The organism is Geobacillus sp. CCR (assembly GCF_052906625.1).
This window is the reverse complement of record NZ_JBREBQ010000009.1, coordinates 1-57015: the sequence shown is the minus strand read 5'-3', so window position 1 is coordinate 57015 and position 57015 is coordinate 1. Positions and strand designations below refer to the sequence as shown.

Sequence of the window (57015 nt, the reverse complement as noted above, 5' to 3'; positions counted from 1 at the left end):
GCCCCGGCAAATCTTGCACGACCGTTGTTCCCGGTTCGACAATCATTTCCACCATCGTGACGGGAACGATGTTTTTCGTCGGCGCTTTGACGCCTTTCGATGACCCGGAAAAGACCCGGATCGTCGCTCCCTCTTCCTTGCGCACGGGCATGTCTTTGGAGCGCAAGTTTTGGTAGCGCGGCTCGGTCATTTTGTACGCGCTCGGCAAGTTGACCCAAAGTTGCAAGCTGTGCACCGTCGAACCGGGCGCCGGATCTTCCTTATGGACGACGCCGCGGCCGGCCGTCATCCATTGCACATCCCCGGGGCCGAGCGTGCTGTGGCCGGCTTTGCTGTCGAAATGTTCAAGCTCGCCGCTGATCACATACGTGACCGTCTCAATGCCGCGGTGCGGATGGACGTCAAACGTTCCTCGCTCAAAAATGTCTTCCATCAGCAACAAAAACGGATCATACTCTTGCCAGTTCCCGGGCTCAAGCACCGAACCGCTCTGATGAATGGGGCTGTTGGTCGTCATTTGCACGGTTTTCACGCGACGAATGCGGCGTTGAATCGCCATAACCTCTCCTCCCTTATGTTGCGCAATCCCGGCCGTTGCCGGAAGGAGTGCAGCTCAATCGGCAAACCGCTCCCCCCTTCATCGTACCGGATTCAACGAAAAACAGGCAAGCCATCCGCCTGAAAAATGGCGGCCATACCGCTCGCAAAAAACAAAAAACCTGCCGGCACTCGGCAGGTGGACGTTGGAAGAGGGATTCCAATCCCACCATAAAACGATTGATATTTCAAGGATGAATGGACATGCTCGTTCATCACGTGCAAAATTTGTGCAAAATAATCTCCAGTGTGTCAATCCATGCAAAAAAGCGGGACGATCCGCCTTCTTTTCGTTGCTCAATTCTGCCTTTTTCACAAAATATCCGAAGGAAGTCTCCCGCCTCAAGGAGCGTGAAGGGCAAAAATGTACGCAAAAAGTATGCTAAAAGTGAACAAAAGGCCAACATAAATGGCCTTTCACGAAAGAAAAGTATGAATCAGATCCAAGCAATCCGAAACAACTTCATTGGGCGCCCGTCCTACTATTTGAAGCTGTCGGGCGCGCCAATCTAAACTTTTGACCTGATCGGTTAAAATCACGCCTTCAACGGCCAAGCCTGATGGCAATTCCACTTCAAATGGATATCCTTTTTGTTGCCGGGTGATCGGGCAAAGCACCGCAAACCCTGTCAATTGATTGAACCGCTTTGGTGATAGAACGATGCCGGGCCTTTTTCCTGCCTGCTCATGCCCTGCTTGCGGATTGAAATTGACGTAAACAAGATCCCCGCGATCCGGCGCTTGCATCAGAACAATTCATTCCCTTCTGTTCCAAAATCAATTTCAGCATGGCGATTTTCCGGCGTGATTTTAGCCAAAAGTTCCTCCAATGTCGGCTTTTTCTTTTTCGGGATCAACTTGATCGCTTGGTTCTCAACGATCATCTCCACTTCTGATCCTTGATGAAGCGCTAAACGTTCAGCAATCACGCTTGGGATACGAACCGCAAGGCTGTTTCCCCATTTTTGAACGGTTATTGTCATGATTGACACTCCTTTCTGTTTGTTTAATTCCATTATACCTCTCTCCTTTCATTTCGTATATACATAGTATATACATAAATTCAAAAAAAGATGCCATCGAGACGGTGTTTTCGATTCGAAACGAACGATTACGATTGATGATAAGACGCTGAACATGTTAAAGGATTTGAAGAAAAGTCAAAAGGATTCCCAAAAAATGAAAAACGACTGCCAACGCAGTCGTATCAAGGGTTTCATGATTTACAATTTGACAGGATCGGATATTAGAAATGGAGGAAGAGGGATTCGAACCCCCGCGGGCTGTGACACCCCTAGCGGTTTTCGAAACCGCCCCCTTCAGCCAGACTTGGGTATTCCTCCGTATGAAAATGGAGCCTATCGGATTCGAACCGATGACCTCCTGCGTGCGGGGCAGGCGCTCTCCCAGCTGAGCTAAGGCCCCAAATTAATGATCGGGAAGACAGGATTTGAACCTGCGACCTCACGGACCCGAACCGTGTGCTCTACCAAGCTGAGCTACTTCCCGACATAAGCTGGTTTACCTTGCGACAATTTATATTCTATATGAACCTCAAAGGAAAGTCAATAGTTTTTTTATCTTTTTTTCGCCATAACGGATGAAAATTTATCTTTTTTCTGAAACGACCTGCATAGCTGCCGCTCCTTTTTTCCTATACTAAAAACACAGCAACCGTTTGACACTCCACACGCCTAAAGGGCGTGGGATTCTTGGGTCGTTTGCGTCCTCATCCATTTCTGGTTCAGACAACGCCCAAGTTCAGGGGTGTGTCATCACCCCGTCCCATCGGGTTAGGATGTACCCCCATGGGCGGCGCACCTGTGACCAGTGCGCTAGGTTAGGCGACAAAGCCCGAAATCGCTTTGGCGATGTTGATGGCGCCATTCAAGTCGGCGTGGAGGGTGTATCCACACCTTTGGCATCGGAAGTGGATGCCGTTTCGGTTCGCTTTCTCTCGATAACCACATTTACACGTTTGGCTCGTGTAGGTTGGATCCACCCACTCCACCCGAATGCCCGCCATTTCCGCTTTATAGGCGATCATCGTTTGCAGTTGATGAAACGCCCATGAATGAAGGCTTCGCCCCGCTTCTTTGGCCAATTTGGCCCGTTTCCGAATCCCCGTCAACGCTTCCATCCGAATCACGCCAACACCGTTGGCGAGCGCAACATTCACGATTTGACGGCTGATTTTGTGATTTTGGTCCTTCATCCAGCGGGATTCTTTACGGCCGATTTTGCGAATCATATGAAGCTTCTTCTCTTTGCCCAACGTTCGCCGCAAAGCCGCATAGCGTCGGCGCACAAAAGCGCATTGGTTCCCTTTGAAAAACAACGATTTCGTTCCCACGCTGGCCACGGCGAGATAGCGAAGCCCAAGGTCAACCCCCATCACCTTTGTTTCGTGCCGCGGCTTGACTTCAAAGGTGATCGCGATCGCCAAATACCATTTCGTTCGCTTTTTGTAGAGTTTGGCGGCCCCTTGTTTGACGGTTCCATCGAGCAGCCGCTTCAGCCACGCTTCTTGGTAGGGGCGCGCAACCACTGGCACGCCAATTCGCTTCTCCAGTGTGGGGAAGGAAACCGTGTAGAACGCTCCTTTCTTTTCCACCTTCACGTTTTGATTGTTAAAGCAGCACCAGAATGTTCGAAACTTCTTTGCCTTTTGGCTTTTCTTTTGAGACTTCACTTCTCGAATCGTCTGATTCACGACGGCGGAAGGAAACCGCTGCGACGAAAACTCTTTAAATAATTTGCTCGTCGCTTGATTCAGCTTGGGATGATTCAACAGCCAATTGGCAAACGAGGTATTCACTTCTGTCATCCGTTCGTACATGTCCTGTTTGACTTTCGTTGGGTTGTGCAGCTCCAGCTTTAGTGTGATGGTCGGCATGGATTCACCTCCTTGCAACAATGACAGGATGCCATTTCCATATGAAGAAAACGACTCACTTTCATCCCACGCCTAAAGAGCGTGGGCTTTCTCGTTCGCGAATCTGTAAAGGAAAGGGGGCGCTTTGTGAAACTCATTCCGCCGGCGCGGCGCAAACGGGCGCATTTGTCGCAATTGACAACCACCCATTTCCATTTGCGTCATCCGCTTGTCGTCGCCTTTTTTTCCTTTTCGTTTCCGGGTTTCGGCAATTTGATGCAGCAACGCTACGCCACGGCCTTTATGTTAATCCTCTGGGAGCTGTTTATCAACACAAAAGCCCATATCAATACAGGTATATTATACTCGCTGCTTGGCGATTTTGAAAAGGCAAAAGCCGTTCTTGACGAACGATGGCTCATGTTTTATGTGGCCATCTACATGTACAGCATTTGGGACAGCTACCGCGGCTCAGTCGACATGAACAAGCTGTATTTGCTCGCCGACCGCGAAGATGCGCCGATCTCTTCCATCCGAATGGGAATATGGGATATTAATTATTTGGACAAGCGCGAGCCTTGGCTGGCGCTGGTCTGGTCGGTGCTCGCCCCGGGCCTTGGCCATTTGTATGTCCATAAAGTGATCACCGGCCTGTTTATCTTCACCTTTACCATTTTGGTATCGTATTTCGCCCACTTGCCCGAAGCGATTACGTACACGCTGACGGGCCGATTCGATTGTGCAACGAAGATCATCGATATGCAGTGGGCGCTTTATCTGCCATCGATTTATTCGTTCATCTTTTACGATGCTTACGTATCAGCGGTCGAATACAACAAGTTGTTTGAAAAAGAACTAGCCCACTATTTGCGGCGCCGCTTTCAGCCGAAACGGTTCGCATGGCCGATTTGATGGGAGGCGTTTCATGATTGTCATTGCCACTTTCGAGAGCCACCTATTCGTTGAACTGGCGATTTCAGCGCTTCAAGAAAAAGGGATTGCTGAACATCAGATTTTTGCAGTCCCGCTCAACCGCTCTGCCGAACCGCCGCGCCTGCTTGATACGCTCCATCACGCCAACGGGTTCAGCTTCCTTGACTTGGCGGCGATTTTAGGAACGTGCTTGATGCTGCTAGGGGCGATTTACGGCTATGTGTTGGCATGGGGTCCGATCATTTGGGGGATTATCGGGGCGGTTTCAGGCATCGGAATCGGCATTTTGCTCAAATGGTGGGTAAACCGAAAATCCACGCACCGTCAAAGCCGCACAGGCGCTGATATCGTGCTTCTCATCCGTTGCGATGAACAGCAATGGCCGGCCGTGGAGCAGTTGCTGCGGGGCCATCACGCGCTTGGACTCGCCGGCGTTCACGACAAGCAGCCGAATAGATAGGCATTTCATCCCCTTTCACTGAAAAACCCGAGGGAACACCCCCTCGGGTTTTCGCCGCTCTGCCGTTTTCAATAGACATCTCGCCGCATAAAGACAAAAAAAGCGACAAGAAGCCCTGCAAGCCCCCAGACAGCCAGCACGGCCATCGAAAAGCCAAGCGTCATCCCCTCAATCGGCGGAGCCGCTCCTTTTATGTAATCCGTCAGCCGCAAATTGACCATAAACAAATATTTTGCCGAATGCCACGACGACACCATGTTCGACAAAATCGCGCCAGAAATCAATGCTGCCAGCATGATGCCCATCACCGCCGCCGTGCTCCTAAGCAGCACGGAAAACATAAACGTCAGTGTGCCGACGACAACGCTCACAAACGCTGCCAGCCCGAGCTCGATCAAAATGTATTTCCATTGCGGAATCATGTGGACATTCGCTGTATTGAGATCCTCTCCTTGCTGGACAAATCCGGTCAATAGCGGCAGACGGAAGCCGCCATATCCAAACACGAGCCCGGAGATGGCATACGACAGCACCGCCGCCATCAGCATAATGAGCGACACCGACAGGAGCAACGCGATATATTTGCTCAACAAAATTTTCCACCGCTTCACCGGCCGAACGAGAAGCAGCTTGATCGTTCCAGCGCTTGCCTCGGACGACACTAAATCGGCCGCAACCACCATCACTAAAAGCGGCAAAAACAAGTCGATGGCGTTTTCGATAAACGTGCGCATAAACGTCGGCGCTCCAGGGGCGGACGGATTAATGTTGTGCTCTAAGTAGTACTGCTGCTGCTTGAGGCGGATTTGCAAGTATTTCCGCCATTCCTCAGACATGCTCGGCGACTGCAAGCGGTTTTGCAAATCGACGATTTGCTGCTGCAGCTGCGTCCGCCAGTCGGTCGTGCCAAGCCGTTTTCTCAACTCTTCCGTCTCGCGGTATTGGGCGTATGTAAACAAGGCGACGAGCACCGCAATGATGGCGGCGATCACCCATAGCCGCTTTTTGCGGACGATTTTCAACATTTCATTATACACGAGCTTACTCAATCGTTTCGCCCCCTGTCAGCTCGATAAACAAGTCCTCGAGCGTCGGCAGCCGCGGTTCAATTTCCGAAACCGAGACGCCGGCTTGGACAAGCTTGGCGTTCCAAGCGGCTAGTCTCGACGGCTCATATGGCGTGACGATCGTCTCTTCATCGGCGCGCAACACCTCGGTTTCCGCCGCTAACAGCGCCCGCGCCCGATCCGTTGGAGCGGCTTTCCAGACGACGCGCGCCTGTTGGTTTAACAGCCGCTCAACCGTGTCCACGGCCAAGAGCCGTCCTTTCGCCATAATGGCGACGCGGTCGCACATTAATTGAATTTCACTTAACAAATGCGATGAAACAAGGACGCTCAACCCTTCCGTTTCCGCCAAAAAGCGGATGAAGGCGCGCATTTCGCGAATGCCGGCCGGGTCAAGGCCGTTGGTCGGCTCGTCCAAAATGAGCACCTTCGGCTTTCCAAGCAGCGCCTGAGCGATGCCGAGCCGCTGCCGCATGCCGAGCGAATACGTGCCCACTCGGTCATGGATGCGCTGTTCAAGGCCGACGAGCTTCGCCACTTCCATGATCCGATCTGCACCAATTCCCGGCATCATGCGGGCGAAATGTTCAAGGTTTTCCCAGCCTGTTAAATACGGATACATTTCTGGGTTTTCGACGATGCAGCCGATCTGGCGGATCGCGTCGGTAAACTGGCGGTGAAGATCATACCCGCAAATCGCCACCGTCCCCGACGTCGGCCGAATGAGCCCGACGAGCATGCGGATCGTCGTCGTTTTTCCCGCGCCGTTCGGCCCTAAAAAACCGAATACTTCCCCCTCATGCAACTCAAACGAAATGCCTTTAATAATTTCCTTGCCGCGAATCGTTTTCCGCAGCTCTTTGACCGCTAACGTCACCTGTTTGGTCATTGCTCACCCTCCTCCGTCAACGTGATGAGCGAGGCGACGCGCTCTCCAATCCGCTTGTAGCCTGCCGCGTTTGGATGAAAATGGTCGCTGTACAAATAGTCGTTGACATGGAGGGCAAACAAATCAAACGTCGGCACCGCGACGATGTTCGGATAGCGGGCCGCCACTTCCGCTGATGCAAAATTCCAATCGCGCACAACCGCCGACGTCCGTTTGGCATCGTCTAAATCGCCAAACGGGTTGTACAAACCGATCGCAAAAATGACCGCTTCGCTGTTGAAGCGGCGCAGCGCGGCGAAAATGCGGTCTAGGTTGGCTACATATCGCCGTTTCGCCTCATTCAGCTGCTTTCGATCCAGTTTCAACGCTTCCCCGCCTTGAAACAAGTCGTTGCCGCCGATGGTCATCACAATAAGATCCGCCATGGCGACTTGCCGCTGAATCTCAGGCTGGCCAAGCTGGCGAAGCAGTCCGTCAGAGCGAAGGCCGCGGATGGCCAAGTTCGTCACACGGATCGGTTTGTCCGTTTGCCGGCGAAGCTCATCGACCATATAGCCGACATACCCTTTTCCGCTTTCATCGCCCGTTCCTCTCGTCAACGAATCGCCAAGAGCAACAATATCCATTTTCTCGTCATGTTGCCTTGTTTCAGCCGTCGGCGGCCGTTGTTCTTTCGTCGGCGGCTTGGCGGCCGAAAAAAACTGGTCTTGCACCGCCAATGCCAGGCCGCCAAGCCAAAGCACTCCGGACAGGGCGGCAACGGCTATGAGAAGCGCAACTGTGCTCCGTCGCATGCAACCACCTCATTTCTTCATCGTTGTCATCTCTCGCGATCCGTCTTGGCATTGTTCGCCATCATTGGTTTGATCCGACAACCGCCGTTTTATTCGCCAATGTTTCAGATCCCAATACTTCTTCAGCTTCGACGCCGCTTCCTTTCCAACCAACAGCGCCCCGATCCAAAACATGATTTCCGCCGCCACAATGGCAACCGCAACGATCGACGCTTTGGCCGCAGTCGAAAACGGTAAAAATGGCGCGATGGGCGGAATGACCCAAACGACGAACGATGCGATGATGAACCCGACGCCAATGTGATGCATGACGGACCGCCTCTGTTTCACTCTTCCGTTCCCCCTTGCTCATGGACGCTCTTTCCAACAGGAATCAGGATCGCTTATTTCCACTCTAACATATACACCGCGATTTCACGAAATGATCCGCCTAAAAACCGAACACACACAAAAACAGTTTTTCCCGTTTTTCCAATTTTCGCTTTCCCGTCAAAAAAAGAAACCCAGCCGAATCGGCCAGGCCAATCGAATGATCACCGTTGTTTCTGCCAATAATCGATCAACCCCATCGCGCACACTTGCAAATCAAGCTCGATCGCCGCATGCGCCGACGACGAAGATGGAGCGCCATGATCATCAAGAAACGCCATCACTTCGCCGCGCAACCGGTGCGCTGCCATTTTCGCCTGCTCGGCAGCCGGCGCTTCCGGATGACGGTCGACCGCTTCTTTTCCCGCCGCCACGAACTTCGGCAGCCAAACGCGAAGCTGGCGGAACGCCTCCTGCGGGTCATCCAGCATGCCAAAATGGCCAAAATAAATGCGTTCCGGTCTCAGCTCCTCAAGTCTTGCCGCCGACTGCTTCATGGCCTCGGGATCAAATTGGTTCGGAGATGTTGAAGGCAGGCAAAACGTAAGCCCCGCTTCTTGCAGCTGCGGATAAAAAACGCCGATCGTATCGCCGGTGAACACGCCGCGGCTGTACGAATCATAAATCGAAACGTGATGGTTCGCATGCCCCGGCGTATCATAAAACACAAGCGTCCGCTCCGCACTCAACTCCAACGTTTCCCCGTCCTCTTTCACGATCAATCGCTCTTCTGGCACCGGAAGAATCGGATCAAAGAGCGACTCAAACTGCGCGCCGTACACCGCCTTCGCTCCAGCGATGAGGCGCGATGGATCAGCCAAATGCCGCTTCCCTTTCGGATGGACGACAACCATCGCATTCGGGCAATGCTGAAGAAGCAACCCCACGCCGCCCGCATGATCCAAATGAATATGGGTGACGATGATATAGCGAATATCAGACGGATCAATATGAAGCGCTTTCAACCCAGCAAGCAAATGCGGCACCGACGGGCTTGGCCCTGTTTCCACGATCGCCAAGTTCTCTTCATGAAGCACATATGTACCGGTGCGCTGCGGCATGCGCAAATCATACAAATCGATGAGTGAAATGCGGCGGCCGAGATCAAGCGGCTGTGCCATATTCCCTCTCCCCCTTTGGTTGATGATGCAGAATATTTTAACATAGAAACCGGCTTCCCGCTACAGGGGATGATAAAAAAGCAGCCCCTGCCCAGAGGGCAAGAGCCGCCTTCTCGTTTCAACTGTCGTCAACGGGGCAACAACTGCTCCGCGCGCTATTTTTGAGGGCAGGCGCTGTCGACCGTTGCCCTCCGCAGCACGAACAAACTCCCTGATGCTCAACCGGATCGCATCCAACGCTGCCGCCAACGGAAAGACACTGTCGTTTGCCAAGCGCCCCCTAATGCTTACGACGCCAACTCCCTGCCAGTCGCCTTTCCTTTCCGCCCGTTTCGGATCGCCAGCCATACCGCCGCGGCCCAACCGATGACGATGAGGCCATAAACGGTCGGATACACCGGCGCAGGCGCCTCCCAAGCGTGCAGGAGCGTGCGGACGTTCGTCAAAATAATCAACCCGCCGACCAACACTCCAAGCAAATGGGACGGCAGTTTGCGCACAAGCCAAGCGGCGATCGGTGCAGCGACGACCCCGCCAGCCATGAGCGTCAGCACCCAGTGCCAGTTCACTTGCTCCCAACCAAGCGAAATGACGAATCCTAGCGTCGCCGACAGCGCGACGGCAAATTCGGATGTATCGACGGTGCCGACCACCTTGCGCGCTTCCATGCTTTTATTGGCCAACAACACCGGCGTCGCAATCGGCCCCCATCCTCCACCGCCGGTCGCATCAAGGAAGCCAGCCACCAATCCGAGAGGGACGAGCTGCTTATTGGACCACTGTTTTCCGGGCGTCGACGGCGCGCGGCCGTTCAACACTAAAAATCGATAAATAATGTAAAAGCCAAGCGCCAACAAAAACAAGGATACATATGGTTTAATCAAATCTCCCGGCAAGTTGCTTAAAAAGCATGCTCCGACAAACGCGCCGACCGACCCGGGAATGATGAGCCTAAAGGCCATGCGGCGGTCGACGTTGCCGAACTTCCAATGGGAAGCGCCAGATGCCGCCGTCGTCACCACTTCCGCCAAATGAACGGACGCCGAGGCGACGGCCGGAGCAATGCCGAACGTCAATAACAACGTCGACGACGTGACGCCATACGCCATCCCAAGCGAGCCGTCAATCAGCTGGGCGATAAATCCTACAAACACAAAAACGATCAGTTTTTTCATTGGTTTCCCTCCGTTTGCAATGGTTGAGCGCGTTACTTATAATTTAAATCTCATTATTCATAGATGTCAACTATGAATTTTTAAAAAATAAAAAATGCGATCATTTATTTTAGTCCCTGCTCGCAAGATGACGTTGCGAACACCGACGGCTTGGCGGCCGACGGACGGAAGGCGCCGCGCGGCCGTCCATAAAGACAAACAGCCGCCTGCAGAAAAAAGGCGCCCCGAATATGGCGACGGGACACCTTTTGAATGCTGGCTTTCGATCAGAACTTCCCTTGATACCGCTCGACTTCCCAAGCGTGGACCGCCGTGCGGTAGCTGTTCCATTCGTCTTTTTTCATCGCGACGTATTCGTTGAATACGTGCTCGCCAAGCGTCGCGCGGCCGATGTCTCCGCTTTCTAGCGCAGCGATGGCCTCGCCCAAGTTTTCCGGCAAGTTGTCAATGCCAAGCTCCGCACGTCGTTCTTCCGACATATGGAAGATGTCTTCATCAATCGGCGCCGGAGCGGTTAAACCTTTTTCGACACCGTCAAGGCCAGCGGCAGCGATGATGGCATACGCCAAATACGGATTGGCCGACGGATCCGGGCAACGGAGCTCAACGCGCGTCGCGACGCCGCGTTTGGCCGGAATGCGGATGAGCGCCGAACGGTTGGAAGCGGACCAAGCGATGTAGCAAGGCGCTTCATACCCTGGCACAAGCCGTTTGTACGAGTTGACAAGCGGGTTCGTAACCGCCGCGAAGTGTTTTACGTTTTTCAGCAAGCCCGCGATGAATTGGTACGCTGTTTCTGACAACTGGTTCGCATCGTTCGGATCAAAGAACGCATTTTCCCCATCTTTGAAGAGGGAAATGTTGACATGCATGCCTGAACCGTTGATGCCAAACACCGGTTTTGGCATAAACGTCGCATGGAGGCCGAACTTGCTGGCAATCGTTTTGACAACCCATTTGTACGTCGTCGCATTGTCAGCCGCACCGAGCGCATCGGCATATTTGAAGTTGATCTCATGCTGGCCTTCCGCCACTTCATGGTGCGACGCTTCAATCGTAAAGCCCATCGCTTTTAAGGCGCGGTAAATTTCAAGGCGAACGCGTTCGCCCAAGTCTTTCGGAGACGGTTCGAAATAACCGCCGCCATCATGGAGCTCGAGCGTCGGATTGCCGTTTTCATCGGCTTTGAACAGGAAAAACTCCAGCTCTGGGCCGACCGAGATCGTATACCCTTTTTCCGCCGCCCGCTCGACCGTTTTTTTCAACACGTTGCGCGGATCGCCCTCAAACAGCGTGCCGTCCGGGTTGGCCACCGAGCAGAGGAAGCGCGCTTCCGCATACCCTTCCTCGACCGTCCACGGCAGCACGGCAAACGTATTTAAATCCGGACGAAGGTATAAGTCGGAGCGGTTGATCGGCGAAAATCCTTTGATCGACGAACCGTCAAACATGATTTTTCCTTCGACGACGTCATCAAGCTGTTCCGCCGTCACCGTTACATGTTTTAAAATCCCTTCGATGTCGACAAACTGCAAATGAAGAAGTTCAACGTTCTTTTGTTGGATCGTTTCTTTAATTTGTTCAAGCAATCCCGTTTGGGTGGAGGAAACGAACGTTTTTGACATGTCACATTACCTCACATTCTTACGTTTATTTTTCTAACATGCTTTTATTATAGAAAAAGAGTGGCCGTTTGGCAACACTTTTTTAGCAATTTTTCTGTATTTTTATAACGATTTTTTGCAATCGTTTTCATATTCATGTAAAAAATAAACAGCCCAGAGGATGACCGTTCCTCATAGGCTGTTTCTAGATGTTACATTTTCTCCTCACGCCGCCGCCATGATCCGGACGGAATAAGCGGCAAGCCGGCCGCTTTTTCCGGCGGATAGACGTACACATATCCTTCGATCGGTTTACGCGCGTCGCGAACCCACACCCGTTCGTATTCGTTATCGCGCCGCCCTTCAACGTAATCCTCGAGCTCATCCATTGCCTTGAGCCCTTCTTCCGTCACCGTCAGCCACTCCCCTTCCACTTCCCCCTCTTCTCCAAGCACAAGCGCAGGGTATGGGCCAACGTTGTATAAGCGGCCGTTTACTTTCCCTGAGCATACAGCGCGAACGTACGGAGCGACCACTTCATGGTTTTCTTCGCCAGTCAGCAGCGTGCCATACACAAACACCCGATATCGCCCTTCCGCCATCTCCTCGTTCTCCTTTTGTTTACATAACATAGATTATGAAAACTCAAGGAAAGGAAACAAAAACAATGGAAGCCCTTCCTCTCATCCATCCTTGCCGCTCCGAGGCGGCGCCAGTGTGAATTTGTTCAGTAGATCGCGGCCACAAAAACGCCGTGCCGGCTGCACTCGCAAGCCAACGGCACGGCGATGGCGATTCCGCAACGAACGAATGATGCTTTCTCCATCATACCCGCTTCACAATGAAAAGTCAAGCAAATTGTTACAGTGCTTGTTTCCATTTAATGCTGCAGCCGATGCTCGGCTTTTGCTTTTCTGGGACCGGCCGGCCCTCGAGCAAAGCGTCAAGCGCGGCGCGGATCGACTCCCCAGTGACCGGGATGCCGTTATTCGGGCGCGAGTCGTCCAACTGGCCGCGGTAGACGCATTTCAGATCCCGGTCGAAAATGTAAAAGTCCGGGGTGCAAGCGGCGTCGTACGCTTTCGCCACCTCTTGCGTCTCATCGTACAAATACGGAAACGGATAGCCGAGCTCTTCCGCCACCTTTTTCATGTTTTCGGGTGAATCTTCTGGATACTGTTCCGCATCGTTGGAGTTGATGGCGACAAACGACACCCCTTTGGGCATATAATCGTTCGCGAGGCGAACAAGCTCGTGCTGGACATGCTTGACAAACGGGCAGTGATTGCAAATGAACATAATGACGGTTGCGACGTCCGATTTCACATCCTCAAGACGGACGACGTTGCCATCGATGACATTCGTGAGGGAAAACGACGGCGCTTGTTTGCCGAGGGGAAACATGTTCGATTCGACAGCTGGCATCAACAACACCCTTTCTCCAATATTTTCTTTCATTATATCAAAAGGAAGGCGGGTGTCACAAATCCAGCGCCCAAACCGAACTGCACAGCCCGGCATATGATGCCACATAGACGACGGAAAGGAGGCGTTTGTGCATTGATTTATATGAATAAACACATGACCCCGCGCGTGTACGGGCCAGCTGCCGCACCGCCCGCATCCCACCCGATGTTTTATTATCGCCGCACCGCCGCGCAACAAATGCTCGAACAGCAAAAACAACAGTTCGATCAGTTGGCGGAACGGCTCGCCCAACTTGAGGACGCCATCGAAGAAGGGCAAAAGCACCAAGCGGAACAACGCGAACAAATGGCGGACATGTTCGCCCGCCTCGAACAGTCGCTTGCTGCCGGCTGGGCGCGGCAAAGCGGGCAGCTTGCCGAGGCGCTGGCTGAGCTCGAACAAACAGTGACCGCTGGTCAAGCAGCACAAACCAACTATTACGAAGAAATGGCCGCCATAGTTGCCTCGCTTCAGCAAGCGGCCGAAACCGGGCAAAAGCAACAGGAAGCGCAAAGCGGGCAGTGGGCGGAAGCGCTCGCCCGCATCGAGCGGCTGCTTATGGAAGCACAGGCGGGGCAAGCCGCCTTGGCCGGAACGCTCGAACGCCTCGAGCAGTCAGTCATCGCCCAGCAGGAGCGGGAGGAAAGGCGGCAATCGCGGTGGGAAGAGCAGCTGGCCAAAGAAGAAGCGGCGCAGCAGGCCGTCATCGAAGCGCTCACCGTGCAAAGCGACACGATGCGCCGGCTCGAACAGCGGACGGCCGAACGCGAGCAGCTCGCCGAAGGAATGGCCGCCCGCCTCGAAGGGCAAGAAAAACTGTACCAAAAGTTGATCGAACAGCTCGAGCTGCAGCACGTGTTCCACGAGACGGTCATCGAACGGCTTGAAGCGCAAGAGGCCGCGCAATACAAAGTCACCCGCCAGCTTGACAGTTTAAAAGAAGCGCTGTATGAGCGATGTTCATTTATCATTGACAGCATGAAACAGCTGTTTCATTCCTTCTTCCCTAAGCGCGGCCCCAAACCCGACCGCCAGGCGGCCGAACAAAAGCAGTCCGTCAGCTTGTGAACTGCCGTGCATCTTGACGGGATTGACCGATCCGCCGGCGGCGGATCGGTTTTTGCCGGACGGGCGGGCAAATGAATGGACAAATCGAAACAAAACAGCGCATAATAGAAACTAATCATTTTTCCCACCGCTGCGGCGGAAGAAGGAGGAATCGCAATGGCGCTGCAACTGAGCGTCCTCGATCAGTCGCCGATCGCGGAAGGCATGACAGCGGAAGAAGCGCTCGAGAACACCGTCAAGCTCGCCCAGCATGTTGAGCAGCTCGGCTATAAGCGGTTTTGGGTGTCGGAACACCACGATACGAACAGCCTTGCCGGTTCGTCGCCGGAAGTGCTGCTCGGCCATATCGGGGCGAAAACAGCGACGATCCGCATCGGCTCGGGCGGCGTGATGCTGCCGCATTACAGCCCGTACAAGGTGGCGGAAAACTTCCATGTGCTTGCCGGCCTTCATCCCGGCCGCGTCGATCTCGGCATCGGGCGGGCACCCGGCGGCATGCCCCGGGCGACGATCGCGCTGCAAGGCGACAGACGACGGTCCGTCGACCGCTACCCGGAGCAAATTGACGACTTGCTCGGCTATTTGTATGACGCCTTGCCGCCGGTTCACCCGCTGTATGGCGTCAAGGCGACGCCGATCGTGCAGTCCCCGCCGGAACTATGGCTGCTCGGCTCCAGTTCGGAAACGGCGAAGCTGGCAGCCGATAAAGGGCTGCCGTACGTGTTCGCCCAGTTTATCAACGGGGAAGGCGGCGAACATTATATGCGGCTGTACCGCGACCGGTTTGTTCCATCGCCGTATTTAGCCGAGCCGCGCGGAATGGTCGCGGTGTTTGCAATTTGCGCCGAAACGGATGAAAAAGCGGAATGGATCGCCGGCAGCCTTGATCTGTCGCTTCTTATGATCGAGCAAGGGATGGCGCTGAACGGCACGCCAAGCCCGGAAAAAGCGGCTGCGTATCCGTACAGCCCGTATGAGCGCAAACGGGTGGAAGACAACCGGCGGCGGATGATCGTCGGCAGTCCGACGCGCGTCAAAGACAAGCTGTATCGGCTGAGCGAAACGTATGAAACAGAGGAAATCATGCTCGTGACGATTACATACGACTTCGAGGATAAACTCGCAAGCTTCCGGCTCATCGCCGAGGCGGTATGGGGGTGAACCAATGCAAATTGTTTCAATTAATGTCGGAAAGCCGAAAACAATAGAGGTAAATGGCGAGCGGCTAGTGACCGGCATTCACAAAACGCCGGTCGCCGGGCCGGTCGCTGTCGGCAAGCTCAACTTGGCTGGAGATGGACAAGCCGACCTCGTCCATCACGGAGGAGAAGATAAAGCGATTTGCGCCTATCCGTCCGAGCATTTCGTCTATTGGGAAGAGCGATACGGCCGCCCATTTACGGCGGGGGCGTTTGGCGAAAACTGGACGCTTCTCGGGTTGACGGAAGACGATGTATGTCTTGGCGACATATATGCCGCCGGCACGGTGCTCGTGCAAGTGTCGCAACCGCGCCAGCCGTGCTCCAAATTGGCGTTCAAACATCAGCTGCCCGATTTGCCGAAAGCCGTCTGCCAGACAGGAAAAAGCGGGTTTTATTTCCGCGTCTTGCAAGAAGGCGTCGTAGAGCCGGGCGCGTCGCTCGTTCTCGTCGAACGGGGCGTAGGGGCGCTGTCCATCGCGTATATCAATCACATTTACTATCATGAGCGCGACAATGTTGCTGCCATGAAGCAAATCGCCAGCCATCCGGCCTTATCCGCAAGCTGGCGCGAAACGTTTCAAAAGCGTCTCGCCGCTCGGCCCCGGCCGTAAAGCACAAAGCGGCGGAAATGACTAACAAAATATCTTTATATTTTTGTTTAATTGTTTTTTTCATCCACTCTTCCTTTCCTGAGCACTTGAGTTCGTATGGAGGAGATCACGCATTCATCTGAAATCCTCCGCAAACGTGAACACCATACAGTTATACCTGCTGCACACTGCGCAACCAATAGCGTTGATACAACTGGAAATAAAATCCTTTTGCGGCCAACAGCTCTTCATGCGTCCCTTGCTCGATCACTTTGCCTTCGTTGAGCACAAGGATGCGGTCGGCATGTTGAATCGTGTTCAACCGATGGGCGATGACCAAGCACGTCCGGCCGTTCATGAGCCGCGCGAGCGCTTCTTGAATGCGCACTTCGGTCACCGTATCGATGTTGCTCGTCGCTTCGTCCAAAATCAAAATGGCCGGGTCGGCGATCATCGCCCGAGCGATGGCCAACAGCTGCCGCTGCCCTTGGCTGATTCCGCCGCCTCCTGGGGCCAAAACGGTGTCATAGCCGTCCGGCAGCTTCATAATAAAGGAGTGGGCATTCGCCTGGCGCGCCGCCTCCTCGACTTCTTCATCGGTCGCCTCAAGCCGGCCGTAACGAATGTTGTCGCGGATCGTTCCGGCGAACAAAAACGTATCTTGAAGCACAAATGCCATATGCCGGCGCAAACTCGCCCGCTTGATCGTCCGGCTGTCGCGCCCGTCGATCAAAATCACTCCTCGATCTGGATCGTAAAAGCGGGTCAACAGCTGCAATACGGTCGTTTTGCCGGCTCCAGTTGGGCCGACAAGCGCGACCGTCTCCCCTGGGGCGATGGAAAAGGTGACGCCGTCGAGCGCCGGGCGCTGTTTGTCGTAAGAAAAGACGACTTGACGAAACTCAATGCGTCCATCAAGCCGGTCCAAGGCCACCGCTTCCCGCTCGTCTTCCTCTTCTTTCGGCAAATCCAAAATTTCCAACACCCGTTCAGCGCCAGCCAACGCCGACAGCAACGTGTTCCATTGGTTGGCCAAATCGTTGAGCGGTCGGGTAAACTGGCGGGCGTATTCGACAAACACGACGATCGTCCCGACCGATATCGCTCCTTTGGCCGCCAGCCATCCGCCGACGCCAGCGATGAGGGCGAAGCTTACGTTGTTTAAAAAGTTCATCAGCTTCGGGATGAAGCCGGAATACGTTTGCGCCCAAAACCCGGCTTGTTTCAGCTCGGCGTTTTTGCGCGCCAATTCAGACTCCATCCGCTCTTCTTGGGAAAACAGCTTCACGACTTTCTGTCCGGAAATGACCTCTTCGATAAAGCCGTTCATCTCACCGAGCGCCCGTTGCTGCTCACGGAAACGCACCCGCGTCCGGTTTGTGATCCAGCGCATGCCCACATACATCAGCGGCACGACAACAAGCGTTACGATCGTCAACACCACACTCTGTGAAAGCATGACCACTATAGCGCCCATCAAAGTCAACGTGCTCGAGACGACCTGGACAACAGTACTGTTAAATGTCTGGCTCATATTGTCGATGTCGTTTGTAATCCGGCTCATCAGCTCCCCTTGCTGGCGGCGGTCAAAAAACGAAATCGGCAGCTCATGAAAATGGCGAAACAACCGCTCTCTGATCGCATGCACCGTCCGCTGGCCGACATCGATCATCCAATAGTTTTGCCAAAACGTCGCCGCGCCAAGGGCCATATAAATGGCCAGAAGCAAAACGAGCGTCGCTAAAAAACCGTCCGTCCTCCGCTCGACGATGTACACATCGACCGTCCAGCCGATGACGTACGGACCGGCGAGCGCCAGCGCTGAGCTGACGACAACCATGGCCATAGCCGCAAACAGCTTTCGCTTTTGCGGAGCGATAAATGCCCAGAGCCGCCGCAAGGTGCCGACGCTGTTTTTTGCCCGCTGCGGACTTGCGCCAACACGCGCTCCGTGCGGGCTATGCCGTAGTGACATCCACCGATCCCTTCTTTCCTTCCTGCGTGGCGACGATGCGTCGATACAGTTCGCTTGCCGCCAGCAGTTGTTCATGGCTTCCTTGCGCGATCAGGCGGCCGTCTTCCAAAAGCAAAATGGTATCCGCCGCCATCGCTGTGCTCACCTTTTGCGTCACCATCACCGTCGTGCACGCATACCGCCGCAACGCTGCGAGCAGCTTTGCTTCCGTCTCTGCATCGAGCGCGCTTGTGCTGTCATCCAAAAGCAAAACGCGCGGTTGCCCCACCAAGGCGCGGGCGATCGACAGCCGCTGCTTTTGCCCGCCTGATAAATTGACGCCCTTTTGACCGATCCGTGCGTCGTATCCATCCGGAAACCGAGTGATTGTTTCATGAATTTGTGCATCGCGAGCCGCTTGCACAAGTTCTTCCATCGACGCAGTGATGTTGCCAAAGCGGAGATTGTCCGCGACCGTCCCTGAAAACAGCAGCACTTCCTGCGGGACAAAGCGCACCGCCGTCCGCAGCTGTTCGGCGGAAAACTCGCGCACATCGACGCCATCAATCAACACGCGCCCGGCGCCTGGTTCATACAGCCGGGGGATGAGCTGAAGAAGCGTCGATTTGCCGGAACCAGTCGCCCCTAAAATAGCCGCCGTTTCTTGCGCGTGGATGACAAACGATACGTCAGAAAGCGCGTCAAGTTCGCTGTCTGGATAGCGGAACGAAACGTGCTCAAAGCGAATTTCCCCGCGCCGGACGATCGGTTCATCGGCTCTGTGCTCCCCGCTTCGCTCTTCCGGCACCTCAAGCAGTTCAGCGAGGCGGGCGGCCGAGGCGCGCGCCCGCGAGAACGCCATGGTAATAAACGTAAACATCGACAACGCCGCCGTCGCCCGCGTCGCGTAGTTGACGACGGCGACGACTTGCCCGGCGCTCGCCGTCCCGGACTCAACATCCAGGCGGCCGAAAAACAGCAGAGCGAGAATGGCCGTGTTCATCAAAACCAACAACACCGGGCTGATCGTCTCGATGAGGCGCAGCACGCCCATCGTCCGCTCCATGAGCGCATTGTTCGCCGCCGCAAATCGCTCCTCTTCATATTCTTTTCTCATCCATGCTTTGATGAGGCGCATGCCGGCCAAATTTTCACGCATCACGCCATTCACTCGATCGAGCGCCCGTTGGACGGCGGAAAAGGACGCCGCTGCCCTTTGCACAACCCACAATAAAAAAGCGGCGGAAAGCGGAACCGCGACCGCTAAAACCAACGCCAGACGAGCATGGACGACAAACGCCATCGCGACGCCAAAGACGACCAGAAGCGGTGCACGCAAGGCGATGCGCAAACTCATAAACAACATGTTTTGCACTTGGGTCACATCGTTCGTCATCCGGGTGATGAGCGAGGCCGGCGCCAACTGCTCGATGCGCGCAAGCGAAAACGATTGGATTTTGGCAAACAGCGCCGTCCGCAGCGCAAATCCGTACTCCTGACCGACGTAGGCAGCAGCAAATGAGTTGGCGATGCCCGAGGCAAACGCCAACAGCGACGCCCCGAGCATCACTGCTCCCCACGTGAAAATGGCCGCAACATCCTGTTTCATGACACCATCGTCGATGATTTTCCCCATCAACAGCGGCTGCCAAAGCTCGATGATGAGCTCGGTCAACATAAACAACCAAGCCAACGCCATCCACTTCCCATATGGCCGCAAATAGATCAGCACCCGCCCCATGTCTGCGCCACTCTCCTCTCCATTCCGATCGCGGGGCCCAGCCGCCGTTCATCGTTGTGTATCATTTTATTCTAAACCCGAAATATTTATTTGACAATGAGAATGCATTTGCAGAAGCAGGGATGCTCCCGGCCAAGAGGAACAAAACCCCCGAACGAATGTCTCATCGCTCGGGGGCCATCGGCGGCAATAGGGGAACAACTGGTCTGTTCAGTCGTTTCGATCGAGATGCCCGACTGGCGGGTGACTGAACAACACCGCTTCCAGACCCATGCATGGGTCTGTGAAGCAGGGGGTTATTCAGTCTTCCATCACACCTTGCCTTCAGCAGTCGGAAAAATAGACGACACGCTTTTGGGCCAGCGAAATGTGAAACCTTCCAGTTGATTCGGCATGAGAGCCATGTCTATGACGAACGCTGACGCCATGCCGAATAAAGCGCCTCCTGGCTCATATGGTCGAAAGAGCTTGGCGGTGCAAGGGACAACAGCTGTTGTTCATCGCCAACGATCGGCAACAGCCGGTCGAGCTTGGCCATCAGCAAAATCTTTTCTATAGCGGCGTTATCCCGGACGACGATGGCCATGACGCGGCTTTCGCTGACGATTTGCTTAAAAAAGCGGACAAGGAGCGCTAATCCCGTACTGTCCAAAAATCGAAGGCCGCTCACGTCGACAACGACAAGGCGGCGCTTGACAGCAGCCACCGCCGTCGCCAGCTTTTGTTCCGCCGCGAGCTGCGTATCATAGGCGAGCCGTCCAGTTAGCTTGATGCATTCGTATGCGCGTTCTACAACCATTTCCAATTCAAACGACAACCGATGCTGTTTCATTGTATCCCCCTATCGTTGACCAGCCATGCCTTGCCCTCGGCCACCACCCGCATTCGTTCCGATCACATGGGTGCATCATGGCACCAAAGCCCGTTATGTTGCATTCCGACTCATTTTCATGACAAGCATCCGACGGCCGCCCTTTTGCTCAACCCACATAACGTCATCCATAATTTCTCGGATGAATAGCAACCCTCGTCCCGATTCGGCGAGCAATACATCAGAGAGCGTCATTTGATCAAGCTGCTCGATCACGTCCGCCGGAACGCCGCCGCCCTCGTCTTCAACCGCCACGGCCACATCAGCGCTTGTGACGAAAAAGGAGAGCGAAATCGTCCCCGCCTCCATCCCCGCCCGTTGAACCGCTTTGACGGCATTGACGACCGCTTCATGCACCGCCAACACAAACAATTCCGCATCACGGACAGCAAACAACGAAGCAGCCTGCTCCGCAAGGAGATGGCAAACCAAAACCGCTTCCTCGTCCGCCCGGCAGCGCACGATCCATTCACACACCACAAAGCGCCCCTCCTATCCATGAACCGTGATGGACAATAAGCAAATGTCGTCGGAAGGGCTGACGAGCGGCGGACCTTGGCTGATTAAACGCTCGAGGAAGCGTTTATCCGGCAAATGGCGGCACATTTGCGTACATAAGCGAATTTTTTCAATGCTTTGCAAAATCGACGGGTCGATCTCCTCTAAAATGCCGTCTGTATACAAAAGGAGGCGGGCCCGCTTGTCGTAATGAATCACCCCTTTTTCAAACGGCAAGGAAAACGGGCTGCCAATCGCCAAACCGCCTTTGTCCAACTCATGGACGCTTCCATCGTCAAACACGAGCAGCCCAGCCGGATGGCCGGCGTTCGTATATTCAATTTTTCGCTCTTTCGTGTCAATCACTAAATAAATCATGGAAAACAGGTGACGGATATCGTTGGCCTCATCAGGAAACAACGTTTGCACATGCTTTTCCAGTTCGCTCGCCACCGAGACCGGGTCGATGACGCGCACGATCAACCCGCGCAAAAGCGAGCGAAGCAGCATGCTCACCAAGGCTGACGAAATGCCGTGTCCCATCACATCGATGACGATCACCCCGTAGCGGTACAGGTCGATTTGATAGCACGCGTAAATATCGCCTGACAAATCATCGGATGGAATATAGACGGCATCCATCGTCACCGCCTCGTTTTGAATGAGCGGCGTCAGCAAGTTGTGCTGAATTTTTTTGGCCAGCTCGACTTGGCGCCGCCGCTCCGCCTCTTTTTGCTTTTGCTTCGTCTCGTCTTCGACAAGGACGATATATCCGTCCCCCTGAAGCACGGGAATGATCGTATAGGCGACATTGACGGACGTGCCGTCCGGACGCTGAACCATCCCTTCGCCGCATCGCTGCTCTTTGGGAGAAAACGGAAGCCATGTTGGGCCGCCGCAACGAAAGAGCGACCATATCGGGCGGCCGACCGCCTCTTCTTTTCGGCGTCCAAACAGCCGCTCTGCACTAAGCCCCCAATCTTGCACAATTCCGTCCGCCGCCACCGGAACAACCGCAAACGGGGCGGAATCGTAAATGACCCCGAGCAACTCAGACGGCGTCGGTCGATCAGCCGGAGGCATAGCGGTTTGTTCAACAAAATGCCAAACGAGCCATTCTCCTTCGCTGCCTGATAGCCGATAGACGTTCATCCAACTCGTATAGGCTTTCCCGCTTTTCGCTACATGGCGCGCTTCTCCTTGCCAACATCCGTCCTTTTTTACCGCCTCGGCGATGCCATCTAACAACGCGGCCGACCACTCAGCTGAAAACAGAACGCCGACCGGCCGCCCGACTAATTCATGTTTGGCAAATCCGAGCCATCTTGGCGTCGGTTCGCTGACCGCAACAATCGAAAGTTGACGGTCGGTCATCACCATGCCGCTGCCCAACTGTTCCGCGTCTAGCTGATCGATCGCCTGTACTTTCGCCTTCACCATCGTTCAACCCTTTTTTGTTATAATCAACATCCATCGCTTTTAGCTGACACCGGCTTCCCGAAACAAACACGCGCATCGGCGCCGGGTTGTTTCCACCCCGCCTTCGGGTTGCATGTTCAGCACCACATTTCGCCCATTGTTCCCATTGGGAACAGATTATTGTTGGTATTCGCGGTCTTTTGTTGATTTTCCTGCTCGCTGGCGCAGAAATCTTCTAGTCCGTTTTTCTTATTTTGCTGATTGTCCAAACCGCCGGCGAATCGCCGCAATCACAAGCAAGAGCACCGGAATGATGATTTGCAGCGGGATGTGCAGATAGAGCGTGACAATCTTTAATCCTTCATGAATATGCTCCGCATAGTTGCTTGCCATCGCCACGGACCACAATAAGACAATCGCCCCAAACGGATAAACAAGCCGCTGGTGGTTCGAAAACCCGAATACATGAGCCACCCCCACGACGCCGGCATAAAAAAAGATGGAGACTTTGAAAAACCCCCCGATCACTAGAGCGACCATAAAAAAGATATCAAGCCGCTCTAAAAAGTGAGCGACTTGAATGCGGCGGATCGTATCGAGCAACGGAAACGATGAACGTGACACCGCATCAGCTCCCAAGACGGCCGTATTAACGGCCATAATGATCGCCAGGTTGATCCCGGTCAACACCATCCCGGCAACGGCGGCCCGCCGCGCTTTTTCCGAACGATTCAAGTATGGAAACAGCATGGTAAACACGATCATTTCGCCAAACGGCACGTACAACGTTTCCGTGAATACCGTTTTCCACACCCGTTTCCACCCTTCCTCTAACACCGGTTGGAGCTGGGTGAGATCAACAAGTCCGGAAGCGATAACTAAGATGAATCCAACAACCGCCAGTATTTGCAACAACGTATAAAGCAGTTCGCCGGTGCGCGCCAATACTTCGATGCCTTTATAGGCGCTGTACATGACCGTCATAGCCATAAGGACATTCAAAACAAACAGCGGCGTTTCCGGATAGGCAAACGTGAGCAACAGTTCGCCAAAGTCACGCAACACACGGGCGGCGATATAGAAAAAATAGGTAATATAGAGAACCGCCAACACCTTGCCGAGCGGCTTGCCGACGATATGTGTCACATAGGAAGTCAGCGGCTGATCGGGGTAATAATGAAACAAACGCTCGTAAACCAAAAACAGCAGCAGCCCAAGCGCCAGACCGAGCAAAATGGCGATCCACATATCTTGCTTGGCGCTGACGCCGAGTGGAATGACCATCGCACTGCCATGCTCAAACAACACAATCAGGACAAACAGCTGGCGCACATTGATTTTGCTATGTTCCATCTCGCTCCATCGCCCCTCACTCCACCGTATCCAAGTTTTTGAGCCGAAAACGCTTATTTGATGTATGGCGTATTCCGCAATCCTGTGCGCCGAATGGAAGCCTCTACTTTCACTGTCACCGGAAGATGAGGGAAATAGCGGTCATCCCACTCTTTTTTGATTCTCTTCCATAAGAGGGGATCGGCGCGATGCACCGCCTCGCCAAAACCAAAAACATCGGTTTTTTCATGCTGGGCCGTTTCAATCGCCTGTTTCACTTCCCGTTCAATATCCCGGCCAATCGCCTTTTCCAATTGAAACAATAACCGGTAATCAGCCAAATTGATCGGGACGTACGTCTCACTGATATCCCCTTCTGTTTGAATGTGAACCAAAATCGAAGGCTGGCCGTTTTTCAATTTCACTTTTAACCCCGTTTTCACTCCCATCGTTCGATAACCAATCGCTTCTTTTTTTCCTTTCCAGGGGATCGTAATATTCGTTTGTTTGATTCGATCCAACACCCAAAGCACGCCTCGTTCCGTTGAGCCGTTCACCCAGCGAACAAGACGGTCTTTTTTAAATAACGCCAGTCCATCCAAGCTGATGCGAGCATCTGGCACAGAGGATTGAACGTTTGTTTGCCGTTTGCCCTGCTGTGAGTTTCCTTCAATGACAACACCCGTCACGACTGTATTTCTTCCTGAAGATGTCAAACCACGAATCGCCCACCAGACATCAGTGTTGATTGTCTGCCCCCAGGACATCTCGGAAAACTCCAACGTCTTAATAATTTGATTGGCGGAAATTTTGTCAATCGGTGTTAATACGCTTAACACCTCTTTCGCTGAGTGGCCATGAGCAATAACCAGCCGCGCTGTCGTCCGAAACTGGTGGCTCCGTTCCATCGCATCGAATACGCCATTCAACCCTTGGCGCGCCACTTCTTCGCCGATGACCACCAAGTTGGTATGAGCGTAATACAGGATGCGCGACAGCTTTTTCGAGGCTTTCCGGCTTGCCTCGACCAACGTGTCTCCGGTCGACGTATAAATGGAGACGGGCACGCCGCCCGCTCCGCCTCCTCGTTGGAGCGCCCCCGCAACGTTGCCCGGGTTGACGACTTGAAACGAGGCCAAATATCTGCCGTCTTTTGTTTTATCGAGGCCGACGGCAATGACAACGGCCAAATCGGTTAACTCTTTTTTACTCCAACAGCCAGCCAGCAGCACCGCACAAACAAAAAAGGACACAAACATGGCGATAGGTCGTTTCATGATCCATCCTCCTTTTCCCGGCGTGTTGGTGCCGGAGGCTTCGGTTTCTGATCCCCCGATTGGCGAATGATATTTTTCTGGTTAATCAGGCGCGGCCGCTCGCGGTACATCCATGTCGGAATCCGAAACAGGGTATCGCCTACATTGGTTGAAATAAATGGAGCAAGCGGCGACATGTATGGCATGCCAAACGAGCGCAAGCTGCATAAATGGAGAATCATGACCAGCAGACCCATTATAATGCCATAAAACCCGAACATCGCCGCTAAAAACATCAACCCAAAGCGGATGAGGCGGGCTGAGATGGCGATGGCAAACGACGGCGTTGCAAAGCTGGCAATCGCGGTGAGCGAGACAACGATGACCATGGCCGATGAAACGAAGCCGGCATTGATCGCCACCTCACCGATGACAAGCGCCCCGACAATCGACACCGCTTGCCCGACCGCACGCGGCAGCCGAATCCCCGCTTCGCGCAAAATCTCAAATGTCACTTCCATGATCAATGCCTCGACAAAAGCGGGAAACGGCACAGCCTCACGCTGGGCGGCAATGGCGATGACGAGCTGGGTCGGGATCATTTCTTGATGAAACGTCATCGCAGCAATATAAATAGAGGGCGCGACGAGCGAGAGAAAAAAAATCAACACGCGTAAAAAACGAAGAGCGGTCGCAATATCAAAACGGGCATAATAATCCTCCACCGCTTGAAAAAATTGGATAAACAAAGCCGGCACAATCAGGATAAACGGCGTCCCCTGAATCAAAATCGCAATCCGCCCCTCCAGCAAATTCGCCGCCACCACGTCGGGACGCTCGGTATGATAGATCGTCGGAAACGTCGTAAACGTTTGATCTTCGATTAATTGTTCAATATAACCAGACTCAAGCACGCTGTCCGTATCAATGCGGCGCAGGCGCGCTCTCACTTCCTCGATAACCTCGTCATTGGCAATGCCTTTGATGTACATGATCGCGACATCCGTTTGCGTCACGGTGCCGATTTGCATCGTTTCCAGCCAAAGATTGGGATTTTTAATGCGGCGGCGGATCATCGCGGTGTTTGCGCGCAACGACTCCGTAAATCCCTCGCGCGGCCCGCGGACGGCGAGTTGCGTCTGTGGCTCCTCGATTGCACGATATTGGCCGCCTTTGGTGCTGGCGCTGACAGCGGACGGCACCCCGTCCAACAAGATGATGGTCTCTCCGGAAAACAGCTCCAAAAACAGGTGTTCCCAATCGACGACATGCTTCACACCGCCCACCGCGGCCAACTTTTGTTCGATCCACGGAAACCATTCTTTTTCTGTTAATGACAGTGGAAATGACGCCTCCAGCAACGGCGTCAGCAAAAACTCGTACACATGTTTTTCGTCAACAAGGCCATCCACAAAGACGATGGCTGCTTTGATTTGCCTCTCTTGGCCCAGCGAAAACCGACGGATGACGACATCGCTGCTTTGTCCAGTCGTTTGGCGGATGATGTCAAGGTTGACGGCTAATTCAGCTGACATCGGCTCTTGCGGGACGTCCGCCGCCTCGCCGCTATGGTCCGGTCCTTCTTGTTTCACCCCGTCATTGATCTGCTTTTTTTGTCGGCCCATTCCCCATTGAAACAGCATGTTTTTCCTCCTCACTCCGCTTCCTTTTTATCCCTCATTATGGACACGAAATCGGGAGGACATACGCCCGTGCATCAGTTTTGAATCAATAGCAAAAACTAAAGAAAAACAGCAGGTGGAACACCATGAAACTAATTGTTGTTTGGCTGATGTTTGCCTTGCTCGCCATAGGAACGATGGTAAGCATGGATCAGTTGATGGGGATGACCTTGCATCAATCGTTGCATATCGTGCTGAACCCATTTCGAGTAATGAAGGCACCAGAACTGTTTATTTTCTCATTGTTCGTCCTTTCACTATTGCTCGATCTGTTGAACGTTTGGATGTGGAAACGAAAAAACAAAACGTCTTGACCAACAGCCGGGGGCAAAAAGAGGAAGGTGCCCCAAAAGCAACGGGACACCTTTTCTCTTCATCGGGCGTTACCTTTTCTGTATTTGCTCCCAATGATGCTGTTGTTGCAACCACTCGCGAACATGGGTGCTGTGTGAAGACAAGGGAACGGTAAACGAATCGCCGTCGCTTTGCAGCAATTCAATATTCCCCTGCCATGTGCTCCCCCCGCCGATGATGTCCTCCACCGGCTCATTCCACAAATCTTGTTTGAGCGCCTGGACAAACGACTCAATCTCCTTCGGCTCGGCAAGCACAACCTCTGCCCGCCCGGTTTCCACATTTCGGATCGTCACCTGACGGATCGGCGCATAGCCGCTTGGGCGAAGCAACAAATAATATTGCTGCTTATATTCTTTTGAGCCCATGATGCGCTGAAAATACGGCATGTACGGTTCAATCGGCACTACGTAGCGGCGGAGGAGGCGCGTGCCGTCTTTTAGCACATAGCCGATCACAACTGTCCGGATGTTGGCAAACCGAGGCGGCGACGGCTGATCGTGCACAAGCTGCTCATGGAACGCCCTTACTGCCTTGATGTTTTCTTGGCTGCGCAAAAACTGGTCAACCTCTTCAAATGAGCGGCCTATCATTTCAGGATGTTCAAAATTCATGGCCGATTGGCCGAAATATACTTGTTTGATGTCCGCCAGCGCCGGCACGCGCTGTTCGTAACCGAGGGGATCGAAATGAACAAGCAGGCAGATGACCCCCATCGCTCCCGCAAACGCGATATATCCTTTCCAACGGTGAAAGACGCGCCACGTTTTCGCAATCACCATCTGGGCAATGGCATACCCGATCAAGGAAAAGCTGATATAGCCGAATATCGTCCAGTTCCACTTGCTTTCTACGTTTCCGAAATAGAAACCGCCAACAAGCCAAGAACAAAATGCCACTCCATACACAAACAGCGGGCGAAGCACTGAAAAGGCGAGCGCCTGCCCGGCCGCTTCCGTCGGCCGCCGCTCGTACAGCCAAATGGACAAACTGAAAAATAGAAGCGACAACAGCAGCAACATCCCGATTTCTCCCGCACTCATCGCTTGATCCGTCAGCATCGCATAACGAATCGGCATCACCCACTGTTCCAGTTCGCTTGATAAATAGTACATATCCGGAAATCCGTATAATAATAGCGACAAGTTGCTAAACATAAGGACCATGATGCCGGCCGGAAAAACGAGAAAAGTGTTTGTCAACACAATATGAAGCACCGATTGGCCGACAAGCACCCCCATAACGATGCTAAAAGCAAAAATAACCGTTTCCATCACCAGCGTCTCACCGAACCAGCGCCCTACATCCGCCGCCCCAATCGGCCACGGGAGATCGAGCCCATACAGGCATCCAATGGCGGCCAAAGCGGTCACGGCAAGCGGCACAATTAAAAGCATCCAGCCAAATAGCACTTGCCCCACAAGCAGTTCGGTGCGGCGGATTGGCAAGCTATGGATGAAATCAGCCGACCGTTTCTCGTGCATGTAGCGAAGCACACCGGCCGCCGCCAAGATCGGGACAAGCCAAGCAATCAACGTCTCGAACCCGTTGGATATATAGTATACGTTCTTCCATTGCGGCACATTTCCGACTTTTGGATCATATTGCGAGTACGAAAGCCCAATCGGCAATACGATCGCCGCCAGCCATAACAGCAGATGAATGATGGCAATCCAGCCGATTTGGCGAACATTTTGCGTCCACATGGCGCGGTTAGCCGACAACCGTTTCGCGGACATCGACAACATCCCCCATTTCATACACAAAAATTTCTTCCAACGACAACGGCAAGACGTCAAGAATGAGCGGAGCAAACGAACTCACCGTCTCTTCGATGGATCGTTTCTCGCCGCGGACGACAAGAAGAACGATGCTGCCGCGCTCCTCGCGATGCACGATGTCAAGGCGTTCGGCCAACTCGCTCGGAAATCCGCCGCGAAACGCGACTTGAATTTTATGCATCCCGGCGCGCAGCTCGTTTAAATCGCGCTCCATCCGTACGGTCCCTTGCGCCATCAATCCGACGATGTCGCATAAATCTTCGAGCTCGCGCAAATTGTGCGACGAAATGACGACCGTCATCTCCCGTTCGGCCACTTCTTCTATGAGCAGCTGCTTCACATGACGGCGGACGAATGCATCGAGCCCATCAAGCGGCTCATCCATAATGAGCACATCCGGCTGGACGGAAAAGGCGAGCCAAAACGCCGCTTGGCGCTGCATGCCTTTGGAAAACTGCTGAATTTTTTGATCAACATCAAGCGAAAAAGCGGACCGCAATTCTGTAAACCGCCCGCGGCTGAACGACGGGTACAGTTGCTCGTAAAAATCCGCCATTTGCCGAATCGTCGCGTGCGGAAAAAAGTAGACAAAGTCCGGCAAAAACAAAAGGCGTTGCTTCACCCGGACATTTTCCCACACATCCTCCCCGTCCACTGTAATCGTTCCGCGATCTTGGCGGAGAATGCCGGCCATCATCTTTAGCAGCGTCGTTTTCCCGGCGCCGTTCGGGCCGAGCAACCCGTAAATCGATCCTTTTGGCACCATCATGTTCGCGCCCTTGACGGCCGCAAACCGATCAAACATTTTCGTCACGTCCACAAGTTGAATCACGATTCTCCCTCCTCTTTCTCCCCTTCTCGAATCCATTGCCATAACTGCTCATTTGTCACCCCTAAAAACCGTGCTTCCTTGACAAGGCGGACAAACTGCTCACGGACCGCAGCGACCGCCTCGATGTTTGGTTCTTTCGAGCGCGGGGCAACGAAGCTGCCTTTCCCTGGAATCGAATAAATCCAGCCGTCGCGTTCCAGTTCGCGGTACGCTTTTTGAATCGTATTTGGGTTGATCATCAGCTGTTTCGCCATCGTCCTGACCGATGGCAGCTGATCGTGCGGCTGCCATAGTTCGCGAACGATCATTTCTTTCATTTTGTCAATCAGTTGTTCGTAAATCGGCTGGCGGCTGCGGATATCAAGCTCAAACATCTCCCCTCCTCCTCTCATTGTCACAACCGTACTATAACCAATAGTACACATAAAACAGAAGAAAGGCAAGAGTTTTTTCCAAAATAAAGAAAGAATCCATCCCTGGATTCTTTCTTTCTCTCATTCCGACGTCGTCGACCGCCGCGTTGACCGTTGCCGCTCGGCAGGCTGATACGTCTGAACAAACAGCCCATCTCCTTCGAGCCACTCGGCGATCAACACGTCTTTTGGCGAGGCAATTCCTTGTTTTTGCAGTTTGGCGGCCAGCCATTGCTCCGTTTTCCCAAGCTCCGCTAATTCGTCTGCCAACAGCTGGCCATCCCGGATCAGCGTCACCGGGACATACACCGGGTGGGGCGGCAGACGGAAATCTTCACGCCGATCGTCAAATGAAGCCATTTCATGCTGCGCCCCCCTTGCATGCCGTTGATGTTCGCCCTTTCTTCCCTGTATTGTGCCCCCTGCCGCCTGAGAAGTTTCGCTGTTGGTTTGCCGTTGGAACGGATAAATTTCCCTGGACTGGAAACACTATCGTTTTAGAAAGCCAATCAGCGGCATTTCATCAGAAAAGAAGCCGGTTCAGCAAGGTTTCTGGAATCAGCAGCCTTTTGCCCTACATCCCCCGCCCTTTGGAGATTGCACGGAAAGAAAGGGATTCATGATGAACGGACAACCGCTTAGCGCCCTGCAATTGTTATTCATGATCATGCTGTCGGTCGGGCTGATGAATCATGTCATCATCATCCCCTTTATGCTTGAGGCCGCCCACCGCGATGCGTGGATCGCCGCCTTGGGAGCGTTGGGAGGTTTGCTCCTCTGGCTGCCGCTGCTTTATTTCACCATCCGACAACTGAACGGCGAGCGGCTGTTTGACTGGCTCAAGGCCCGGTTTTCGAGCGCGGCTGCTTATGCGGTGGCCGGTGTCAGCAGCGCATTCTTGCTTCTTCATAGTTTTGTCACGTTAAACGATACGGTCACGTTTACCACCACCTCTTATTTGACGGCGACGCCGAGATGGGCGCTGATTTTGGTCATCGTGGCCGTTTGTTTTTATAACTCGTACCAAGGCATCGACTCGATTGCCAACACTTCCATGATCATTTGCCCGTTCGTCATCGTGTTTGGTTTTTTCGTTATGCTCTCGACCACGCCTCATAAAGATTATTCACTGCTCAGATCAACGCTTGAACATGGTGTTGGACCTGTGCTCAACGGCATGATGTACGCCGGAGCGGGATATGTGGAAGTGATCGTTCTATTGTTTCTCTCCCATCGCCTGCCTCGCCCATTTTCATGGAAGGCGCTTGCCGCCATCGCTGTTTTCACAGCCGGGCTGAGCATCGGGCCGACGATTGGCGCCATCACCGAATTTGGCCCCGAGCAGGCGACGCGCCTTCGCTATCCGGCGTTTGAGCAATGGCGGATGGTCAGTTTAGGGACGTACATTGAGCATGTGGACTTTCTGTCGGTCTATCAATGGCTGTCCGGCGCCTTTATCCGCATCTCCTTATCGACAGCGCTGATTGTGGAATTGTTTCCGATCCGCCATCCGCAAACCCGCCGTTGGGTGCTCATTGTCCTCTACTTGGCGATCACATTGGCGGCGCTGGCGCCGGTCAGCGATGAACAGTTTTTGCATTTTGTCAAACATGGGGTGCTGCCGGCATCGCTGCTGTTTAGTCTTGCGCTGTCCGTTGTGTTAAGTGGTTTCGCTTTGTTGGCATACCGAAAAAAGAAAAGAGGGATGACATGATGAAACGACCCATGCGCGCCGCCGAAGGCAAGCGGTTGAAAGACGATTACACAGGGCTCGAGACCGTCATCATCTCCGAAGAGGCGTTGCGCACGATGTACGCCAAATGCCCTGACGTCATCATGACGGAAGCCGCGATTCCATCCTCTTTGCCTGACGGCTCGGCGGCTGTGGTGCACTTGCTGTTTATTTATTGTGAAGAACTGTGCGATACGCAAATGCTGCAAAAGGCCATTTATCCGATGTTCCGCGAGCTGTGCGAACACCATCCATGCTTTTCGGCCGCCGACATCGAGGCCCGCAAACCGGCGGCGCTTGAGTATATGGGAAAAGAAGTGCGGATCGATGATCTCAACTTCAAGCTGTTTAGCGGTGATTTGCTCATTTATTTTCACGAAGCCGATGTCTTGTACACGATGCCGCTCGCCAGCCCGCCCAACCGCGATCCGGAAGAGCCGAACACGGAAGTATCGATCCGTGGACCCAAAGATGGATTTATTGAAGAAATCAGCAAAAACGTGGCGCTCATCCGCAAGCGGCTGCGCTCGCACCGGCTCGTCTATGAACCGTTTGTCATCGGCACGCGCAGCCAGACAAAAGTCGGGCTCCTTTATGTCGATGATATTGCCAACACGACCATCATCGATGAGGTGAGAAGCCGTCTGCTCAGTTTGTACATCGACTCGGTGACAAGCACCAATCAAATTGAGGAGTGGTTGTCTGACACCCGGTTTTCTTTGTTCCCGATGTTCGGTTATACCGGGCGGCCCGATTTTGCCGTCAATTCGCTCCTCAACGGCCGTTTTATCATCTTGGTCGACGGGGCGCCGACCGCCTTGATCGGCCCGGGCAATTTAACGTTTTTGCTGAACACGTCGGAAGATAACAACACGTTTTTCTTGTTTGTCGTATTTCAGCGCCTGCTTCGGCTCGTCGGCACTTCGGTCGCCATTTATTTGCCGGGCGCCTGGGTCGCCTTGACCTCCTTCCATCCGGACCAGCTTCCGTTCACCTTGCTGGCGACGCTCATTTTGTCGCGCCAAGGAGTGCCGCTTCCAGTGCCGCTGGAGATGTTTGTGATGATGATTTTGTTTGAGGTGTTTAAGGAAGCCGGGATGCGTCTGCCAATCGCCATCGGGCAGACGCTGTCCGTCGTCGGCGGCTTAATCATCGGCCAGGCGGCGATCAACGCGGGGCTTGCCGCCCCGGCCACACTCGTCATCGCCGCCATTTCCGTCATCTCGACATTCACGCTCGTCAACCAAAACATGGCCGGCAGCGTCACCTTGCTGCGGTTTATTGTCTTGACGGCTTCCACCGTTCTTGGCCTGTTTGGCTTCATTCTGTCGCTGTTTTTCATCTTGACTTATGCGGTCAACTTGCGCACCTGCGGCGTTCCGTACTTGACGCCGCTGGCGCCGCCCTCAAAAGATATCGGGAAAGTATTTATCCCAAGTACATGGAAACAGTTCCGCACGCGCGACCGCATTGTGCGCCCAAATGATCTCATTGCGAAAGAGAGGAAACAAAAATGAGGAAGCGGCTCTTTCCCATCATCGCTTCCGTCATCTTGCTCAGCGGCTGTTGGGACACGCGCAACATCGATCACATTGTGTATATTCATGCCATTGGGGTGGATTATAAAGATGGTCAAGTGGTCGCCTACGTTCAGCTGGTTGGTTTCACCGCCCTCGCCAAAGTCGAGGCCGGAGGCGGCAAAGAGAAAGCGGCCGTTTCCATCGGCAAAGCCGCTGGCGAAACGTTTAATATCGCGACCGACAAAATCTATCCTTCCATTCAACAAAGGGTGTCATGGGGCCATGTAAAAAGCATTGTCTTTACGAAACGGGCCTTGCAAAAAGGCATCGTGGCCGATGTGATCGACGTGCTGAACCGTTACAACGAAATTCGCCATACAGCATGGGTGTACGCCACCGATGAGCCGCTGTCCGAGCTGTTTGAAGCGACGCCGTTGTTGAACGCTTCCTCGTATTATTCGCTGTTGTCCAATCCGGAAGAAATCTTTCAACAAAGTTCGTTTATCCGCCCGATCCGGCTCAGCCGGCTGATTGTCGATATGGATGAAAAAGCCGATACAGCAAGGCTTCCTTATTTAACGCTCGACCGCCGGCGCTGGATCGAAAATAAAAAGCCGAAACCGATGCTCGCTGTTTCCGGCGTGTGTTTTGTCCACCATTACAGCCTGCAGCAATGTGTCCGCCGTTCCGATCTAGAGGGACTTCGCTGGCTCGAACACGACATTCGCCGCACCCCGATTTATGTCAAACAAAAAGGGAAAACGGTCGCCTCTCTTGTCGTCCGGGAACCGAAAACGAAATGGTCGGTCAAAGTGAAGGATGGAGAGCCCGCTTTTGATGTCCAAGTGCAGGCGCAAGGCGCCATCATCGAACTGCGCAAACCGCTCTCGCGAAAACAACTGACCAAACTGGCGGAACAAACGGTGAAGCAGGAGATCCGCCGCTTGTATGAACTTGGCAAGAAGCAGCAGATCGATATATTGAATCTGTCGGAGCAGCTGTATCGCCAGCGTCCGGATATTTGGAAACAACATCAGTCCAATGGCCTCATCCCGCTCGGCAACAACACGCTGTCCGTGAGCGTCAAGCTCGCGATCGGGGCATCCGGAAAAGAAAAGTTGAATTACCGGGCCGGTGATTGAAAATACAATAGGATCAAGTATAATTAGGAATATTAGATATATTTTGAACAGGGGAGAACGATGAACACCCATACAGAGCGAACGAGCGCCGCAAGAATGACCGTCTACCCGATTTTGTTCGCCATCAGCCTCGGCCACTTTTTGAACGATGCGATGCAAGCGGTCATCCCGGCGCTCTTTCCGATTTTGCGCTCGACAATGGAGCTGTCGTATGCGCAAATCGGCTGGGTCGCCTTTGCCTTGAACATGACATCATCTGTCATGCAACCGGCTGCTTCCGAACCATGTCGGCATGGCGTCCGGACTCATCGTCGGCCTGGCGTTTGGCATGGGGGCGCTCGGCGCGGTCGTGCTCGGCAAAATCGCCGACTTGTCGTCGCTCGGCACATGAATGGGGCTTTGCAGCGTGCTGCCGCTCTTTGGCGCCTTGGCGGTTTGGCTGCCGAAAGACCGGACATAGCCAATGCATATTTTTCTTTCAATCTCTTTTCGCTATAATGGAAGGTGATAAGGTCCATTCAGTTAGGAGATTTTTCGTATGGCGGGTTTATACATTAACCAGCACGTCCTGAACAACTTATTTTATATTTTAGTCACGATCTTTGCCTTTTCGTTTATTTATGACCATAGTCGAGCGATCCGGCAGCGCCCGCTCTATGGCCAGGCGCTGCTTGGGGCTTGTTTGGCGTTGGCGGCCGTTTTGTGCATGAAATTTCCGATTTACATTGATCCGCTGTGCGTCCATGATTTCCGGCAAATTCCGTTTTTGCTTGGGACATTGTATGGCGGCGGCGCGGTCGGGGCGGTGCTGTTTGTTGTCTTGATGCTGGCACGCACCGTTTTGTACGGATTTCAGCCGCTCACGTTGATCGTTTACGCCATCATGTTTGCCATAGCGGCGGCCGCTTCGCCGCTGTTTCGCAAGCTGCCGCAGCCGAGCAAGCTCGTTATGTCGCTTTGGCTGACGTTTTTGCTCGCGGTGCTGACGACATTTGTCGCCGTGATTGTTGCTGATTTTCCGGTAACGAAGCCATATATCGTGTATTTTATTATGATGCCGCCGTTCGTCATGATGTTCGCTGTCTATTTGATGGAGACGCTTCATGAGGCGCAGCTCGCTCGGGCAGAGCTGATGAAGATGGAAAAAATGCAGATCGTCAGCCAAATGGCGGCCAGCATTTCCCATGAAATCCGCAACCCGCTCACCGTCGTCAAAGGATTCATCCAGCTGCTGCAAACTGGTCGGCTGCCGCGCGAAACCGAAGAGCGGTACATTCGCATCGCCTTAGAGGAACTCGAGCGGGCGGAAGCCATCATCCGCGACTATTTGACGTTTGCCAAACCGGCGCCAAAAGAGACCGAGCCGATTGATGTCGCCACCCAGCTTCAGAAAGTGCTGCAAATGATTACGCCAATGGCGCATATGCATTCGATCCATGTATCCTCTTCCCTCGAACATGGTGTCGTCATCGGAAACGTACAATATTTCCAACAGTGTTTTCTCAACTTGTTGAAAAACAGCATTGAGGCGATGCCGAACGGCGGCACGCTCCATGTTGCGGCCGAGAACCGGGGGGCATCAGTCGTCATCACCATTTCCGACAACGGCGTTGGCATGACGAAAGAACAAGTGCGCCGCTTCGGCGAGCCATACTTCAGCACAAAAGAAAAAGGCACTGGGCTTGGTGCGATGGTCGCCGTCAAAATCATCGAACAAATGGGAGGAACGTGGACGATCGAAAGCGCCGTACAAAAAGGGACGACGTTGACGATCACGCTGCCGGCAAGCCGGTTGCGGCCGCCGACGGCGGAACAAAGCGCCGCCGGCTGATCGAAAAAACGGATGCCCTGTTTCGGACATCCGTTTTTTCTTGGCTATTGGCGCGATCACTTGACTTCCTCAAAATAATCTTTGTAAAACCCGCCGACTTTTCCGCTGTTGTCGATGACAAAATAAAACTCGTCCGTTTCGCTTTTCACTTCATATACTTTGCCCGGCGTCAACACATTGCTGACCATGTACTTTTCCGCGTTCGTGTGAACGCACTTTACTTTTTTGATCGTCGGCCGGGTCGCCCATGTGTGATGAATCATGGCGTCATCCCCTTATCTAGATGGTGTTCTCTTTTTTATTGTAGCGGGACGGCGCGCCGGCTGCAACTTGGAATTCCCGCTTCCTGCCAAACAGCGATGCCAATGATTGGCTGCAACAGGGGATCATGCTATCATGAGGATGTACCGACGATTCTGAAAGGGGAGAATTCGATGTTTTTGCCTTCGTTTCGCTTGGACGGAAAAACGGCGTTAGTGACGGGAGCCGGACGCGGCATCGGCCGGGCGATCGCGATCGGGTTCGCTGAAGCCGGGGCCGATGTGGCGCTCATCGCCCGCACGGAAGCTGATTTGCAAGAAACGGCAAGCCATATCGAACAGTTCGGCCGGAAAGCGTACATATATCCGCTTGATGTCATCGACCGGAAAGCCGTGCATGACGCCGTCGCCAATGTCAAACAACAAGCCGGATCACTTGATATCGTTGTCAACAACGCTGGCATGAACATCCGCACCCCGGCTTTGGATGTGACGGATCATGAGTGGGAAACGATTATGAACACCAACTTAAAGTCGGCGTTTCTCGTCTCACAAGAAGCCGGTCGCGTCATGAAAGAACAAAAGCAAGGCGGAAACATCATCAACATCGCTTCCGTCGCCGGCCATGTCGCCTTGCGCACCGGGGTTGTGTATGCGGCGACAAAAGCGGCGCTCATCCAAATGACGAAAGTGCTGGCGTTTGAGTGGGGGCGCTACGGCATACGCGTCAACGCGATCGGCCCATGGTATTTCCGGACGCCGCTCACCAAAACGCTGCTTGAGGACGAAGCGTATGTGAACGACATTTTGGCCGTCACGCCGCTCAAGCGGATTGGCGAGCTGCCTGAGCTCGTCGGCCCGGCTGTGTTCCTCGCCTCCGATGCGTCAAGCTATATAACCGGCCAAACGCTATTCGTCGATGGCGGCATGACGATCCACGGCTTTTGAGTAAAACACGCCTTGATGACGCACCCTATAAACGCAGCAGTCCATATCCACAAGGGGGTACCAATGATGGATGAGCAAGAAAGCAAACGGCAATTTCAAGACGATCTGGACCAATACCGAATGGACAACGTCATACACGCCCCGAAGCACTATGTGTACCAAGTCGGCTACGAAGCATCAAGCGGCAACCCGACCGGCGGCCATCGAGACGCGAAAAAAACGCGCGAATGGCCGCACAGCTAGACCGGGAAGGAACTCCCTTTCCGGTTTTTTTGGCTGGCCGATCTCCCCGCTTTGTATAGGCGGCGATCGTTGGGAAAAGAACTTCCTTCGCAATTTTTTGATGAATTCTCTTGCCCCTATAACCAGAGCCCGTCGAATCTGCGGCTGCGCCTTCAGCCTAAGGTGGAGCCAACAACCGCCCGTTATGGCTCATCGCGCACACCCTCAAATTCGATGATGCGCCCGCACGGCTCAACCATCGTTTCGCCGTTCGTTTCCACTTCGCGGAAAATCGGTTGCTCGATGCGGCGGACAGGGCGGTAGCCTTCCTGTTTCATTCGCTCTAAACAGGCGGCGATCGTTTCCCCTTCCGCTACAGTAAACCGTTTTTTCTTCATCGCTTTCCTGGCCAAAGAGGCGCGACCTCCCTCCTACCACTAGAAATGTTGACATATCAAGGCTTCACGGCCTTTCCTTATAACTATTGTACCCCAAAAAAGAAGCCGGATCGCTTCATCCGGTTCAGCATGTTTTCTGCACATATTTTCGGTACAGCCCGTACAGCTCCGTCGCCTTGTACGTTTCAATTTTTTTCCGTCCAACCGGATGACGGGCGATGCCCGCCTTTTTCAACTCAGCCACAAGCCATCCTTTCGAGCCGAAATGCGCCATGGGCGCTCCCCCTCCTTTTTCGTGCGGCTTGTCTTTATATATATGCGCCCAAACAAAGGTTGAGAACGCCTTTGGCAACAGCTTATTCATGCTTGCCGCCATGCCCTTTTCCGTGCTTTTTTTCTTTTTTCTCTTTTTTGTTTTTTCCTTTTTCATGGCCGGGCGTACGCGGTTTTTCCTTCACCTTTGGCGGCACGGATTCAGGCGCCTTTGGCTCACGTTTTTTGTGTTCTCGTTCCGCTTGTTTCACAAGCGGCAGCGAGAAGCGGACGACAGGCTCGTCGGCCAGCGCTTTTTCCATCATATGGCGGAAAATGATGGCCGCCGTTTCCCCGCTCGTCGTCGTCAAATAATGTGTTTCGTCCGGCCGGTCATAGCCGAGCCAAAGCGCACCGACCAGCTGCGGCGTATAGCCGACCATCCATTGGTCTTTCACCCCGTCGATGCCGGGGATCGTCATTTCGGTCGACCCGGTTTTGCCCGCAAGCTCCCGCCCCGGGATGGCAGCGCGCTTCCCGGTCCCTTCGCGGATGACGCCTTCGAGCAAAAACGTCATTTGCTGCGCCACTTTCTTGGACGTGACAACCGTTCGCCGCGGCTTCCACTCCGCTACCTTGCGGCCGTAAGCATCAACGATTTTTGTAATGAGATGGCCGTCCAAACGGACGCCGTCATTGGCGAATACGGCGTACGCTTCCGCCATCTCGAGCGGCGAGACGCCGCGGGACATGCCGCCGAGCGCGATGCCGAGCTGGCGGTCCTCTTTTTCCAACGGCAAACCAAACCGGTGCAGCGCCTCCATCCCTTTGTCAAGGCCGATTTCGTTTAACAGCCAGACGGCCGGCACATTGAGCGAATGGATGATCGCCTCATACATCGTCACCGTGCCGCGGTGCGTGTGGTCGTAGTTTTGCGGGCGGTAGCCGCCGAGATTAAGCGGCTCGTCTTTGAGCAGCGAAAACGGCCCGTACCCTTGTTCGAGCGCCGGCGTGTACACGGCGAGCGGCTTGAGCGTTGACCCCGGTTGACGCCTGAGCTCTGTGGCGCGATTGAAACCGCGGAACACATGGCGGCCGCGGCCGCCGACAAGCGCCTTCACCCCGCCCGTTTTCGGGTCGAGCAGCACTGCTCCGCTTTGGACAGGCACACCGTCCGGGCTTGATGGAAACAGCGAATCATTCGCATACACGGCTTCAAGCGCTTGTTGCATGTTCGGGTCAAGCTCCGTGTAAATGCGGAGCCCCCCGGAAAGGACATCGCTTTGCGTCAGGCCGTATTGTGCAATCGCTTCGTGGATTAGTTCATCGACGTAGTACGGATATTTTCCGGCATACGGGTCGCGTTTTGGTTCCTGTTGAATGGCAATGTGCTCGTTTTTCGCGGCGATCCACTCTTGATCATCGATATAGCCTTGTTCTTTCATGAGCGACAAGACGACATTGCGCCGGGCGACCGCCTTATCGTAATGACGGACCGGCGATAAAGCGGACGGTGCTTTGATGAGACCAGCCAACATGGCGGATTCGCTTAGCGTCAACTCAGAAACGTCTTTGCCAAAGTACGTTTTCGCCGCGCTGGCCACCCCCCACGCCCCCGCACCGAAATAAATGCGATTGATGTACATTTCTAAAATTTCTTGTTTGCTGTACGTGCGCTCAATTTTTTGTGCGATCAACCATTCCTTCCATTTGCGTGTCAACGTTTTTTCATTCGTTAAAAAGACGTTTTTCGCCAGCTGTTGAGTGATCGTGCTGCCGCCCTCGACCCACGCCCCGGCGCGAATGTTGCGCCACATCGCGCGCAAAAGCCCATAATAATCGACGCCATCATGCTCGTAAAAGCGGCGGTCTTCCGTCGCGACGATGGCCTCAAGAAAATAGTTGGGCACCCTGTCGATCGGCACTTCTTCGATGTTTGCCGCCGCGAGCTTGCTCGCGATGCGGCCGTGTTCATCATAAATGATTGTCGCTGCCGGCAACGGTGTTTCCAAGGCGGCAATGTTTTGTCGATCAATCGCCCACTCGAGCGCAGCAACAACGGCGGCCAAAGCCAAGGCGGCGACAACGAGCGCCTGCAGCCAACACCGTCTTCGTCTTGTTTGTCTCATTTGCTGCCTGCTTTGCGCCTCCACAATGTTCCCCCCTGTCTCTTCGTCACGATTATACGATTCGCAGCCGGCCGCCCGTTTTCGTCTCTTTTCCATGGCTCAAAACAAAAAAGAAGCGGCCGTGTGCGCCGCTTCCCTTGTTTACGCCGATGGCGATTTCTGCTTTTTTCCTTTTAAGAAAAACGCCATGACGAGCGCCACCACCGTTAAGCCAGTAGCGACGAAAAAGGCGTCGTTGATCCCCTCGACCGTTGACCGTTGCTGCACAAGTCCATACAACAGCTGAGCGATCGCCTCATCACTTGGGATGGCCTGTTTCAGTTGGCCGACAAGGCTCATGAACAACGGATTGTTTTCCGTCATTTCATTGCGATAAGCTTCCACATGGAATTTCGTCCGGTTGGACATGATCGTCACCAAGAACGCCGTCCCGAGCGAAGCAGCCACTTGACGAATCGTATTCGACATCGCCGTGCCGTGGCTGTACAAATGGCGCGGCAAGGCGTTCAACCCTTCGGTCATAATCGGCATCCCGAGCATCGACATGCCGAACATGCGGAAAATGTAAAGCCAAATCAACTGGCTGTATGGCGTATCCATCGTCAGCTTGCTGAATTCCCACGTCGTCACGGCGGTGATGATCAAGCCAACGATAGCGAGCATCCGCGCGCCGATGCGGTCAAACACCCAACCAGAGATCGGCGACATCACCGCCATGACGATCGCCCCCGGCAGCAACAGCAAACCGGCATCGAGCGGCGTAAAGCCGCGCAAGTTTTGCAAATACACCGGAAGCAAGACCATGGCGGCAAACATCGCCATGTTAATGACCGAACCGATGACGGTCGCCAACGTAAACACTGGGTAGCGGAACACACGGAAATTGAGCACCGGATGCTCCGAGCGCAGCGAACGCCATGTGAACATGATGAGGAACAAGGCGCCGATGACAAGCGAAACAACGACTTCCGTCTCGCCCCATCCTTTGCTTCCGGCCTCGCTGAAGCCATACAGAACGCCGCCAAACCCGATCGTGGAGTAGACCGCCCCTTGCACGTCCAGCACTGGATTGCCTTTACGCGGCGTATGTTTCAGCCAGACGGAGGCAAGCACAATGTCTAAAATCGCGATCGGCAACACGACGTAAAACAACAGCCGCCATGTATAATGTTCAACGATCCAGCCAGACAGCGTCGGCCCGACCGCCGGCGCAAACATCATGGCGATTCCGACCGTTCCCATGGCCACCCCGCGGCGTTCCGGCGGGAAAATCGACAACATAATGACCATCATCAGCTGCATAATAATGCCGGCCCCGACCGCTTGTGTCAACCGCCCCGTGAGCATGACGGCAAACGACGGAGCGATCGAGCAGACAAACGCGCCGATGGCGAAAAACGACATGCCCGATAAAAACAACCGTTTCGCTGGAAACTTGGCGATTAAAAACGGGCTGATCGGGATGAGCACTCCGTTGACGAGCATATAGCCGGTCACGAGCCATTGAATCGTCGACGTTTCCACGTTGAAATCTTGCATCATATGCGGCAAGGCGACGTTGATCAACGTTTGATTCAAAATGGCGACAAACGCACCAAGCATGACCGTCGCCACAACCTTGCCGCGGCTGCCGATATCCCCAAGGCCGCCTTGACCGGCTGGAGCGGCCGGACGCCCATCCGTTCCTGTCGACGGCTCTGCTTTCGTTTCCGCTAACGGTTGAGCGTTGGCTTCCGCCGCTTCATCTGCCGCCTTCACCGCGGCTGAAGCCGGCTTGCGGCGGCGCAGCGCGATGTTGACCGCCGCCAAGACCAAAACGGCAAACACAATATAACCAATGACAAATGCTGTCATCCTCAATCACCTACTTATGGATGCGGACGGTGACGTTCATGCCCGGCACAAGTCCGGCTCCGCTGTAATTGTCAATGGAAATCGTAACGGGAATCACTTGGGTCACTTTCGTGTAGTTGCCGGTCGCATTGGAACTTGGCAACAGGCTGAACGTATTCGCTGTCGCGTTGCCGATTTTTTCGACTTTGCCGCTGAATTTGCGATCCGGATACGCATCGACATAAATATCGACGTCTTGCCCGATTTTCACGTCTTCAATATCCGTCTCTTCAATATTCGCCGTCACCCACAAATCGTTCAAATCAAACCCGCGGGCCAGCGGCATCCCCGCGGCGACAAACGAGTCCTTGACTGCGTTTTGCTGCACGATCGTCATCCGATGCGGCACTGTCACCGGAATCGTTGTTTTGCCGTCAAACACCTCGCCGATTTCTTCCCCAGCTGAGAAGGTTTTTCCCGTGTCGCCCCGCCAGGATGTCAGCTTCCCGGACAGCGGCGCAGCGACGGAGATGACCTGGCCGTCGATGCGGGCGTTGTCCGTTTTAATGTAGTTCGTTGCTTCATTCACATAGTAGTAGGCGGCAAAGCCTCCACCGACAAGCAAAATGAGCACAATGATGTTCAGCGCAACCAATCGTTTCACGTTCACCGTCTATTCCTCCCCGAGTAAAATCGCTTTAATTTTTTCATGAAGATGCAAAAACTGTTCAATCTCCTCTGGAGAGACGAGTTCTTGAATGCGGCCAAGCCGCCGGCGCAGCACCGACTGCTCGCCAAACGCTTCCGACACCGTCTCTTTTCCTTTTTCCGTCAAACTCAAAATGACCGCGCGCCGATCTTGCTTCGACGGCTCTCGGACAACAAGGCCGGCGCCGACGAGCCGGTCAACCGTGCCGCTGACATTGCTGTTGCTTAAGTTTAATTTTTCCGCCAAGTCATTCAGGCGAATATGCTCTTTTTTCAGCAGCGTATATAAGACGATCAGCTGCACCTCTGTCACCCCGACGCGGGCGGCGTCCTCGCGGATGAGGCGATAAAGCGCCTTTTGCGTCCGGAAGACAGCGTACATGATGTCCCGGCTGATCCCTTCCATTCATCCCCCCTCCTTGCCTCATCTTTCTTGTTGGAATAGTTTCAATACGAATTATTCCTGCACGAAATATGATTATAACATGAAAACAGGGAAAATCAACTATATTGTTTCATGTCTTTTTGAGAAAACATACGCAACGAAAAAGAGTCCAACCGGATGTTTTGCATCCAGTTGGACTCTTTTGCCAACTCCTCATTCGTGAATCCGCGCCGCTGTTGCCGTTGGCTGAATGCAGTTTCTCAACCACGCTCCACCAGGTGGGTGTTCGCAGAAGCGTTCCTGTCGTCCCCGCAGACGAATAAGGGGCATGACATTCCCGCTTCAATGTAGAACTCCCTTTTGATTGCCATCGGTTGAAACTTCATTCTACAACGCACAACGCAGCAGCGGATTGGTGATTATTATCATACACAATCTTTCTTCGTTTGACAAGGGGGACGTTTATCCAGTTTTTTCAAACCGGATACACCCCGTGTTTCCGCTCGGAAAAGACCATATATTTGGACATATACGCGGCAAACCGCCGGATGAGTTCGTCGCGCAAGTCGTTCGGCGCGACGATGCCATCAACGACCAATTCAGAAGCGAGCCGGTAGATATCGATGTCGCGCCGGTATTCCTCGCGTTTTTGTTCGACAAACGCCGGCCGCTCTTCCGGCGGCAGCTCGGCGATTTTGTTCGCATAAACGGCGTTGACGGCCGCCTCCGGCCCCATGACGGCGATTTGCGCGTTCGGAAGCGCGAGGCAGCAGTCCGGTTCAAACGCCGGGCCGGCCATGGCATACAACCCGGCGCCGTACGCTTTGCGGACGATGACCGAGATCTTCGGTACGGTGGCTTCCGCCATGGCGGCGATCATTTTCGCCCCATGGCGGATGATGCCGGCCCGCTCGACCTTCGTGCCGATCATAAAGCCAGGGACGTCGGCCAAAAACAGAAGCGGGATATGGAACGCGTCGCAAAGCGTGATGAATTTCGCCGCTTTATCAGCCGAATCGTGGAACAATACGCCGCCTTTGACGCGCGGCTGGTTGGCGATGATGCCGATCGGCTGGCCGTTAAGGCGCGCCAGTCCCGTAATGATTTCCGGCGCAAACAGTTTTTTGATTTCGCAAAACGATCCTTCGTCAATGATTCGCTCAATCAAATCATACATGTTGAACGGCGCATTTTGGTTTTCCGGCAAAATGTCTTCGATCGTTTTGTCGAACGATTTCGGCGGCTTCGCCTCGACCACCGGCGGTTTTTCGCCGTAATGGGACGGAAAATATGACAAATAACGGCGCGCATAGGCAATCGCTTCTTCTTCGGTTTTCACGAGCACGTCGCCGCAGCCGGAGACGGTGCAATGCATGCGAGCGCCGCCCATCTCTTCGAGCGTGACTTTTTCCCCAATCACCATTTCCGCCATGCGCGGCGAGCCCAAGTACATCGAGGCGTTGCCCTCGACCATGATGACGATGTCGCAAAACGCCGGAATATAAGCGCCGCCGGCTGCTGACGGGCCAAACAACAGGCACACTTGCGGCACTTTGCCGGACAGCTTCACCTCATTGTAAAAAATGCGCCCTGCCCCGCGCCGGCCGGGAAACATTTCGAGTTGGTCCGTAATGCGGGCGCCGGCCGAGTCCACCAAATAAATGATCGGGCAGCGCAGTTTTTCCGCTGTCTCTTGAATGCGGATGATTTTTTCGACGGTGCGCGCTCCCCATGAGCCGGCTTTGACCGTCGAATCGTTCGCCATCACGCAGACGGTGCGGCCGTTGATTTTGCCGATCCCGGTCACCACCCCGTCAGCCGGCAGGCCATCCGCCAAACAGTTGGCAAACAAGCCGTCTTCCACTTCCAAGCCATCGTCAAGCAGCAAATTCAGCCGCTCGCGGACAAACAATTTCCCTTGGGCCGCATTTTTTTCATGATATTTTGGCGCCCCGCCTTTCTTGATTTCCGCCGCTCTTTTCTCCAGCTCCGCTGCGAGCGTGTCTTGCTGATTGGCTGTTTCCTTCATCTCTTTGTTTCCCCTCCTTGTTTTGATAGATCTTGCTGTTCCATCCCGCTTGTTCGGCTGGAGCAAGGTTGGATGCCGTGTTTTATTTATCGCTGTGAAAAGGCCGATGCGGCGCAAGCGCTCCGTGCGGCTTCCTCCTTCCAAACCGCCCCCTCCTTGTCCAAGCGGGCTTACTCGCCTTTGTACACCGGCTTCCGCTTTTCTTTAAACGCCTGCAATCCTTCCAACCGGTCTTTCGTCGGAATGGTCGCCTCATAGGCGAGCTGCTCAATCGCGAGGCCCGTCTCCAAATCAACGTTGAATACGCTTTGGATCGCCCGTTTCGCCTGACGGACGGCTATCGGCGCATTGTCAGCGATTTGCTGCGCGAGACAAAGCGCACGCTCCATCAGCTCGGCGCGCGGCACGGCGTATTCGACAAGGCCGATTCGCTCGGCTTCCTGCGCTGTAATCCGTTTGGCGGCAAAAATCAACTCTTTCGCTTTGCCGAGGCCGACAAGGCGCGGCAGCCGCTGCGTCCCCCCCGCTCCCGGAATGATGCCGAGCGACGTTTCCGTCAGCCCGAGCTGGATATCGTCGGCGGCAAACCGGATGTCGCAGGCGAGCGCCAGCTCAAGCCCCCCGCCAAAGGCCGAGCCGTTTAACGCGGCAATGACCGGCTGCGGCACTTTCTCGACCTCGTTGATCGTTTTGCTGATTAAAGCGACGGCCTGACGGACTTCGGTTTCGTTCATCCCTGCCCGCTCTTTCAAATCGGCTCCGGCGCAAAACACTTTGTCTCCGGCCCCGGTCAAAATGACGACGCGCACGTCTTTTTGAAATTTGATTTCTTGCAAAAGCGCACCAAGCTCCAACAAAAGCGCTCTAGAAAGCGCGTTGGCTGCTTCCGGGCGGTTTAATGTCACAATGGCGATGCCGTTTTCTTGTGTTTCAAACGATACAAGTGCGCTCACGTTTTCTCCCCCCCTTATGATCCAACCGTTTGCAAATACCGGCTCGAAAGCGGGCGGCCGATTTTGTCGCGGATAAACAACGCCGCTTTCGTCAGCTGCTCGACATCGATGCCGGTTTCAATCCCCATGCCGTGAAGCATATATACTAAATCATCAGTGGCGACGTTTCCCGACGCTCCGGGAGCGTACGGACAGCCGCCAAGGCCGCCAAGCGAGCTGTCAAACGTCGTAATGCCCATCTCCATCGACACCAAAATGTTGGCAAGCGCCGTTCCTCTTGTATCATGGAAATGCATGGCAATCCGTCCGGCCGGAAAGCGGCGAAGCACCTCAGCAAGCACGTCCTCCACTTGCTTGGGCGTCGCGACGCCGATCGTATCGCCAAGCGACAGTTCGTCAACCCCCATCGCCAACAACCGATCCGCCACCATCAGCACTTGATCGACGGCAACTGCCCCTTCATACGGGCAGCCAAAGACGGTGGAAACGTAGCCGCGCACCGTTTTGCCTGCTTGTTTTGCCGTTTGCACGACCGCTTCCAGCACCGGAAATGTGGCAGCGATCGTTTTGTTAATATTTTTTTGGTTGTGCGTTTCGCTCGCTGACATAAAGACGCCGACTTCGTCAATCCCCGCGGCCAACGCCCGCTCAAGCCCTCTTTCGTTCGGCACGAGCGCCGCATACGTGACGCCGGCTTTTCGGCCGATGCCGGCTGCGACCTCAGCGGCATCGGCGAGCTGCGGGATCCATTTCGGATGGACGAAGGAAGTCACCTCAATGTACGACAGCCCCGTTTCGGACAATAAGTTGATCCACGCGATTTTATCGGCGGTCGCGATCGGCGCTGCTTCGTTTTGCAGGCCGTCGCGCGGGCCGACTTCTTTGATCGTCACCTTTGCCGGCCATCGGCTCATGCTCTGCTCCCCCTTTATTCAATCTCGACAAGCACGTCGCCTTCGTTTACGAAATCTCCTTCCTGCACGTGGATGTGCTTCACGACGCCGGACGCCTCAGCCGCAATCGGAATCTCCATTTTCATCGATTCTAAAATGATGACATCTTGGCCTTCTTCTACATGATCCCCGACAGCCACCAATAATTTCCATACACTTCCAGCCATTGTTGCCGTTACTTGGGTCATCGTGTCTTCCTCCGTTTCTGCTTCATTTTGCTTTTGCTGGCTTCCAATGCTTCGAAAGGAAATCGGTCGTCGTATCCCCCGCTTGAAACGCCGGATGGGACAACACGGCCTCAAGCAGCGGAATGTTCGTTTTAATCCCTTCCACGCGATAGTGTCGAAGCGCTTCGAGCAAGCGTTCAATCGCCGTTTGCCGATCCGGTCCTTTGGCGATTAGTTTGGCGATCATCGGATCATAAAACGGCGTAACCGCGGCGCCGCTTTGAACCGCCGTTTCATGACGAATCCATTCGCCTTGTGGGGCGGAAAACGCCGTAATGCGGCCGGGCGACGGGTAAAACGTGTTCGGGTCTTCGGCATAAATGCGCACTTCAATGGCGTGACCGTCGCGGCGAATCTCTTCTTGTTTATAGCGGAGCGGCTCGCCGGCGGCGATGCGCAGCTGCTCTTCGACGATGTCGATGCCGGTGATTTCTTCTGTCACCGGGTGCTCGACTTGCAGCCGAGTGTTCATCTCAAGAAAATAAAAATTTTTCTGTTCATCGACGAGAAATTCAATGGTACCGGCATTTGCATAACCGATGTAACGCGCAGCCCGCACCGCCGCCTCCCCCATCTTCCGCCGCGTCTCTTCATCCAAAAACGGCGACGGCGCCTCTTCGACCACCTTTTGATGGCGGCGCTGGATCGAACACTCGCGCTCCCACAAGTAGACGCAGTTGCCGTAGGAATCAGCGAGCAGCTGAATTTCAATATGGCGCGGGCGATCGATATATTTTTCGATATACATCGTCCCGTCGCCGAAAAACGAAGCCGCCCGTTTTTGGCTCCCTTCAAACGCTTGGCGCAGCTCGGCTTCGTCGCGGGCGATATGCATGCCGATGCCGCCGCCGCCGGCTGACGCCTTCAGCATGACTGGATACCCAATCGAAGCCGCCGCTTTGGCCGCTTCATCGGCGCTATCAAGCGCAAAGGAGACGCCTGGGACGATCGGCACGCCGGCTTGTTCCATCGTCCGCCGCGCTTCGATTTTGCTGCCCATCGCCGCGATGACGTCCGCCTTCGGACCGATGAAGACGATTCCTTCTTCCTCGCAGCGGCGGGCAAACGCTGGATTTTCCGACAACAGCCCGTAGCCGGGATGGATCGCCTCCGCTTTCGCCGTTTTGGCAACCTCTATGATTTTTTCGATATTTAAATAGCTTTCCGCGACGCGCGGCTTGCCGATCAAATACGCCTCATCCGCGAGCGAGACGTGGAGCGAATCCGCATCCGCTTCGGAATAGACGGCGACGGTCCGGATGCCGAGCTTTTGGCACGTGCGGATGATGCGGACGGCGATTTCGCCGCGGTTGGCAATCAATACTTTCGAAAACATCGTCTCACCCTTTCACGAAAACTGAGAATGCCGCCGGGCGGACGAAACCGCCCGGCACGGCGGTTTACGTCGTCAAGCCGAGGCGCTGTTTCGCCATTTCCCGCAATTTGAATTTCTGAATTTTCCCAGATGCCGTCATCGGGTACGAGTCGGTAAATTCGATATAACGCGGGATTTTATGCCGGGAAATGTGGCCGCGGCAAAACTCGCGAATCTCCTCAGCCGTCGCCGTTTCGCCGTCTTTTAAGATGATCCACGCCATCACTTCTTCACCGTATACCTCATCCGGCACGCCAACGACTTGGACGTCCAAAATTTTCGGATGTTTGTATAAAAACTCTTCGATTTCACGCGGATAAATGTTTTCGCCGCCGCGGATGATCATATCTTTCAGACGGCCGGTGATGCGGAAGTAACCGTTTTCATCCATCGTCGCCAAATCGCCGGTATGCAGCCAGCCGTCTTGGTCGATCGCTTCATTTGTCGCTTCCGGGTTGTTGTAATACCCTTTCATGACATGATAGCCGCGCGTGCACAGCTCCCCTTGCACACCGGGCGGCACTTCCTTGTTCGTTCCCGGCTCGACGATTTTCACCTCGACGCCCGGCAAGGCGCGGCCAACCGTTTCGACACGCAGCTCAAGCGGATCGTCGGTGCGCGTTTGCGTGATGACTGGGGACGCTTCCGTCTGCCCGTAGGCGATCGTAATGTCTTTCATCCCCATTTTCTCGATGACCGCCTTCATCACTTCGACCGGGCAAGGGGAGCCAGCCATAATGCCCGTGCGCAGCGACGACAAATCGTATTTGGCAAAATCCGGGTCGTTGAGCTCGGCGATGAACATCGTCGGCACGCCGTGAAGCGCCGTGCACCGCTCCGCTTCCACCGTCTCGAGAACCCGCTTCGGATGGAACTCCACAACCGGCACCATCGTCGCCCCGACCGTCACGCATGCAAGCGTGCTCATGACGCAGCCGAAGCAATGGAAAAACGGCACCGGAATGCACAATCGATCGCCTTCGCCAAGTCCCATGCATTGCGCCACTTGGTGGGCGTTGTTGACGATGTTGTAATGCGTCAACATCACCCCTTTCGGGAATCCAGTCGTCCCGGACGTGTATTGCATGTTGATCACATCGTGCGGGTCGAGGCTCTCCATCCGTTCATCGAGTTCTTCTTCCGATACGTCGTGCGCCATCGCCAAGATGTCGTTCCATGTAAACATGCCCGGGTGCCGTTTGTCGCCAAGAAAGACCACGTTTTTCAGCTTCGGCAGCCGTTTCGATTGCAGCTGTCCGGGCGCTGATGTGCGCAACTCGGGAACGATTTCGTACAAAATATCGATGTATGACGAATCGCGGTATTGCTCGATCAAAAACAGTGTTGTCGAGTCGGACTGCCGAAGCAAATACTCAAGCTCCGCCGCGCGGTAGTTCGTATTGACCGTCACGAGGACGGCTCCCATTTTGCCGGTCGCAAACTGGCAGGCGATCCATTCCGGAACGTTCGTCGCCCAAATGGCGACATGCTCCCCTTTTTCGATGCCAAGCCGCATCAACCCGCGCGCAACGAGGCGGCAATAGTCGTTAAACTGCCGATACGTCAGACGCAAGCCGCGGTCGGCATACACGACCGCCTCGCGATCCGCATATTGCCTGGCTCGCTCTTCCAACAATTTCCCCACCGTCACCGTCAACATCGGCCGTTTCCTCCCCTTTGTCCGAATTCATTGTTATGGATATGCAGGCATTTCCGCTTTTAGCATCCCAGTTGGCGGGCGATGACGAGCCGTTGGATTTCTGATGTGCCTTCGCCGATTTCCATGAGCTTGATATCCCGCAAATGGCGCTCAACGCCGTACTCTTTCATATAGCCGTATCCGCCGTGAATTTGAATCGCCTGGTTGCAGACGCGGAACCCCATTTCCGACGCAAACAGCTTGGCGAACGATGCTTCTTTTGTAAACGGTTTCCCTTGGTCTTTCAACCAAGCCGCCTTGTACACCATATTGCGGGCAAGCTCAATTTCCATCGCCATGTCAGCGAGCTTAAACTGGATCGCTTGAAACTTGGAAATCGGCTGGCCAAACTGAACGCGTTCTTTCGCGTATTGAAGCGCTTTCTCAAACGCCGCTTGCGCGATGCCGACGGCTAAAGCTGCGATGGAAATGCGGCCGCCATCAAGCGTGTACAAAAACTGTTTAAACCCTTTTTGCGGGTCGCCCAAGACGTTTTCTTTCGGCACGCGGACGTTCTCGAAAACAAGCTCGCACGTATTGGACGCGCGCACGCCCATCTTGTCGTAATTCGAACGGATCGTAAATCCTGGGGAGTCAGTTGGCACGATGAGAGCGGTGATGATGTTTTTGCCGCGCGCATCTTTGCCTGTCACGGCGGTGACAATGACTTGCCGCGCGTATTGGGCGTTCGTGATCCAGCATTTTTCGCCGTTGATGACATATTCATCGCCGTCCAGCACCGCGGTCGTGCGCGTGCCGCCGGCGTCCGATCCGGCGTTCGGCTCCGTGAGCCCAAAAGCGCCAAGCGTCTCTCCTTTGGCCATCGGCACGAGCCATTTTTGTTTCTGCTCCTCTGTTCCAAAGTAATAAATGGGACTCGCCCCAAGTGACACGGCGGCCGCATAGCTTAGCCCGGTGCCGCCGCAGGCGCGGCCGATTTCCTCAACGGCGATGGCATACGAAATCGTATCGCCTCCAGCGCCGCCGTATTCTTCCGGAAACGGCAAACCCAATAGCCCCAACTCGCCCATTTTGCGGAAGACATCCAGCGGAAAATGCGCCTCTTCATCCCATTTCGCCGCGTATGGGGCAATTTCCTTCTCAGCAAAGTCGCGAACCATTTCTTTAATCATTTGTTGCTCTTTTGTTAATGAAAAATTCATCCTGTCCCTCTCCCCCATAGAAAATGTTCTATCATTTGAACCGACTAGTCGGTTTTAGTAAGAAAACGAGTGTAAACGGTTTTGATTTTTGAAGCGTTTTCAAAACCGACTAGTTGGTCTGTATACGATCAACAACTTATTCGGCGGCCGGCCGCAACAAAAACCGCGCCGCCGCTGGGTTTTCTGGTGTGCGGAGCACCGCATGCAAAATGAAATCGGCAAAATACGCCGCGATCTCCTCAATTGACAACGGACCATCCGGATTGTACCATTTGTATGTCCAGTTGACCATGCCGATAATGGACATGCCAGTAATCTCCACCGACAGCTCCGGACGAAACTCGCCGGCCTCGATTCCCTCGCGGATGACGCGAAAAATAATTTGTTTAAATTCTTCGCGCTTTTCATTGATCGGTTCGGCGTATTCCGGTTTTAAGTACGTGCTTTCCTGGTAAAACACGGTGATGTGTGGTTTATACAAATGAAACACTTTGACAAACGACTGAACGATGGCGTACAAGCGCTCGGTCGGCGTAGGGAAGCCCTCATACGCCTCCTGCGCTTTTGTCAGCGCATACGTAATAAAGACGTCATGAATATGGTAAAGCAACTCGTCTTTTGATTTAAAATTATGGTAAAACCCGCCTTTCGACGTATCGCTTTCCGCGACGATGCGGTCGACCGTCACGCCATGGTAGCCATATTTCTCAAACAAATGAAGAGCGGTGTCGATAATGCGGTCTCGAAGCGGTTTCTCTGCCATAACAGTCTCCTTCGCCTGAACTGTAAAACATTTCGAAAAAAGCAAAATCTTCTTCTTGTTTATTAAGATACTCGACAGTTGCAGCCATTGTCAACAAAAATCGTTCCGGCGCCCGAAAAATGGAGGCGTCTTTCGCCGCACATCGTCCGATCGGCTGCGCGAGCCCTATCCCCTAGCCGCACGAACTGAAACAAAACAGATGACCTATACATAATCACGGCCGTTTTTCCAAAAGATAAAAACCGGAGGTGGCTTTCATTGGAACCGATGCTATGCCCAAACTGCAAAACGAACCGGACGCGGTTTCATCTCATTGAGCAGCACCCGCGTGCGGTCAAGCTCGATCCGCACACCGGCGACATCGAGCACGAATACACAAACGAAGCGCTCGAACCGTTCCATCTCCCGTACCGCGGCCCGAGCTACCGCGTCCAATGCGGCGTCTGCGGGCTGATCGAAGATGCGGACATGTTCATTCAGCGCGCAAAATCGTCTCCATTGAGGTGATTCCATATGGCGAACAAAAAACAAACACCTTCTTCCATCGTAGACCAAAAACAGCTCGTCAACGACAAGGCAAAAGCGATGCAAGAGCGCGGCGGCGAGCACATTCGCCGCGGCACGCCCAACGGCGCAGACGGACAATAACCGCCAGCCTGCTTTTGTACACAAGCAAGCTGGCGGGACTTCCGCCCTTCTAACGGTACATCGCCCACAATCCGATATCGCGAAAACCAAGGCGATGGTAAATGCGGCCGGCGGTTGGATTGTCGTAAAACAAGCACGGCATCTTCCCTTCAGCGAGCAAATCGCAAACGAGCTTCGCCACGATGGCGCTCGCATATCCTTTCCCGCGATGTCCTTGATCCGTGCAGACGCCGACGATCATCGCCGACAATGAGTTTTCCGCTGATGTCGATGCGGCGGCCACCATTCGGCCGTCTTGTTCAATGTAGTACGTTCTAGCTGAATTGGTTTCCATCCCTTTCACTAGCATATCGCGGGACGACGGCCTCGTTTCAAATTCGGCAATGCGGCGCCGCAAGTCGAGAATCCGGTCGACATCGGCCAATTCGGCTTTTTTGACGGCGAACGCCCCCATTTCTTGACGGGCGTATTCATCCGTCCGACACTCGCAAAAGTAAAGCGTTCGCTTCTCCCCAAGCGGCAGCCGCTCTTCGAACTGCCTGGCAATGTCCGCCTTGCCGGACAGCTGGATGGACGATGATTGGGCTGTCTCGCGGATGAGACGAGCAAAGCCATCGGCATCAAAATCGCCAGGCGCGTACGGAATGTAGGAATCGTAATAACGGAGCAGCACCGCCTTCAGCGAGCCGGCATCGTCAAACTGCCCCCAAACGTCTTGGAAATCGGCGTCATAGCCAAACGACTCAATATCGCCGATGATAAATAAATTGAACGACGGATCTTGCCGCAAAAACGAAAATACTTGTTGATCGTCTTCGGCCGTTAACCGGCGAATCATAGAATTCCCCCGCTTTTCGAATGATATTTTTTCCATTATACTATGAATCATCCCTGTTGCCAATGGCATTTGTGGCGTCAAACCGAGAGGACTGCCGATGCCCCTAAGTCTGCATCGGCCAACTGCAAAGAAAGGAGGAAGCCCGCTCTCAAAAAAGCGAGGCGACGATGCCGATGAAGTTTACTGACGATCTGTACGAATACTATAAAGATCGACTGACCGGAGATGAAGAAGACGCCGAAGCGGTGGCGATGTCGATTTTGGATGAACTCGACCGCCGCGATGTGCTCAAGCTGATCGGTGAGATGACTGATGAAGAGCTGCTTGGCATGTTCGGTTTGTATGTCCTGGAAAGCTTGAAAGCGAAAATGGCCCGCGAAGGCCTCGGCGCGACGCGGCCGCAAGATGCGCCGCGCGTGCATTGACAAAACAAAACGGCTGTCCCCCATGTCATAAGGAACAGCCGTTATGTTGGGCAAATGATGGTTTCGTATTCATCCTATTTCGCGCAGGAGACTCCCACTTCAACGACCAAAGGGAGTAAGTGGGAGAGGAATGTGCGTTCCCCCTTTCTTTTGTGTATGATATAATAAAGGCATGGAGAAAACCGTTCAATAAAGGCACTCCAATAACGGCTGCTCGATGGATGGAGTTGGTTGCAGGAAACGTTGCAACCGTAAAACATCGAGCGTAGGTCTGTCTGTTGTGTGTGGAAGCCAAGTACTGCCAACAGACACACCGAGAGAATCGGTAACGATGCAGGCATGACCTGCGTCGTTGGGCAGTCGTCAACCTGCCCCCTGATGCAACCCCAAGTCAAGGAAGGAGGACGAAGTCCGTTTGCACTTCTGGGGAGTTGCAAGCCCCCACTTCAAGCGTTCGCGAAGTGGGGGTAGTTGACTTGGCAGCCCTGTGAACATGATTTCCAAGACGGCTTTTCCACTGTTTGCTTAACAGACAGTGGCGAAACACAAACCGTTTTCCATCGCGCGCTCATCGGTAAAACTGTACATCGTAGCCTTCTTTCAACAACACTTGGTAGATTTGCTGAATGTGGTCTTCGTTTTTTGTCTCGAGCGAAAAGTGAATTTCCGCCTGACCTGGCAGCACTTTGGCGCCGATGCGCTGATGATGAATCGACATCACGTTTGCCTCAAGCTCCGCAATAATGCGCAGCAGCTTGTTCAACTGGCCCGGCTTGTCGGAGATGACCGTTGTAAACGTAACGAATCGCCCGGCTTCGACGAGCCCCCGCTCGATGATGCGGGAAATGAGCGTCACATCGACGTTGCCGCCGCTTAAAATGGCGGCGACTTTTTTGCCGCGAAACGGCAGCTTTTGATACAACAATGCCGCCAGCGGACAAGCTGCCGCCCCTTCGATCAACAGCTTGTTCCGCTCGAGCACATACAGCATCGTCCGCGAAATTTCCGCCTCTTCCACGCATACAACGCCATCGACGTATTGCTCAATGTATTGGTACGTAATATTGCCCGGCTTTTTCACGGCAATCCCATCGGCGATCGTATTCGATGCGGCAATGGAGACGGGCTGTTTATGGCGTATGGCCGCCGTCATGCCGGGGCAAGCCGATGACTCAACGCCGTACACTTCAACCGACGGCTTCAGCTGTTTTAACGTAAGCGCCACCCCCGCAAGCAACCCGCCGCCGCCGACTGGACAAAGAACGACATCGACGTCGGGAAGCTGCTCGATCAGCTCTAAGCCGATCGTCCCTTGGCCGGCCATCACCGCCAAGTCGTCAAACGGATGAACAAACGTCATCCCCCGTTCACGCTGCAACTCTAACGCATATTCCAAAGACTCGTCAAACACATCGCCGTACAGCACGACTTCCGCCCCGTAGCTTTTCGTCGCTTCAATTTTGCTGAGCGGCGCGCCTTTTGGCATGACGATCGTGCACGGAATATGAAGCATGCCGCTCGCATAGGCGACCCCTTGGGCGTGGTTGCCGGCCGAAGCGGCGATGACGCCGCGCGCCCTCTCTTCTTCCGTGAGCGACATAATTTTATTGAATGAACCTCTTACTTTAAACGAGCCCGTTTTTTGCAAATTTTCGAGTTTCATATATACATCATTGCCAGACAGCCGGCTGAACGTTTGCGAATGCTCAAGCGGCGTTTGATGGACGATGCCTTTCATTTTCGCTCGCGCTTGTTCAATGTCTGCTAATGTCAACATCATCAAACCACCCTTTCTGATCGGCGATCGGTTCGTTTTCGCTCCGTTTTATTATATACAAAGCATTTCGCCGCCGACAAATGTTGCTTTTCTTTTGGATGGTCACTCTTTTTATTGATTATTTAGCACATAGTTTTTTATTATAAAATATATTGTTGAACGAACCCATCACTGCGATCCGTTGCATTTTGTCAGCTGCTTGAAGGTAGGGGATTTGACAAAAACCATCGCAAAACCGATTCTTTTCCAGTTGAGAAACTGTGTACAATCGTCTTCTCTTTTTTGACGAACTTTGGCATGGTATGCAAAAACCATTTTTGTTCATTCCATTGATGGATGATGTATAAAATTTTGTGTAAAGCTTTTTGCTAGACCAAAAGAAAAAAGGTAGGGTATTCTCTGATTGGACCAAAAATCTTAGAGAAAGGAGTACCCTACCTATGCCTAAAAGAAGTATACCG

General features: G+C 53.8%; 58 protein-coding genes, 3 tRNA genes, 1 other RNA gene and 1 pseudogene (1 of these 63 only partly in view). 16 read left to right on the top strand and 47 right to left on the bottom strand.

All coding sequences use genetic code 11. From position 1 onward, the window contains the following. The 7 genes from ACVBDQ_RS06655 to ACVBDQ_RS06625 all read right to left on the bottom strand — a co-directional run. On the bottom strand, nt 1-559 hold the 5' portion of the coding sequence (locus tag ACVBDQ_RS06655) for a pirin family protein (RefSeq protein WP_068895472.1). 275 nt of this gene lie to the left of the window's left edge; only the first 559 of its 834 coding nucleotides appear in the window; the start codon lies at nt 557-559; its stop codon lies off the left edge, out of view. Between the two features lie 455 nt (nt 560-1014). Next, entirely contained in the window at nt 1015-1344 is a 330-nt protein-coding gene (locus ACVBDQ_RS06650) for a type II toxin-antitoxin system PemK/MazF family toxin (protein ID WP_011231143.1), read from the bottom strand. Further along, a complete protein-coding gene (locus tag ACVBDQ_RS06645) occupies nt 1344-1613 on the bottom strand; it encodes an AbrB/MazE/SpoVT family DNA-binding domain-containing protein (protein WP_011231142.1) in 270 nt (89 codons plus the stop codon). Before ACVBDQ_RS06645 ends, ACVBDQ_RS06650 begins: the two co-directional genes overlap by 1 nt. A 237-nt stretch (nt 1614-1850) precedes the next feature. Continuing rightward, a tRNA-Ser gene (locus ACVBDQ_RS06640) sits at nt 1851-1940 on the bottom strand. Between the two features lie 9 nt (nt 1941-1949). After that, nucleotides 1950-2022, bottom strand: a tRNA-Ala gene (locus ACVBDQ_RS06635). 10 nt (nt 2023-2032) lie between these two features. Continuing rightward, a tRNA-Pro gene (locus ACVBDQ_RS06630) sits at nt 2033-2106 on the bottom strand. 331 nt (nt 2107-2437) lie between these two features. Next, on the bottom strand, nt 2438-3493 hold the full coding sequence (locus tag ACVBDQ_RS06625) for an RNA-guided endonuclease TnpB family protein (RefSeq protein WP_011231141.1): 1056 nt from the start codon (nt 3491-3493) through the stop codon (nt 2438-2440). Nucleotides 3494-3619: 126 nt separating this feature from the next. Between ACVBDQ_RS06625 and ACVBDQ_RS06620 the strand changes: the two genes are divergently transcribed. Together ACVBDQ_RS06620 and ACVBDQ_RS06615 are read left to right on the top strand one after the other, a co-directional pair. Next, on the top strand, nt 3620-4384 hold the full coding sequence (locus ACVBDQ_RS06620) for a hypothetical protein (protein WP_011231140.1): 765 nt from the start codon (nt 3620-3622) through the stop codon (nt 4382-4384). Nucleotides 4385-4397: 13 nt separating this feature from the next. Then, nucleotides 4398-4865 carry a hypothetical protein gene (locus ACVBDQ_RS06615; RefSeq protein WP_021321939.1) on the top strand — a complete coding sequence of 156 codons (468 nt, stop codon included), beginning with the start codon at nt 4398-4400 and terminating at the stop codon, nt 4863-4865. 68 nt (nt 4866-4933) lie between these two features. Here the strand turns inward: ACVBDQ_RS06615 and ACVBDQ_RS06610 are convergent, their stop codons facing one another. The 9 genes from ACVBDQ_RS06610 to ACVBDQ_RS06570 all read right to left on the bottom strand — a co-directional run bounded on the left by ACVBDQ_RS06610 (nt 4934) and on the right by ACVBDQ_RS06570 (nt 13309). Next, on the bottom strand, nt 4934-5914 hold the full coding sequence (locus ACVBDQ_RS06610; RefSeq protein ID WP_011231139.1) for an ABC transporter permease: 981 nt from the start codon (nt 5912-5914) through the stop codon (nt 4934-4936). After that, nucleotides 5907-6821 carry an ABC transporter ATP-binding protein gene (locus tag ACVBDQ_RS06605; protein WP_011231138.1) on the bottom strand — a complete coding sequence of 305 codons (915 nt, stop codon included), beginning with the start codon at nt 6819-6821 and terminating at the stop codon, nt 5907-5909. The genes ACVBDQ_RS06610 and ACVBDQ_RS06605 overlap by 8 nt, the downstream gene beginning before the upstream one ends. Beyond that, complete coding sequence (locus ACVBDQ_RS06600) at nt 6818-7615, bottom strand: SGNH/GDSL hydrolase family protein (RefSeq protein WP_013145381.1); 798 nt, start codon at nt 7613-7615, stop codon at nt 6818-6820. Before ACVBDQ_RS06600 ends, ACVBDQ_RS06605 begins: the two co-directional genes overlap by 4 nt. 9 nt (nt 7616-7624) lie before the next feature. Further along, nucleotides 7625-7924, bottom strand: coding sequence for a transporter suffix domain-containing protein (locus ACVBDQ_RS06595; protein WP_014195759.1), 300 nt, complete (start codon nt 7922-7924; stop codon nt 7625-7627). Between the two features lie 224 nt (nt 7925-8148). Then, nucleotides 8149-9105, bottom strand: coding sequence for an MBL fold metallo-hydrolase (locus ACVBDQ_RS06590; protein ID WP_011231135.1), 957 nt, complete (start codon nt 9103-9105; stop codon nt 8149-8151). Between the two features lie 287 nt (nt 9106-9392). After that, nucleotides 9393-10280 carry a sulfite exporter TauE/SafE family protein gene (locus ACVBDQ_RS06585; protein WP_011231133.1) on the bottom strand — a complete coding sequence of 296 codons (888 nt, stop codon included), beginning with the start codon at nt 10278-10280 and terminating at the stop codon, nt 9393-9395. 266 nt (nt 10281-10546) lie between these two features. Then, nucleotides 10547-11905: a type I glutamate--ammonia ligase gene (gene glnA / locus ACVBDQ_RS06580; protein WP_446663113.1), complete on the bottom strand. Its 1359-nt coding sequence runs from the start codon at nt 11903-11905 to the stop codon at nt 10547-10549. A gap of 191 nt (nt 11906-12096) precedes the next feature. Further along, nucleotides 12097-12486, bottom strand: coding sequence for a gamma-glutamylcyclotransferase family protein (locus ACVBDQ_RS06575; protein ID WP_015374770.1), 390 nt, complete (start codon nt 12484-12486; stop codon nt 12097-12099). A gap of 259 nt (nt 12487-12745) precedes the next feature. Continuing rightward, nucleotides 12746-13309, bottom strand: a complete 564-nt coding sequence (locus ACVBDQ_RS06570) for a thioredoxin family protein (RefSeq protein ID WP_446663112.1) — start codon at nt 13307-13309, stop codon at nt 12746-12748. Between the two features lie 135 nt (nt 13310-13444). On the opposite strand from ACVBDQ_RS06570, the gene ACVBDQ_RS06565 reads away from it, so the two are divergent. The 3 genes from ACVBDQ_RS06565 to ACVBDQ_RS06555 all read left to right on the top strand — a co-directional run bounded on the left by ACVBDQ_RS06565 (nt 13445) and on the right by ACVBDQ_RS06555 (nt 16232). After that, nucleotides 13445-14419 (top strand): hypothetical protein, encoded by a 975-nt coding sequence (locus ACVBDQ_RS06565; RefSeq protein ID WP_434410593.1) that lies wholly within the window; start codon nt 13445-13447, stop codon nt 14417-14419. 156 nt (nt 14420-14575) lie between these two features. Then, nucleotides 14576-15580 carry an LLM class flavin-dependent oxidoreductase gene (locus ACVBDQ_RS06560; RefSeq protein WP_446663111.1) on the top strand — a complete coding sequence of 335 codons (1005 nt, stop codon included), beginning with the start codon at nt 14576-14578 and terminating at the stop codon, nt 15578-15580. Between the two features lie 4 nt (nt 15581-15584). After that, on the top strand, nt 15585-16232 hold the full coding sequence (locus ACVBDQ_RS06555; protein WP_446663110.1) for an MOSC domain-containing protein: 648 nt from the start codon (nt 15585-15587) through the stop codon (nt 16230-16232). A 151-nt stretch (nt 16233-16383) separates the two neighbouring features. Here ACVBDQ_RS06555 and ACVBDQ_RS06550 read toward each other — a convergent pair whose 3' ends face one another. The 8 genes from ACVBDQ_RS06550 to ACVBDQ_RS06515 form a co-directional block, all read right to left on the bottom strand. Then, a complete protein-coding gene (locus ACVBDQ_RS06550; RefSeq protein ID WP_446663109.1) occupies nt 16384-18186 on the bottom strand; it encodes an ABC transporter ATP-binding protein in 1803 nt (600 codons plus the stop codon). Further along, nucleotides 18170-19906, bottom strand: a complete 1737-nt coding sequence (locus ACVBDQ_RS06545) for an ABC transporter ATP-binding protein (protein WP_446663108.1) — start codon at nt 19904-19906, stop codon at nt 18170-18172. The genes ACVBDQ_RS06550 and ACVBDQ_RS06545 overlap by 17 nt, the downstream gene beginning before the upstream one ends. A gap of 406 nt (nt 19907-20312) precedes the next feature. Beyond that, complete coding sequence (locus ACVBDQ_RS06540) at nt 20313-20738, bottom strand: STAS domain-containing protein (RefSeq protein ID WP_429894093.1); 426 nt, start codon at nt 20736-20738, stop codon at nt 20313-20315. 93 nt (nt 20739-20831) lie between these two features. After that, complete coding sequence (locus ACVBDQ_RS06535; RefSeq protein ID WP_047818327.1) at nt 20832-21257, bottom strand: ATP-binding protein; 426 nt, start codon at nt 21255-21257, stop codon at nt 20832-20834. Between the two features lie 12 nt (nt 21258-21269). Next, nucleotides 21270-22715 carry a SpoIIE family protein phosphatase gene (locus tag ACVBDQ_RS06530; protein WP_446663107.1) on the bottom strand — a complete coding sequence of 482 codons (1446 nt, stop codon included), beginning with the start codon at nt 22713-22715 and terminating at the stop codon, nt 21270-21272. A gap of 228 nt (nt 22716-22943) precedes the next feature. Further along, the gene (locus tag ACVBDQ_RS06525; RefSeq protein WP_446663106.1) at nt 22944-24047 is read right to left on the bottom strand and encodes a GerAB/ArcD/ProY family transporter; all 1104 of its coding nucleotides are present in this window, start codon (nt 24045-24047) and stop codon (nt 22944-22946) included. A 53-nt stretch (nt 24048-24100) separates the two neighbouring features. Next, nucleotides 24101-25303: a Ger(x)C family spore germination protein gene (locus ACVBDQ_RS06520; RefSeq protein WP_446663105.1), complete on the bottom strand. Its 1203-nt coding sequence runs from the start codon at nt 25301-25303 to the stop codon at nt 24101-24103. Then, nucleotides 25300-26925 carry a spore germination protein gene (locus ACVBDQ_RS06515; RefSeq protein ID WP_446663104.1) on the bottom strand — a complete coding sequence of 542 codons (1626 nt, stop codon included), beginning with the start codon at nt 26923-26925 and terminating at the stop codon, nt 25300-25302. Before ACVBDQ_RS06515 ends, ACVBDQ_RS06520 begins: the two co-directional genes overlap by 4 nt. A gap of 125 nt (nt 26926-27050) precedes the next feature. On the opposite strand from ACVBDQ_RS06515, the gene ACVBDQ_RS06510 reads away from it, so the two are divergent. Beyond that, nucleotides 27051-27278 carry a hypothetical protein gene (locus ACVBDQ_RS06510; RefSeq protein ID WP_021322398.1) on the top strand — a complete coding sequence of 76 codons (228 nt, stop codon included), beginning with the start codon at nt 27051-27053 and terminating at the stop codon, nt 27276-27278. A 69-nt stretch (nt 27279-27347) separates the two neighbouring features. Here ACVBDQ_RS06510 and ACVBDQ_RS06505 read toward each other — a convergent pair whose 3' ends face one another. The 4 genes from ACVBDQ_RS06505 to ACVBDQ_RS06490 form a co-directional block, all read right to left on the bottom strand. Further along, nucleotides 27348-29057: an ABC transporter permease gene (locus ACVBDQ_RS06505; protein WP_307896056.1), complete on the bottom strand. Its 1710-nt coding sequence runs from the start codon at nt 29055-29057 to the stop codon at nt 27348-27350. Next, the gene (locus ACVBDQ_RS06500) at nt 29032-29931 is read right to left on the bottom strand and encodes an ABC transporter ATP-binding protein (protein ID WP_014195739.1); all 900 of its coding nucleotides are present in this window, start codon (nt 29929-29931) and stop codon (nt 29032-29034) included. Before ACVBDQ_RS06500 ends, ACVBDQ_RS06505 begins: the two co-directional genes overlap by 26 nt. Then, on the bottom strand, nt 29928-30305 hold the full coding sequence (locus tag ACVBDQ_RS06495; protein ID WP_446663103.1) for a GntR family transcriptional regulator: 378 nt from the start codon (nt 30303-30305) through the stop codon (nt 29928-29930). The genes ACVBDQ_RS06500 and ACVBDQ_RS06495 overlap by 4 nt, the downstream gene beginning before the upstream one ends. A 120-nt stretch (nt 30306-30425) precedes the next feature. Continuing rightward, on the bottom strand, nt 30426-30704 hold the full coding sequence (locus ACVBDQ_RS06490) for a YetF domain-containing protein (protein ID WP_446663102.1): 279 nt from the start codon (nt 30702-30704) through the stop codon (nt 30426-30428). A gap of 262 nt (nt 30705-30966) precedes the next feature. Here ACVBDQ_RS06490 and ACVBDQ_RS06485 point away from each other — a divergent pair, with 262 nt between their 5' ends. From ACVBDQ_RS06485 to ACVBDQ_RS06465, 5 genes and pseudogenes are all read left to right on the top strand, one after another. Then, the gene (locus ACVBDQ_RS06485) at nt 30967-32058 is read left to right on the top strand and encodes a GerAB/ArcD/ProY family transporter (RefSeq protein WP_446663101.1); all 1092 of its coding nucleotides are present in this window, start codon (nt 30967-30969) and stop codon (nt 32056-32058) included. Then, the gene (locus ACVBDQ_RS06480; RefSeq protein WP_031212974.1) at nt 32058-33593 is read left to right on the top strand and encodes a spore germination protein; all 1536 of its coding nucleotides are present in this window, start codon (nt 32058-32060) and stop codon (nt 33591-33593) included. Before ACVBDQ_RS06485 ends, ACVBDQ_RS06480 begins: the two co-directional genes overlap by 1 nt. Then, nucleotides 33590-34738, top strand: coding sequence for a Ger(x)C family spore germination protein (locus tag ACVBDQ_RS06475; protein ID WP_023634240.1), 1149 nt, complete (start codon nt 33590-33592; stop codon nt 34736-34738). Before ACVBDQ_RS06480 ends, ACVBDQ_RS06475 begins: the two co-directional genes overlap by 4 nt. A 60-nt stretch (nt 34739-34798) precedes the next feature. Then, nucleotides 34799-35008: pseudogene (locus ACVBDQ_RS06470) on the top strand (hypothetical protein); the annotation flags it as partial. A gap of 268 nt (nt 35009-35276) precedes the next feature. Beyond that, complete coding sequence (locus ACVBDQ_RS06465) at nt 35277-36569, top strand: sensor histidine kinase (RefSeq protein WP_015374753.1); 1293 nt, start codon at nt 35277-35279, stop codon at nt 36567-36569. A gap of 56 nt (nt 36570-36625) precedes the next feature. Here ACVBDQ_RS06465 and ACVBDQ_RS06460 read toward each other — a convergent pair whose 3' ends face one another. After that, nucleotides 36626-36832 (bottom strand): DUF6501 family protein, encoded by a 207-nt coding sequence (locus ACVBDQ_RS06460; RefSeq protein WP_011231108.1) that lies wholly within the window; start codon nt 36830-36832, stop codon nt 36626-36628. A 171-nt stretch (nt 36833-37003) separates the two neighbouring features. On the opposite strand from ACVBDQ_RS06460, the gene ACVBDQ_RS06455 reads away from it, so the two are divergent. Together ACVBDQ_RS06455 and ACVBDQ_RS06450 are read left to right on the top strand one after the other, a co-directional pair. Next, complete coding sequence (locus ACVBDQ_RS06455) at nt 37004-37777, top strand: SDR family NAD(P)-dependent oxidoreductase (protein ID WP_011231107.1); 774 nt, start codon at nt 37004-37006, stop codon at nt 37775-37777. Between the two features lie 66 nt (nt 37778-37843). After that, complete coding sequence (locus tag ACVBDQ_RS06450) at nt 37844-38020, top strand: hypothetical protein (protein WP_173400022.1); 177 nt, start codon at nt 37844-37846, stop codon at nt 38018-38020. 182 nt (nt 38021-38202) lie between these two features. On the opposite strand, the gene ACVBDQ_RS06445 is transcribed toward ACVBDQ_RS06450, so the two are convergent. From ACVBDQ_RS06445 to ACVBDQ_RS06375, 15 genes are all read right to left on the bottom strand, one after another. Beyond that, complete coding sequence (locus ACVBDQ_RS06445; RefSeq protein WP_044733126.1) at nt 38203-38397, bottom strand: NETI motif-containing protein; 195 nt, start codon at nt 38395-38397, stop codon at nt 38203-38205. Between the two features lie 124 nt (nt 38398-38521). Beyond that, nucleotides 38522-38671 carry a YflJ family protein gene (locus tag ACVBDQ_RS06440; protein WP_075261895.1) on the bottom strand — a complete coding sequence of 50 codons (150 nt, stop codon included), beginning with the start codon at nt 38669-38671 and terminating at the stop codon, nt 38522-38524. Between the two features lie 82 nt (nt 38672-38753). After that, complete coding sequence (locus ACVBDQ_RS06435) at nt 38754-40802, bottom strand: transglycosylase domain-containing protein (RefSeq protein WP_042379521.1); 2049 nt, start codon at nt 40800-40802, stop codon at nt 38754-38756. Nucleotides 40803-40919: 117 nt separating this feature from the next. Further along, nucleotides 40920-42632 (bottom strand): DHA2 family efflux MFS transporter permease subunit, encoded by a 1713-nt coding sequence (locus tag ACVBDQ_RS06430; protein WP_062898600.1) that lies wholly within the window; start codon nt 42630-42632, stop codon nt 40920-40922. Nucleotides 42633-42642: 10 nt separating this feature from the next. Then, entirely contained in the window at nt 42643-43281 is a 639-nt protein-coding gene (locus ACVBDQ_RS06425) for an HlyD family secretion protein (RefSeq protein ID WP_014195721.1), read from the bottom strand. A gap of 3 nt (nt 43282-43284) precedes the next feature. Next, a complete protein-coding gene (locus ACVBDQ_RS06420) occupies nt 43285-43725 on the bottom strand; it encodes a MarR family winged helix-turn-helix transcriptional regulator (protein ID WP_011231100.1) in 441 nt (146 codons plus the stop codon). 202 nt (nt 43726-43927) lie between these two features. Beyond that, a non-coding RNA gene (ssrS, locus tag ACVBDQ_RS06415) (6S RNA) lies at nt 43928-44116 on the bottom strand. 63 nt (nt 44117-44179) lie between these two features. Beyond that, on the bottom strand, nt 44180-45733 hold the full coding sequence (locus tag ACVBDQ_RS06410; RefSeq protein WP_025039203.1) for an acyl-CoA carboxylase subunit beta: 1554 nt from the start codon (nt 45731-45733) through the stop codon (nt 44180-44182). A gap of 170 nt (nt 45734-45903) precedes the next feature. Further along, nucleotides 45904-46686: an enoyl-CoA hydratase gene (locus tag ACVBDQ_RS06405; RefSeq protein WP_014195719.1), complete on the bottom strand. Its 783-nt coding sequence runs from the start codon at nt 46684-46686 to the stop codon at nt 45904-45906. Between the two features lie 14 nt (nt 46687-46700). Beyond that, nucleotides 46701-47600, bottom strand: a complete 900-nt coding sequence (locus tag ACVBDQ_RS06400; protein WP_014195718.1) for a hydroxymethylglutaryl-CoA lyase — start codon at nt 47598-47600, stop codon at nt 46701-46703. 14 nt (nt 47601-47614) lie between these two features. Further along, nucleotides 47615-47875 (bottom strand): acetyl-CoA carboxylase biotin carboxyl carrier protein subunit, encoded by a 261-nt coding sequence (locus tag ACVBDQ_RS06395; RefSeq protein ID WP_223810938.1) that lies wholly within the window; start codon nt 47873-47875, stop codon nt 47615-47617. Further along, nucleotides 47850-49202, bottom strand: a complete 1353-nt coding sequence (gene accC, locus ACVBDQ_RS06390; RefSeq protein ID WP_014195716.1) for an acetyl-CoA carboxylase biotin carboxylase subunit — start codon at nt 49200-49202, stop codon at nt 47850-47852. Before accC ends, ACVBDQ_RS06395 begins: the two co-directional genes overlap by 26 nt. A 64-nt stretch (nt 49203-49266) precedes the next feature. Continuing rightward, nucleotides 49267-50901 carry an AMP-binding protein gene (locus tag ACVBDQ_RS06385; RefSeq protein ID WP_011231093.1) on the bottom strand — a complete coding sequence of 545 codons (1635 nt, stop codon included), beginning with the start codon at nt 50899-50901 and terminating at the stop codon, nt 49267-49269. A gap of 59 nt (nt 50902-50960) precedes the next feature. Further along, the gene (locus tag ACVBDQ_RS06380; RefSeq protein WP_011231092.1) at nt 50961-52103 is read right to left on the bottom strand and encodes an acyl-CoA dehydrogenase; all 1143 of its coding nucleotides are present in this window, start codon (nt 52101-52103) and stop codon (nt 50961-50963) included. A 136-nt stretch (nt 52104-52239) separates the two neighbouring features. Then, the gene (locus ACVBDQ_RS06375; RefSeq protein ID WP_011231091.1) at nt 52240-52866 is read right to left on the bottom strand and encodes a TetR/AcrR family transcriptional regulator; all 627 of its coding nucleotides are present in this window, start codon (nt 52864-52866) and stop codon (nt 52240-52242) included. A 258-nt stretch (nt 52867-53124) separates the two neighbouring features. On the opposite strand from ACVBDQ_RS06375, the gene ACVBDQ_RS06370 reads away from it, so the two are divergent. Further along, a complete protein-coding gene (locus ACVBDQ_RS06370; RefSeq protein ID WP_013145420.1) occupies nt 53125-53373 on the top strand; it encodes a hypothetical protein in 249 nt (82 codons plus the stop codon). 6 nt (nt 53374-53379) lie between these two features. Next, entirely contained in the window at nt 53380-53514 is a 135-nt protein-coding gene (locus ACVBDQ_RS06365; RefSeq protein ID WP_014195715.1) for a hypothetical protein, read from the top strand. Nucleotides 53515-53563: 49 nt separating this feature from the next. On the opposite strand, the gene ACVBDQ_RS06360 is transcribed toward ACVBDQ_RS06365, so the two are convergent. Continuing rightward, nucleotides 53564-54352: a GNAT family N-acetyltransferase gene (locus tag ACVBDQ_RS06360; RefSeq protein ID WP_011231089.1), complete on the bottom strand. Its 789-nt coding sequence runs from the start codon at nt 54350-54352 to the stop codon at nt 53564-53566. A 167-nt stretch (nt 54353-54519) separates the two neighbouring features. Here ACVBDQ_RS06360 and ACVBDQ_RS06355 point away from each other — a divergent pair, with 167 nt between their 5' ends. Next, the gene (locus ACVBDQ_RS06355; protein WP_015374743.1) at nt 54520-54777 is read left to right on the top strand and encodes a DUF6154 family protein; all 258 of its coding nucleotides are present in this window, start codon (nt 54520-54522) and stop codon (nt 54775-54777) included. Between the two features lie 568 nt (nt 54778-55345). On the opposite strand, the gene ilvA is transcribed toward ACVBDQ_RS06355, so the two are convergent. Together ilvA and ACVBDQ_RS06345 are read right to left on the bottom strand one after the other, a co-directional pair. Continuing rightward, nucleotides 55346-56554, bottom strand: coding sequence for a threonine ammonia-lyase (gene ilvA, locus ACVBDQ_RS06350; RefSeq protein ID WP_011231086.1), 1209 nt, complete (start codon nt 56552-56554; stop codon nt 55346-55348). Nucleotides 56555-56672: 118 nt separating this feature from the next. Beyond that, nucleotides 56673-57015, bottom strand: a 343-nt coding sequence (locus ACVBDQ_RS06345) for a hypothetical protein (protein WP_446663100.1), incomplete at its 5' end; no start/stop codon positions are given.

Coding starts and splice junctions, on each gene's coding strand:
- ACVBDQ_RS06650 (WP_011231143.1), bottom strand. CDS start 1,344: ATGCAAGCGCCGGATCGCGGGGATCTTGTTTACGTCAATTTCAATCCG.
- ACVBDQ_RS06645 (WP_011231142.1), bottom strand. CDS start 1,613: ATGGAATTAAACAAACAGAAAGGAGTGTCAATCATGACAATAACCGTT.
- ACVBDQ_RS06625 (WP_011231141.1), bottom strand. CDS start 3,493: ATGCCGACCATCACACTAAAGCTGGAGCTGCACAACCCAACGAAAGTC.
- ACVBDQ_RS06615 (WP_021321939.1), top strand. CDS start 4,398: ATGATTGTCATTGCCACTTTCGAGAGCCACCTATTCGTTGAACTGGCG.
- ACVBDQ_RS06605 (WP_011231138.1), bottom strand. CDS start 6,821: ATGACCAAACAGGTGACGTTAGCGGTCAAAGAGCTGCGGAAAACGATT.
- ACVBDQ_RS06600 (WP_013145381.1), bottom strand. CDS start 7,615: ATGCGACGGAGCACAGTTGCGCTTCTCATAGCCGTTGCCGCCCTGTCC.
- ACVBDQ_RS06595 (WP_014195759.1), bottom strand. CDS start 7,924: ATGCATCACATTGGCGTCGGGTTCATCATCGCATCGTTCGTCGTTTGG.
- ACVBDQ_RS06590 (WP_011231135.1), bottom strand. CDS start 9,105: ATGGCACAGCCGCTTGATCTCGGCCGCCGCATTTCACTCATCGATTTG.
- ACVBDQ_RS06585 (WP_011231133.1), bottom strand. CDS start 10,280: ATGAAAAAACTGATCGTTTTTGTGTTTGTAGGATTTATCGCCCAGCTG.
- glnA (WP_446663113.1), bottom strand. CDS start 11,905: ATGTCAAAAACGTTCGTTTCCTCCACCCAAACGGGATTGCTTGAACAA.
- ACVBDQ_RS06575 (WP_015374770.1), bottom strand. CDS start 12,486: ATGGCGGAAGGGCGATATCGGGTGTTTGTGTATGGCACGCTGCTGACT.
- ACVBDQ_RS06570 (WP_446663112.1), bottom strand. CDS start 13,309: ATGCCAGCTGTCGAATCGAACATGTTTCCCCTCGGCAAACAAGCGCCG.
- ACVBDQ_RS06560 (WP_446663111.1), top strand. CDS start 14,576: ATGGCGCTGCAACTGAGCGTCCTCGATCAGTCGCCGATCGCGGAAGGC.
- ACVBDQ_RS06555 (WP_446663110.1), top strand. CDS start 15,585: ATGCAAATTGTTTCAATTAATGTCGGAAAGCCGAAAACAATAGAGGTA.
- ACVBDQ_RS06550 (WP_446663109.1), bottom strand. CDS start 18,186: ATGTCACTACGGCATAGCCCGCACGGAGCGCGTGTTGGCGCAAGTCCG.
- ACVBDQ_RS06545 (WP_446663108.1), bottom strand. CDS start 19,906: ATGGGGCGGGTGCTGATCTATTTGCGGCCATATGGGAAGTGGATGGCG.
- ACVBDQ_RS06540 (WP_429894093.1), bottom strand. CDS start 20,738: ATGAAACAGCATCGGTTGTCGTTTGAATTGGAAATGGTTGTAGAACGC.
- ACVBDQ_RS06530 (WP_446663107.1), bottom strand. CDS start 22,715: ATGGTGAAGGCGAAAGTACAGGCGATCGATCAGCTAGACGCGGAACAG.
- ACVBDQ_RS06525 (WP_446663106.1), bottom strand. CDS start 24,047: ATGGAACATAGCAAAATCAATGTGCGCCAGCTGTTTGTCCTGATTGTG.
- ACVBDQ_RS06520 (WP_446663105.1), bottom strand. CDS start 25,303: ATGAAACGACCTATCGCCATGTTTGTGTCCTTTTTTGTTTGTGCGGTG.
- ACVBDQ_RS06515 (WP_446663104.1), bottom strand. CDS start 26,925: ATGCTGTTTCAATGGGGAATGGGCCGACAAAAAAAGCAGATCAATGAC.
- ACVBDQ_RS06510 (WP_021322398.1), top strand. CDS start 27,051: ATGAAACTAATTGTTGTTTGGCTGATGTTTGCCTTGCTCGCCATAGGA.
- ACVBDQ_RS06505 (WP_307896056.1), bottom strand. CDS start 29,057: ATGTCCGCGAAACGGTTGTCGGCTAACCGCGCCATGTGGACGCAAAAT.
- ACVBDQ_RS06495 (WP_446663103.1), bottom strand. CDS start 30,305: ATGTTTGAGCTTGATATCCGCAGCCGCCAGCCGATTTACGAACAACTG.
- ACVBDQ_RS06490 (WP_446663102.1), bottom strand. CDS start 30,704: ATGGCTTCATTTGACGATCGGCGTGAAGATTTCCGTCTGCCGCCCCAC.
- ACVBDQ_RS06485 (WP_446663101.1), top strand. CDS start 30,967: ATGAACGGACAACCGCTTAGCGCCCTGCAATTGTTATTCATGATCATG.
- ACVBDQ_RS06480 (WP_031212974.1), top strand. CDS start 32,058: ATGAAACGACCCATGCGCGCCGCCGAAGGCAAGCGGTTGAAAGACGAT.
- ACVBDQ_RS06475 (WP_023634240.1), top strand. CDS start 33,590: ATGAGGAAGCGGCTCTTTCCCATCATCGCTTCCGTCATCTTGCTCAGC.
- ACVBDQ_RS06465 (WP_015374753.1), top strand. CDS start 35,277: ATGGCGGGTTTATACATTAACCAGCACGTCCTGAACAACTTATTTTAT.
- ACVBDQ_RS06460 (WP_011231108.1), bottom strand. CDS start 36,832: ATGATTCATCACACATGGGCGACCCGGCCGACGATCAAAAAAGTAAAG.
- ACVBDQ_RS06455 (WP_011231107.1), top strand. CDS start 37,004: ATGTTTTTGCCTTCGTTTCGCTTGGACGGAAAAACGGCGTTAGTGACG.
- ACVBDQ_RS06450 (WP_173400022.1), top strand. CDS start 37,844: ATGGATGAGCAAGAAAGCAAACGGCAATTTCAAGACGATCTGGACCAA.
- ACVBDQ_RS06445 (WP_044733126.1), bottom strand. CDS start 38,397: ATGAAGAAAAAACGGTTTACTGTAGCGGAAGGGGAAACGATCGCCGCC.
- ACVBDQ_RS06440 (WP_075261895.1), bottom strand. CDS start 38,671: ATGGCGCATTTCGGCTCGAAAGGATGGCTTGTGGCTGAGTTGAAAAAG.
- ACVBDQ_RS06430 (WP_062898600.1), bottom strand. CDS start 42,632: ATGACAGCATTTGTCATTGGTTATATTGTGTTTGCCGTTTTGGTCTTG.
- ACVBDQ_RS06420 (WP_011231100.1), bottom strand. CDS start 43,725: ATGGAAGGGATCAGCCGGGACATCATGTACGCTGTCTTCCGGACGCAA.
- ACVBDQ_RS06410 (WP_025039203.1), bottom strand. CDS start 45,733: ATGAAGGAAACAGCCAATCAGCAAGACACGCTCGCAGCGGAGCTGGAG.
- ACVBDQ_RS06400 (WP_014195718.1), bottom strand. CDS start 47,600: ATGAGCCGATGGCCGGCAAAGGTGACGATCAAAGAAGTCGGCCCGCGC.
- accC (WP_014195716.1), bottom strand. CDS start 49,202: ATGTTTTCGAAAGTATTGATTGCCAACCGCGGCGAAATCGCCGTCCGC.
- ACVBDQ_RS06385 (WP_011231093.1), bottom strand. CDS start 50,901: ATGTTGACGGTGACGGTGGGGAAATTGTTGGAAGAGCGAGCCAGGCAA.
- ACVBDQ_RS06380 (WP_011231092.1), bottom strand. CDS start 52,103: ATGAATTTTTCATTAACAAAAGAGCAACAAATGATTAAAGAAATGGTT.
- ACVBDQ_RS06375 (WP_011231091.1), bottom strand. CDS start 52,866: ATGGCAGAGAAACCGCTTCGAGACCGCATTATCGACACCGCTCTTCAT.
- ACVBDQ_RS06365 (WP_014195715.1), top strand. CDS start 53,380: ATGGCGAACAAAAAACAAACACCTTCTTCCATCGTAGACCAAAAACAG.
- ACVBDQ_RS06360 (WP_011231089.1), bottom strand. CDS start 54,352: ATGATTCGCCGGTTAACGGCCGAAGACGATCAACAAGTATTTTCGTTT.
- ACVBDQ_RS06355 (WP_015374743.1), top strand. CDS start 54,520: ATGCCGATGAAGTTTACTGACGATCTGTACGAATACTATAAAGATCGA.
- ilvA (WP_011231086.1), bottom strand. CDS start 56,554: ATGTTGACATTAGCAGACATTGAACAAGCGCGAGCGAAAATGAAAGGC.